At 43.0% G+C, this 57,671-nt stretch carries 55 protein-coding genes and 3 pseudogenes (1 of these 58 running past the window's edge); 12 read left to right on the top strand and 46 right to left on the bottom strand.

Going from position 1 to position 57,671, the window contains the following annotated elements; genetic code table 11:
- From rpsR to ACEE44_RS08285, 4 genes are all read right to left on the bottom strand, one after another.
- A protein-coding gene (gene rpsR, locus ACEE44_RS08300) for a 30S ribosomal protein S18 (protein WP_002939250.1) crosses the window boundary here: on the bottom strand, positions 1-47 show its start. The gene continues 193 nt to the left of window position 1, outside the view; the window shows 47 of its 240 coding nt (coding positions 1-47); the start codon lies at positions 45-47; its stop codon lies off the left edge, out of view.
- A gap of 31 nt (positions 48-78) precedes the next feature.
- Entirely contained in the window at positions 79-573 is a 495-nt protein-coding gene (locus tag ACEE44_RS08295; RefSeq protein WP_172050674.1) for a single-stranded DNA-binding protein, read from the bottom strand.
- A gap of 11 nt (positions 574-584) precedes the next feature.
- On the bottom strand, positions 585-875 hold the full coding sequence (gene rpsF, locus ACEE44_RS08290; RefSeq protein ID WP_024418487.1) for a 30S ribosomal protein S6: 291 nt from the start codon (positions 873-875) through the stop codon (positions 585-587).
- Positions 876-1,046: 171 nt separating this feature from the next.
- Positions 1,047-2,036 (bottom strand): lipoate--protein ligase, encoded by a 990-nt coding sequence (locus tag ACEE44_RS08285; RefSeq protein WP_449171897.1) that lies wholly within the window; start codon positions 2,034-2,036, stop codon positions 1,047-1,049.
- Between the two features lie 133 nt (positions 2,037-2,169).
- Here ACEE44_RS08285 and ACEE44_RS08280 point away from each other — a divergent pair, with 133 nt between their 5' ends.
- Positions 2,170-3,330, top strand: a complete 1,161-nt coding sequence (locus ACEE44_RS08280) for a DUF6688 domain-containing protein (protein ID WP_248033734.1) — start codon at positions 2,170-2,172, stop codon at positions 3,328-3,330.
- 114 nt (positions 3,331-3,444) lie between these two features.
- Positions 3,445-3,670, top strand: a pseudogene (locus ACEE44_RS08275) (transposase); the annotation flags it as partial.
- 189 nt (positions 3,671-3,859) lie between these two features.
- Here the strand turns inward: ACEE44_RS08275 and ACEE44_RS08270 are convergent.
- The 5 genes from ACEE44_RS08270 to ACEE44_RS08250 form a co-directional block, all read right to left on the bottom strand.
- Positions 3,860-4,699 (bottom strand): HAD family hydrolase, encoded by an 840-nt coding sequence (locus ACEE44_RS08270; RefSeq protein WP_171999726.1) that lies wholly within the window; start codon positions 4,697-4,699, stop codon positions 3,860-3,862.
- Positions 4,700-4,838: 139 nt separating this feature from the next.
- Entirely contained in the window at positions 4,839-6,599 is a 1,761-nt protein-coding gene (lpdA, locus tag ACEE44_RS08265) for a dihydrolipoyl dehydrogenase (RefSeq protein ID WP_158455638.1), read from the bottom strand.
- Positions 6,600-6,868: 269 nt separating this feature from the next.
- Complete coding sequence (locus ACEE44_RS08260) at positions 6,869-8,254, bottom strand: dihydrolipoamide acetyltransferase (RefSeq protein ID WP_449171896.1); 1,386 nt, start codon at positions 8,252-8,254, stop codon at positions 6,869-6,871.
- Between the two features lie 217 nt (positions 8,255-8,471).
- A complete protein-coding gene (locus tag ACEE44_RS08255; RefSeq protein WP_014638601.1) occupies positions 8,472-9,467 on the bottom strand; it encodes an alpha-ketoacid dehydrogenase subunit beta in 996 nt (331 codons plus the stop codon).
- A gap of 52 nt (positions 9,468-9,519) precedes the next feature.
- On the bottom strand, positions 9,520-10,488 hold the full coding sequence (locus tag ACEE44_RS08250) for a thiamine pyrophosphate-dependent dehydrogenase E1 component subunit alpha (protein WP_002942391.1): 969 nt from the start codon (positions 10,486-10,488) through the stop codon (positions 9,520-9,522).
- A 233-nt stretch (positions 10,489-10,721) separates the two neighbouring features.
- On the opposite strand from ACEE44_RS08250, the gene ACEE44_RS08245 reads away from it, so the two are divergent.
- Positions 10,722-11,381: a trimeric intracellular cation channel family protein gene (locus tag ACEE44_RS08245; protein ID WP_449171895.1), complete on the top strand. Its 660-nt coding sequence runs from the start codon at positions 10,722-10,724 to the stop codon at positions 11,379-11,381.
- A gap of 42 nt (positions 11,382-11,423) precedes the next feature.
- Here the strand turns inward: ACEE44_RS08245 and ACEE44_RS08240 are convergent, their stop codons facing one another.
- From ACEE44_RS08240 to ACEE44_RS08180, 13 genes and pseudogenes are all read right to left on the bottom strand, one after another.
- Positions 11,424-12,569: a carbohydrate-binding domain-containing protein gene (locus tag ACEE44_RS08240; RefSeq protein WP_248054931.1), complete on the bottom strand. Its 1,146-nt coding sequence runs from the start codon at positions 12,567-12,569 to the stop codon at positions 11,424-11,426.
- A gap of 164 nt (positions 12,570-12,733) precedes the next feature.
- The gene (locus ACEE44_RS08235) at positions 12,734-13,411 is read right to left on the bottom strand and encodes a colicin lysis protein (RefSeq protein ID WP_449171894.1); all 678 of its coding nucleotides are present in this window, start codon (positions 13,409-13,411) and stop codon (positions 12,734-12,736) included.
- Positions 13,412-13,709: 298 nt separating this feature from the next.
- Positions 13,710-14,063: a 30S ribosome-binding factor RbfA gene (gene rbfA, locus ACEE44_RS08230; RefSeq protein WP_024379497.1), complete on the bottom strand. Its 354-nt coding sequence runs from the start codon at positions 14,061-14,063 to the stop codon at positions 13,710-13,712.
- A gap of 121 nt (positions 14,064-14,184) precedes the next feature.
- Positions 14,185-16,440: pseudogene (gene infB / locus ACEE44_RS08225) on the bottom strand (translation initiation factor IF-2); the annotation flags it as partial.
- 429 nt (positions 16,441-16,869) lie between these two features.
- Positions 16,870-16,947, bottom strand: a pseudogene (locus tag ACEE44_RS08220) (translation initiation factor IF-2 N-terminal domain-containing protein); the annotation flags it as partial.
- 32 nt (positions 16,948-16,979) lie between these two features.
- Positions 16,980-17,318 (bottom strand): YlxQ-related RNA-binding protein, encoded by a 339-nt coding sequence (locus ACEE44_RS08215; RefSeq protein ID WP_449171893.1) that lies wholly within the window; start codon positions 17,316-17,318, stop codon positions 16,980-16,982.
- Positions 17,275-17,571, bottom strand: coding sequence for an RNase P modulator RnpM (gene rnpM, locus ACEE44_RS08210; protein WP_105109335.1), 297 nt, complete (start codon positions 17,569-17,571; stop codon positions 17,275-17,277). The genes ACEE44_RS08215 and rnpM overlap by 44 nt, the downstream gene beginning before the upstream one ends.
- Before the next feature lie 16 nt (positions 17,572-17,587).
- On the bottom strand, positions 17,588-18,742 hold the full coding sequence (gene nusA / locus ACEE44_RS08205) for a transcription termination factor NusA (RefSeq protein ID WP_449171892.1): 1,155 nt from the start codon (positions 18,740-18,742) through the stop codon (positions 17,588-17,590).
- Positions 18,743-18,781: 39 nt separating this feature from the next.
- Entirely contained in the window at positions 18,782-19,252 is a 471-nt protein-coding gene (rimP, locus tag ACEE44_RS08200) for a ribosome maturation factor RimP (protein WP_172022657.1), read from the bottom strand.
- A 214-nt stretch (positions 19,253-19,466) separates the two neighbouring features.
- Positions 19,467-20,102 carry a tRNA (guanosine(46)-N7)-methyltransferase TrmB gene (gene trmB / locus ACEE44_RS08195; RefSeq protein ID WP_449171891.1) on the bottom strand — a complete coding sequence of 212 codons (636 nt, stop codon included), beginning with the start codon at positions 20,100-20,102 and terminating at the stop codon, positions 19,467-19,469.
- The gene (gene ccrZ, locus ACEE44_RS08190) at positions 20,099-20,893 is read right to left on the bottom strand and encodes a cell cycle regulator CcrZ (protein WP_449171890.1); all 795 of its coding nucleotides are present in this window, start codon (positions 20,891-20,893) and stop codon (positions 20,099-20,101) included. Before ccrZ ends, trmB begins: the two co-directional genes overlap by 4 nt.
- Before the next feature lie 53 nt (positions 20,894-20,946).
- Positions 20,947-21,984 carry an ABC transporter permease gene (locus tag ACEE44_RS08185; protein ID WP_449171889.1) on the bottom strand — a complete coding sequence of 346 codons (1,038 nt, stop codon included), beginning with the start codon at positions 21,982-21,984 and terminating at the stop codon, positions 20,947-20,949.
- Complete coding sequence (locus tag ACEE44_RS08180) at positions 21,981-22,715, bottom strand: ABC transporter ATP-binding protein (protein ID WP_449171888.1); 735 nt, start codon at positions 22,713-22,715, stop codon at positions 21,981-21,983. Before ACEE44_RS08180 ends, ACEE44_RS08185 begins: the two co-directional genes overlap by 4 nt.
- A gap of 61 nt (positions 22,716-22,776) precedes the next feature.
- Between ACEE44_RS08180 and ACEE44_RS08175 the strand changes: the two genes are divergently transcribed.
- Both ACEE44_RS08175 and ACEE44_RS08170 read left to right on the top strand, forming a co-directional pair.
- A complete protein-coding gene (locus ACEE44_RS08175) occupies positions 22,777-23,190 on the top strand; it encodes an HIT family protein (RefSeq protein WP_449171887.1) in 414 nt (137 codons plus the stop codon).
- Position 23,191: 1 nt separating this feature from the next.
- On the top strand, positions 23,192-23,488 hold the full coding sequence (locus ACEE44_RS08170) for a chemotaxis protein (protein ID WP_332410736.1): 297 nt from the start codon (positions 23,192-23,194) through the stop codon (positions 23,486-23,488).
- A gap of 37 nt (positions 23,489-23,525) precedes the next feature.
- Here the strand turns inward: ACEE44_RS08170 and ACEE44_RS08165 are convergent, their stop codons facing one another.
- The 10 genes from ACEE44_RS08165 to ACEE44_RS08120 form a co-directional block, all read right to left on the bottom strand.
- Positions 23,526-24,758 (bottom strand): LCP family protein, encoded by a 1,233-nt coding sequence (locus tag ACEE44_RS08165; RefSeq protein WP_449171886.1) that lies wholly within the window; start codon positions 24,756-24,758, stop codon positions 23,526-23,528.
- Positions 24,758-25,282: an N-acetyltransferase family protein gene (locus ACEE44_RS08160; RefSeq protein WP_449171885.1), complete on the bottom strand. Its 525-nt coding sequence runs from the start codon at positions 25,280-25,282 to the stop codon at positions 24,758-24,760. The genes ACEE44_RS08165 and ACEE44_RS08160 overlap by 1 nt, the downstream gene beginning before the upstream one ends.
- A complete protein-coding gene (gene tsaE, locus ACEE44_RS08155; protein WP_449171898.1) occupies positions 25,275-25,715 on the bottom strand; it encodes a tRNA (adenosine(37)-N6)-threonylcarbamoyltransferase complex ATPase subunit type 1 TsaE in 441 nt (146 codons plus the stop codon). Before tsaE ends, ACEE44_RS08160 begins: the two co-directional genes overlap by 8 nt.
- Before the next feature lie 102 nt (positions 25,716-25,817).
- Positions 25,818-27,482 (bottom strand): DAK2 domain-containing protein, encoded by a 1,665-nt coding sequence (locus ACEE44_RS08150; RefSeq protein WP_449171884.1) that lies wholly within the window; start codon positions 27,480-27,482, stop codon positions 25,818-25,820.
- A 2-nt stretch (positions 27,483-27,484) separates the two neighbouring features.
- Positions 27,485-27,850, bottom strand: coding sequence for an Asp23/Gls24 family envelope stress response protein (locus ACEE44_RS08145; RefSeq protein ID WP_002939192.1), 366 nt, complete (start codon positions 27,848-27,850; stop codon positions 27,485-27,487).
- Between the two features lie 124 nt (positions 27,851-27,974).
- Complete coding sequence (locus tag ACEE44_RS08140) at positions 27,975-28,877, bottom strand: ABC transporter permease (RefSeq protein ID WP_105118296.1); 903 nt, start codon at positions 28,875-28,877, stop codon at positions 27,975-27,977.
- Positions 28,878-28,890: 13 nt separating this feature from the next.
- Positions 28,891-29,847, bottom strand: coding sequence for an oligopeptide ABC transporter permease (gene opp4B / locus ACEE44_RS08135; RefSeq protein ID WP_332410741.1), 957 nt, complete (start codon positions 29,845-29,847; stop codon positions 28,891-28,893).
- A 1-nt stretch (position 29,848) separates the two neighbouring features.
- Entirely contained in the window at positions 29,849-30,790 is a 942-nt protein-coding gene (locus ACEE44_RS08130) for an ATP-binding cassette domain-containing protein (RefSeq protein WP_105118298.1), read from the bottom strand.
- A 3-nt stretch (positions 30,791-30,793) separates the two neighbouring features.
- Positions 30,794-31,792 (bottom strand): ABC transporter ATP-binding protein, encoded by a 999-nt coding sequence (locus ACEE44_RS08125; protein WP_105118299.1) that lies wholly within the window; start codon positions 31,790-31,792, stop codon positions 30,794-30,796.
- A gap of 224 nt (positions 31,793-32,016) precedes the next feature.
- Positions 32,017-33,810 carry an oligopeptide ABC transporter substrate-binding protein gene (locus tag ACEE44_RS08120; RefSeq protein WP_449171883.1) on the bottom strand — a complete coding sequence of 598 codons (1,794 nt, stop codon included), beginning with the start codon at positions 33,808-33,810 and terminating at the stop codon, positions 32,017-32,019.
- A 213-nt stretch (positions 33,811-34,023) separates the two neighbouring features.
- Between ACEE44_RS08120 and pbp3 the strand changes: the two genes are divergently transcribed.
- Positions 34,024-35,265 carry a D-alanyl-D-alanine carboxypeptidase PBP3 gene (gene pbp3 / locus ACEE44_RS08115; protein ID WP_449171882.1) on the top strand — a complete coding sequence of 414 codons (1,242 nt, stop codon included), beginning with the start codon at positions 34,024-34,026 and terminating at the stop codon, positions 35,263-35,265.
- 349 nt (positions 35,266-35,614) lie between these two features.
- Here pbp3 and sufB read toward each other — a convergent pair whose 3' ends face one another.
- The 8 genes from sufB to ACEE44_RS08075 all read right to left on the bottom strand — a co-directional run bounded on the left by sufB (position 35,615) and on the right by ACEE44_RS08075 (position 43,924).
- Positions 35,615-37,030, bottom strand: coding sequence for a Fe-S cluster assembly protein SufB (sufB, locus tag ACEE44_RS08110; RefSeq protein WP_449171881.1), 1,416 nt, complete (start codon positions 37,028-37,030; stop codon positions 35,615-35,617).
- A 240-nt stretch (positions 37,031-37,270) separates the two neighbouring features.
- The gene (gene sufU, locus ACEE44_RS08105) at positions 37,271-37,711 is read right to left on the bottom strand and encodes a Fe-S cluster assembly sulfur transfer protein SufU (protein ID WP_449171880.1); all 441 of its coding nucleotides are present in this window, start codon (positions 37,709-37,711) and stop codon (positions 37,271-37,273) included.
- Entirely contained in the window at positions 37,698-38,921 is a 1,224-nt protein-coding gene (locus tag ACEE44_RS08100) for a cysteine desulfurase (RefSeq protein WP_336384688.1), read from the bottom strand. The genes sufU and ACEE44_RS08100 overlap by 14 nt, the downstream gene beginning before the upstream one ends.
- A 3-nt stretch (positions 38,922-38,924) precedes the next feature.
- Positions 38,925-40,187: a Fe-S cluster assembly protein SufD gene (gene sufD, locus ACEE44_RS08095; protein WP_449171879.1), complete on the bottom strand. Its 1,263-nt coding sequence runs from the start codon at positions 40,185-40,187 to the stop codon at positions 38,925-38,927.
- Positions 40,188-40,203: 16 nt separating this feature from the next.
- A complete protein-coding gene (gene sufC, locus ACEE44_RS08090; RefSeq protein ID WP_024376584.1) occupies positions 40,204-40,977 on the bottom strand; it encodes a Fe-S cluster assembly ATPase SufC in 774 nt (257 codons plus the stop codon).
- A 79-nt stretch (positions 40,978-41,056) separates the two neighbouring features.
- The gene (locus ACEE44_RS08085) at positions 41,057-42,244 is read right to left on the bottom strand and encodes a glycosyltransferase family 4 protein (RefSeq protein WP_449171878.1); all 1,188 of its coding nucleotides are present in this window, start codon (positions 42,242-42,244) and stop codon (positions 41,057-41,059) included.
- Positions 42,241-42,963: an adaptor protein MecA gene (mecA, locus tag ACEE44_RS08080; protein ID WP_449171877.1), complete on the bottom strand. Its 723-nt coding sequence runs from the start codon at positions 42,961-42,963 to the stop codon at positions 42,241-42,243. Before mecA ends, ACEE44_RS08085 begins: the two co-directional genes overlap by 4 nt.
- Before the next feature lie 124 nt (positions 42,964-43,087).
- Entirely contained in the window at positions 43,088-43,924 is an 837-nt protein-coding gene (locus ACEE44_RS08075; RefSeq protein WP_449171876.1) for an undecaprenyl-diphosphate phosphatase, read from the bottom strand.
- Between the two features lie 126 nt (positions 43,925-44,050).
- Between ACEE44_RS08075 and ACEE44_RS08070 the strand changes: the two genes are divergently transcribed.
- Positions 44,051-45,616 carry an ABC transporter substrate-binding protein/permease gene (locus ACEE44_RS08070; RefSeq protein WP_449171875.1) on the top strand — a complete coding sequence of 522 codons (1,566 nt, stop codon included), beginning with the start codon at positions 44,051-44,053 and terminating at the stop codon, positions 45,614-45,616.
- Positions 45,609-46,352 (top strand): amino acid ABC transporter ATP-binding protein, encoded by a 744-nt coding sequence (locus ACEE44_RS08065; protein ID WP_449171874.1) that lies wholly within the window; start codon positions 45,609-45,611, stop codon positions 46,350-46,352. The genes ACEE44_RS08070 and ACEE44_RS08065 overlap by 8 nt, the downstream gene beginning before the upstream one ends.
- A gap of 225 nt (positions 46,353-46,577) precedes the next feature.
- On the opposite strand, the gene ACEE44_RS08060 is transcribed toward ACEE44_RS08065, so the two are convergent.
- From ACEE44_RS08060 to ACEE44_RS08035, 6 genes are all read right to left on the bottom strand, one after another.
- Positions 46,578-46,787 carry a capsule biosynthesis transcriptional regulator gene (locus ACEE44_RS08060; protein WP_009910800.1) on the bottom strand — a complete coding sequence of 70 codons (210 nt, stop codon included), beginning with the start codon at positions 46,785-46,787 and terminating at the stop codon, positions 46,578-46,580.
- A gap of 83 nt (positions 46,788-46,870) precedes the next feature.
- Complete coding sequence (locus tag ACEE44_RS08055; protein WP_449171873.1) at positions 46,871-47,776, bottom strand: SPFH domain-containing protein; 906 nt, start codon at positions 47,774-47,776, stop codon at positions 46,871-46,873.
- 13 nt (positions 47,777-47,789) lie between these two features.
- Positions 47,790-49,040: a threonine ammonia-lyase IlvA gene (gene ilvA, locus ACEE44_RS08050; protein WP_449171872.1), complete on the bottom strand. Its 1,251-nt coding sequence runs from the start codon at positions 49,038-49,040 to the stop codon at positions 47,790-47,792.
- Positions 49,041-49,782: 742 nt separating this feature from the next.
- Positions 49,783-50,805 carry a ketol-acid reductoisomerase gene (gene ilvC, locus ACEE44_RS08045; RefSeq protein ID WP_449171871.1) on the bottom strand — a complete coding sequence of 341 codons (1,023 nt, stop codon included), beginning with the start codon at positions 50,803-50,805 and terminating at the stop codon, positions 49,783-49,785.
- Positions 50,806-50,852: 47 nt separating this feature from the next.
- A complete protein-coding gene (ilvN, locus tag ACEE44_RS08040) occupies positions 50,853-51,329 on the bottom strand; it encodes an acetolactate synthase small subunit (RefSeq protein WP_105125208.1) in 477 nt (158 codons plus the stop codon).
- Positions 51,322-53,025, bottom strand: a complete 1,704-nt coding sequence (locus ACEE44_RS08035) for an acetolactate synthase large subunit (protein ID WP_449171870.1) — start codon at positions 53,023-53,025, stop codon at positions 51,322-51,324. Before ACEE44_RS08035 ends, ilvN begins: the two co-directional genes overlap by 8 nt.
- Positions 53,026-53,251: 226 nt before the next feature.
- On the opposite strand from ACEE44_RS08035, the gene ACEE44_RS08030 reads away from it, so the two are divergent.
- The 4 genes from ACEE44_RS08030 to ilvD all read left to right on the top strand — a co-directional run bounded on the left by ACEE44_RS08030 (position 53,252) and on the right by ilvD (position 57,505).
- Positions 53,252-54,304, top strand: a complete 1,053-nt coding sequence (locus tag ACEE44_RS08030; RefSeq protein ID WP_449171869.1) for a GtrA family protein — start codon at positions 53,252-53,254, stop codon at positions 54,302-54,304.
- Positions 54,291-55,232: a phosphodiester glycosidase family protein gene (locus tag ACEE44_RS08025; RefSeq protein WP_449171868.1), complete on the top strand. Its 942-nt coding sequence runs from the start codon at positions 54,291-54,293 to the stop codon at positions 55,230-55,232. Before ACEE44_RS08030 ends, ACEE44_RS08025 begins: the two co-directional genes overlap by 14 nt.
- On the top strand, positions 55,207-55,629 hold the full coding sequence (locus ACEE44_RS08020; protein ID WP_332410771.1) for a hypothetical protein: 423 nt from the start codon (positions 55,207-55,209) through the stop codon (positions 55,627-55,629). The genes ACEE44_RS08025 and ACEE44_RS08020 overlap by 26 nt, the downstream gene beginning before the upstream one ends.
- Before the next feature lie 160 nt (positions 55,630-55,789).
- Complete coding sequence (gene ilvD / locus ACEE44_RS08015; RefSeq protein WP_449171867.1) at positions 55,790-57,505, top strand: dihydroxy-acid dehydratase; 1,716 nt, start codon at positions 55,790-55,792, stop codon at positions 57,503-57,505.
- Positions 57,506-57,671 lie beyond the last annotated feature (166 nt).

Here is a 57,671-nt window from a genome sequence, read left to right as displayed (position 1 = left end):
TCAACTTTTTTACGGCGTTTGAAACCGCCACGACGTTGTTGAGCCATGTGTGTTCTCCTTTATATTATTATTTCAGACCTAGAATGGTAGGTCATCGTCTGATATATCCATTGGATTACTAGCTCCAAATGGACTTTCTTCTCTAGCGAAGTTAGGTGTAGATTGTGCAGGTGCTTGATAAGGTGAGTTATAGTCATTCCCAGCGGCAAATGAATTACCAGCTGAATAAGCACCACCTTGACCTTCACGAGCAGTACGGCTTTCCAAGAGTTGGAAACTATCCGCAAGCACCTCAGTCACGTAGACACGTTGTCCCTGTTGGTTATCATAGCTACGAGTCTGAATACGACCAGTAATACCAATCAGAGCACCTTTCTTAGCCCAATTCGCCAAATTCTCAGCTTGTTGACGCCAAATGACTACGTTGATAAAATCCGTTTCACGCTCACCGTTTTGATTTTTAAAATTGCGGTTAACTGCCAGAGTAAAAGTCGCAACAGCCTGGTTAGACGGAGTATAACGAAGTTCTGCATCACGGGTCATACGACCAACCAATACTACATTATTTATCATAATCTACCTTCTTACGCGTCAAGTTTGACAATCATGTGACGAAGAATGTCGCCGTTGATTTTTGACAAACGGTCAAACTCTTTAAGAGCTTCATCGTTGCTTGCTTCAACGTTAACGATGTGGTACAAACCTTCGCGGAAATCTTTGATTTCGTATGCAAGGCGACGTTTTTCCCATGCTTTTGATTCAACGATTGTTGCACCGTTGTCAGTCAAGATAGAGTCAAAGCGTGCTACCAAAGCGTTTTTAGCTTCTTCTTCAATGTTTGGACGAATAATATAAAGAATTTCGTATTTAGCCATTGATATGTTCCTCCTTTTGGTCTAATGACTCATGGTCTAGCCACGAGTAAGTGAGGGATACTCACAGAAAATAATTATACCATAATATAGAAAATGTGCAAGTGAAAAGGGCTTACTGAAAACAATTTCACGAAAGAAAAGACTATCCAAGTTCATGGACAGCCAAATAGATTATGCCACAATCGCTTTTGCCACTTCTTCTGTTGTCATGCGTGAGAAGTAGTGAGTGGTGTCGATTTCTTGTAATTTGGCAAGGACATCTGCGTATTCATAGCGAGTGCCGACCAGAATGTCTTCGATATCCGATACATCACCGATACCGAAGAAGTCACCGTAAATCTTGATGGACTCAATAACTGATTTCTCAGCCTTAATGTAGGTTGTGATTTTACCAGCCGGGTAACGAACGCTGCGCTCCACAGTGTATTCTGGTGTTTGACCGTAGGTCCAATCCCAAGTCGCAAACTGGGTATCTCGGATTTCTTGGATACGAGCCAAGTCACCTTCTGACAAGACATACTCATCCATGTCTGGATATTCTTGCTTCATCTGGTTGAGGATAGCATCTTTGAACTCCAAGACTGTCATCTTCTCTGGCAATTCGTTGTTGATATTAGTCACGCGGGCACGGACTGACTTGACACCTTTGGACTCGATTTTATCCTTGCTGACCTTGAGGGCACTTGCCAAGACCGACATATCCACATCAAAGAGTAGGCAACCGTGGTGCATCATACGACCTTTTGCATAGGCTTGCGCATTTCCACAGATTTTCTTGCCGTCGATTTCCAGGTCATTACGGCCAGTGAAATTGGCCTCAACACCTAGTGTCGCAAGGGTATCAATCACAGGCTTGGAGAAGGTTTTAAAATCAAAAGCTCCCTCGTCCGCCTTGTTAGAAATAATGGTGTAGTTGAGGTTGTTGAGGTCATGATAGACCGCGCCACCACCTGACAGACGGCGAACAACATGGATACCCTTTTCGTCTGTGAATTCCTTGTTGATTTCTTCAATGGCATTCTGGTGCTTACCGATAATGATGGCAGGCTCGTTGATCCAGAGAATAAAAATCTCGTCAATCTCTGTCAATTCCTTGAAGGCATAGGCTTCGAGGGCGATGTTGTAAGCTGGGTCGTTGCTATTATTTACGATGTATTTCATGCGAAACTCCTTTATTGTTAACTAATTTTTATTATAGTGGAAACGATAACAAAAGGCAAGTGTTGGAACCTTACTTTTCTGACCTGTCTTGCTTTTTCTATAAATTGATGGTAGGCTAGAGAAGGAGGAAGTCATGAAAAAACAGTTAAACACATTTTGGAAAATTTATATTATCTCAAGCATCTTTGTTCCTTTTATGTGGGTAATCAATATCCCCATCATCTGCTTGATTCTTCCTCTTTATCTGACTTGGAAAAACATCCGCCATTTTATGGACCTTTTGAAAAAACAGTTAAAAGAGTATAGTTTTTGGATTAACGATGGTTTGATTTTCTTTCTAGGAACGGGATTAAGTTGGCTAGCTCTTGAGGGTGCCCAAGTTGTGTACGTCGATTGGCCAGAAACCCTTGTTAACATCCAACTTCACAGCCCAATACAGACAAAAGCCTGGTCGGGACAGTTCTTCCTTCTTCTTATGGGTGTTTTAGCTTATTTGGTGCTAAACATCTACCAAACCAGGCTCCTCCCCCCTCTCCTAACCGTCCTACTCATCAGCTGCCTGTATCCAAGTTTTGTCTTTGCTGTTTTGTGGACCATACAACTTTCTACTTTGATTGAAACAGATTTCTTCACCTACTGCTACCTGTGTTTGGTTCCTTTTAATATTTGTCTCATTTACAGTCGGACCATTTTACAAACCATTCAACTGTGGCAGGCAGAACTTGCAAAGCAGAACAACCCACGCTTCCCTAGACTTTCTGCTCTCCTGCAAAAAAGCCTTTCTCTGCCAATTTGGCTCCTCTTCTTCAGTCTTCCCTATCTTGCAGTTCTTGGCTCCTATCTCATTCTCTTTGGTCAAAAAACTGACCAGCTACTTCAGATGTGGACGGAAACCAGTGATTGGGCCTTGTCGGAAAAAATCTCCCCACCAAACGCATTCTATGATGAACACTATCTTTGTACAGTGGGGGCTGCTGGTCACCGTAAACTGGTCAAACCCATTCGTATGGGGGAACGCCATGGACATCGTGTGGTGGTCAATCGTCAGCTACAAATTGCCAATGCTTTTGAACAGATTTTAGAAGAAAGATGTCCACGCTTGCATGGCCGCATTCGTTCCATCTACGACCGGTATGGCTATCCCATTTCCAAACATATTCGCAAAGCCTGGCAGGCAGATCTGATTTACCTGATCATGAAACCAGCCGAATGGTTCTTCCTCTTCGTCATCTATCTGCACGATCGTCAGCCAGAAAATCGCATTGCACGTCAGTATTTACCAATAAATAAATAAGAAGCTGGACCCCCAGCTTCTTTTGTATATACATTACTCCACATCAGCTTCGTTTGTAGCGATGACATTTTAAGGCTCTATAAGACTGTAGTGGGTAAATCCACCATGGAAATTAAGGTTTTAAACGCCATGGAATTACCTTATTCCAACGCCAAACTGGAAGCTACCAACAATCTCATCAAAGTCATTAAGAGAAATGCCTTTGGTTTCAGGAAGATGAAAACTTTAAAAAACGCACTTTGATTGCTTTGAACAGTGAAAAGGACTGGGAAGAGTCCTTTTCAGCTTATCCCCTAAAAAAAAGAAAGAGAGAACGAATTTCGTCCTCTCTAGGTGTTAGCTTTTCGTCTACCCACTACAGTTGACAAGGAGCCTAAAAGAACCCAAATCCACACCAAAGAAGACTGTCGCCAGATTTCTTACTATGAATTTAGGTTTTGCCTGCTGTTCAGTAACAATCCCACTCTTATCTTATCAAATTGTTAGCGGTTTTGCAATACCTTTAAACACTCGTTCTCAAACTAGTAACTCACAACAAACCCAATTTTTCAAAGGCATTGTAGAGGCCGTTTTCTTCGACATCGTCAGTAATCATATCTGCCATAGCCAAGATTTCTGCTCCGCCATTTCCCATAGCAACACCAGTAGCACAATAGTTCAGCATGGGAATATCAATTTTAGCATCCCCAAAAGCGATGGTATCCACTTGGTTTGCACCTATGTGATCCAACAAAACTGAGATGGCGTGGGCTTTGTTGATGTCTTTGACACCTAAATCACCAAATAGTGCTGTCTCGCCACGGCCTCCCCAGGTGTTTGCAACCAGTTGCGGAAAGGCTTCTTTGGAGTCCAAATGATCCTGGTAGGAGTCGAGTAGAAAACTGACTTTATTCAAATCATCTCGATACAATTCTCCATCAAACACTATCCCGTGTATGACATCTTCTACTTCTTGATTGGCAACCTCTTCGGCAGTTTTCCCTTTGTTCATGGAATATATCCGCAGGGTTTCACGAGCACGTTCACGGAAATTCTCACTGGCAAAGAGCCCGTTGTTGCTTTCCAGATAAAATTCCAAACCACGTTCGTGAAGCCAGTCTACAATCGCTCGGCTATCATCTTTTGAAATAACCTGATGCATGACCACCTGTCCTTGATGCTCGACATAAGAGCCGTTGCCACCAATCATTCCGTCAAGACCAATCTCCCATAGTTCTGGTTGCATTTCCGCCCGACTTCGACCTGTACAGACATAAACCAAGTGCCCATTCTCTCTGGCCTGTCGAATGGCACGAATGGCAGATTCTGGAATCCGATTATGATAGTCAACCAAGGTTCCATCCACATCTAAAAAAATTATCTTGCGCACACTATATTCTCCTTACTATTTTTCTACTACAAGTATAGTCTGTTTTTCTATCAAAAAACAGTCGAAAACTGCGAAAGAATAATACTATCCTATGAACTTGGAAAAAGAAAGCCAATCGACTTTCTTTTTGCTTATCTGATTATTTGCGTTTTGGTGGGTTGTGGATTGCAACACCAAGCACATCGAGAAAGGCTTCATACATAACTTCTGAGAAGGTTGGGTGACCGTGGATAGATGCTGCCACGTCGTCAACTGTCAACTCAGATTCCATGATAGTTGCTGCTTCGTTGATCATTTCAGCTGCAACTGGACCGATGATGTGAACACCAAGGATTTCATGGTATTTCTTCTCAGCGATAACTTTTACAAAACCATGTGCTTCGTTAGAAGCAATGGCACGACCATTACCAGTGAAGCTGTTGCGACCGATAAGGATGTTTTCTTTACCGTATTTCTCGATAGCCTGGTCTTCTGTCAAACCAACCATAGCGATTTCTGGGTGAGTGTAAACCGCTGCTGGTGTGAAGTCCAATTTAGCCTTGTGGTGGTTACCGTGGATGGCATTTTCAGCTGCCACTTCACCCATACGGTAAGCAGCGTGAGCCAACATCTTAGTACCGTTAACATCACCTGGTGCGTAGATACCTGGGATAGATGTTTCTTGGTATTCGTTGACCTTGATACGACCGCGGTCTAGTTCAAGGTTAAGATTTTCAAGACCAGCCAATTGTGGTACACGACCGATTGAAAGAAGGGCTTTTTCAGAAACGATTTCTGAGCCGTCGTTCAATTTGATGGTCAACTGGTTGTTGGCTTCAACGATCTCAGATACACCAACGGAAGTCAAGAATTTCATACCTTTCTTAGAAAGGACTTTTTGCAATTCTACAGACACTTCGCGGTCCATACCCGGAATAATACGGTCTGCCATTTCAACAACTGTTACTTCTGTTCCATATGATGCGTAAACCAAACCAAGTTCCACACCGACTACGCCACCACCCATAACAGTGAGTGACTTCGGAATTTCACGCAAGTCAAGGATATCATCAGAAGTCAATACCAACTTAGAATCGATACCTGGAATGTTGATGCGGGATACTTTCGAACCTGTTGCAAGAACGATGCTACGACCTTTAATGACCTTGTCGCCGATAACAACAGTCTTGTCAGGGTTTACTTGACCAAGGCCGTTGAAGATTGTTACCTTGTTAGCTTTCAAGAGACCTGCTACACCGCCTGTCAAGGTCTTCACAACCTTGTTCTTGAAGTCAACTGTCTTGTCCATATCAACGGTGTAGTTTGTTGAAGCAAGGTTGATACCACGCTCAGCCGCAATCTTCAAGCCGTCAAGGATTTCAGCATTTTTGAGGTAGGTCTTAGTTGGGATACATCCCTTGTTCAAGCAGGTACCGCCAAATTCTGATTTCTCAACGATAGCGATTTTACCGCCCAATTGAGCACCGCGGATAGCGGCGTAGTAACCAGCAGGACCACCACCGACAACAACCATGTCATACTCGTCAGCTGCCAATTCAGCCTTAGGAGCTTGTGGAGCTGCTGCAGGAGCTGCAGGAACTTCCAAACCAGCTGCCTTCAAGTCAGCAGTTGCTTGTGCAACCTCAGCTGGAGCAGGTGCAGCACCCACTTCAACTGTTTCACCTTCTGCACCAAGGTAAGCAATAACTTCTGTTACAGGAACTGTCGCACCGTTACCATGAACGATTTTCAAGAGAACACCTGACTCTTCCGCTTCCAATTCCATGCTTGTCTTGTCTGACATCATCTCCAAGATAACATCACCTTCGTTGACAAAATCACCCTCTTGTTTTTTCCACTCGATGATTTCGCCTTCTTGCATATCTACACCAAGTTTAGGCATAATAATTTCAATTGCCATAGTTATGATACAAAGAACGTCAAATGCGACAGAATTTTAGGAGTCCAACACAGGATGCTTGCATCCAAGGCGGACTATCTAAATTCCGAAGCATTTAGTTCGTGTTCAAATGTCACGAACTCGTTCTACATCCTTTCTTTATTTTTTCTCTTTACCAAATTGAGCACAGGCTAAAAACCTATTGAAAAAGATAAATCGCCTCGTGCCTCAAGGCACATCGTTGATTTCCTATTTTCATACGGTTTTCTTAACGCCTTTTGCATCTTATCTCAGATCAACAATTCCAATGGGTTTTCCAACAAGTTCTTCAAGTCAACCATGAACTTAGCACCATTCATACCGTCAACGATACGGTGGTCAATGGTCAAGCAGAGTGCCATGATTGGACGGATCTTGATCTCACCGTCGATAACAACTGGTGTTTGAACAGTAGCTGCAACACCAAGGATGGCTGAGTTTGGTTGGTTGATGATTGGGTTAAAGGTTTTAGTACCAAACATACCCAAGTTGGTGATAGAGAAGGTTGAGCCTGACATTTCAGCTCCCTTCAACTTACCAGATTGAGCCTTCTTGATGACATCTTTTGAAGCCACCACGAAGTCAGACAAGCTCATCTTATCTGCACCATGAACAACTGGTACGACCAAGCCTTCATCCAAACCTACCGCGATACCAAGGTTGACAAACTTGTGCAACTCGATTTCTTGTGCATCGTTAATCAAAGATGCATTCATATAGCGGTGTTCTTCCTTCATCAAGGTACGAACCACTGCAAGACCGATCAAGTCAGTAAATGTTACTTTCAAACCAGTCTTGTTCATGATTGGCTCAAGGACTTGCTTGCGAAGCGCCATGAGGTTGGTCATGTCGATATCGTAGTTAAGCGTAAAGGTTGGAGCTGTCAAGTAAGAGTTAACCATACCTTTTGAAATCGCCTTACGCATTGGACTCATCTTGATGATTTCAACGCCTTCTGGCAATTCTTTAGCTGGTTTCTCTTCAGCCTTCGGTGCTGGCGCAGCAGTTTCTACCGCTGCAGGAGCAAGTACTGCAAGAACGTCGTCCTTGACAATCTTACCATTGACACCTGAACCTGTAAGGGTTGACAAATCAACACCTTGGTCTGCTGCAATACGGGCTGCAAGCGGAGTTGCTTTTGGAGCTGCTCCCTTGAAGTCTTCAACGTCAGCCTTGTGGACACGGCCATTTGCACCAGTTCCTGGCACAAGTCCTAAGTCAATACCAAGCTCACGCGCCAATTTACGCGCAGCTGGCGTTGCACGAACCTTGCCTCCACCTTGTGGTTTGGCAGCAGATGCAGGAGCAACGATTACTGGTGTACGACCTGCAGGTACTTCTTCAATAGCCGCTGCTGGAGCAACTGGAGCAGATGAAGCGCCGGCTTCAACCGTCTCACCTTCAGCACCTATGTAGGCAATAACTTCTGTTACAGGAACGGTAGCACCGTTTCCGTGAACAATTTTCAATAGGACGCCTGACTCTTCTGCTTCCAGCTCCATGCTAGTCTTGTCAGACATCATTTCCAAGATGACATCGCCTTCGTTGACGAAATCGCCCTCTTGTTTTTTCCACTCGATGATTTCACCTTCTTGCATGTCCACACCGAGCTTAGGCATAATGATTTCAATAGCCATTTTTAAGATACCAAGTCCGAACAGAAAACGATTGAAAAATAGAAAATCCTCATTTTCGTAGTGAATTATCTTTTCTCCTAGTTTTCCGGACGGGTTCAATTCCTTTCTTTCAGTTTCTTACGTAACCAATAAACCAGACCGTTTCATCAAGGCAGGTCAAATACTGGCTACACTCTTTCAAACAGGGCTAGGACGGTTGCCCGTCCTTTCATGATTCTTAACCCTTGTTTACTTGCTTGTAGATTGCCGCTTTGATTTTCTCTACGTTTGGCAATACTGCGTTTTCAAGAATGTTTGCGTAAGGAACTGGTACATCGTCTGAAGCGATACGGATGATTGGTGCATCCAAGTAGTCAAAGGCTTCGCTTTCTGTGATGATTGATGCGATTTCACCGATGAAACCACCTGTTTTGTAAGCATCGTTGACCAAGATAACCTTACCAGTTTTCTTCACTGATTCGATGATCAATTCTTTATCCAATGGGATAAGGGTACGTGGGTCAACCACTTCTACGCTGATACCTTCTGCAGCTACTTCTTCAGCCGCTTTCAAGGCACGTTCCAACATACGACCGTATGAAATAATGGTTACATCAGTACCTTCACGTTTGATTTCACCCTTACCAAGTGGAATGTAGAAATCAGGATCCAAGTTCACTTCTTCTTTTTTACCGTAAAGAGCTTTTGGCTCCAAGAAGATAACTGGGTTGTTATCAAGGATAGATGATTTCAAAAGGCCTTTTGCATCGTTAGCAGTACCTGGTGCAACCACCTTGATACCTGGAATGTGGGTCAACCAAGCTTCAAGAGATTGTGAGTGCTGTGCTGCTGAACCAATACCTGAACCAGATGCCACACGGAAGGTTACAGGTGTTTTCAAGCCACCACCAAACATGTAGTTTGTTTTGGCAGCCTGGTTAACAATCGCGTCAAGTGCAATTGTCACGAAGTCCATGAAAGTCAAGTCAACGATTGGACGAAGACCTGTTTGAGCTGCACCAACTGCAGAACCAGCGATTGCTGCCTCAGAGATAGGCGTGTCGCGAACGCGTTTTGGACCAAATTCGTCCAACATACCAACAGATGTACCGAAGTCACCGCCGTAGATACCGACGTCTTCACCCATCAAGAATACTTTTTCATCCTTACGCATTTCTTCGCTTTGAGCCAAGTTAATCGCTTCACGCAAGGCCATTACTTTTGTTTCAGCCATTTTAAAATTTCTCCTACTAATATCAAAAATTTTCTTCAATCTAGACAGTAGACTAGTCTACAAACACATCCTCGTAAGCTACTGAGATGTCTGGATCTGGGCTTTCTTGTGCGAATTTCACAGATGCTTCTACTTGTTCTGCAACTTGTGCTTCGATGGCATCCAATTCTTCGTCAGTCGCAATCTTGTTCTCTGTCAAGTATTTGCGGTATTTCTTAAGTGGGTCTTTTGCTTTCCACTCGTTTACCTCTTCTTTTGTACGGTAAACACCTGCATCGGCAGTTGAGTGACCAAACCAGCGGTATGATTCAACTTCGACCATGGCTGGTCCGTTACCTGCACGAACATACTCAATAACTTCTTGCATTTTCTCATAAACGGCAATAACGTCGTTTCCATCTTCCACATAGTGACCTGGCATACCGTATGCAGCAGCACGTTGGTAGAGGTGAGGAATCTTAGTAGAATAAGAAATGTCAGTTGAAATACCGTAACGGTTGTTAGTGATAAAGAAGATAACTGGCAAATTCCAAACAGCTGCCAAGTTCATTGATTCGTGGAATGAACCTTCGTTTGTCGCTGAGTCACCTGAGAAGGCAATAACGATATTATCTGTACCGAGGTATTGTTGAGTAAGGGCCGCACCTACTGCAAGGGCATAACCACCACCTACGATACCGTTTGAACCAAAGTTTCCTTTTTCAACGTTGGCCAAGTGCATAGAACCACCACGGCCTTTAGATGTACCTGTTGCTTTACCAGCAAGCTCTGCCATCATACCGTTGATATCAATACCTTTTGCAATAACGTGACCGTGACCACGGTGGTGTGAGAAGATGATGTCTTGCTCTGTCAAACCAGCGATTGGTCCGACAGCTGCCGCTTCTTCACCAACTGAGAAGTGAGTCATACCTTGTACGAAGCCACGACGCACCAATTTATTCAATTTCATGTCAACATCACGGATTTGTTGCATTTTTAGAAACATATCCAAGTGTTGTTCTTTTGAGATAGATACCATAATTTCCTCCAAAGGTTTTTTCTCTTTCTGTACTATGATAGACCAATATTTCACAAATGGCAAGTATTTGAACCGTTTTCTTATTTACTGAAAATTTCGTGAAAACACTGATTTTCCTGCTATTTTTTACTACTGCTTCACTTTTTATTTTTTCATTTGTTCTTTATTTCACAAACTTTTGGACAGACTTGTCAGCCTTTTTTCTTTTTGTTATTATATAGATGGAGGTGCCTATGGAATTTGATTTATTTCTTATAATTTGCAACTATATCGGTACAATCGCTTTCGCTGTTTCAGGTGCTGTCAAGGGATTCAATAAGAAACTAGATATTTTTGGTATCTGTCTACTCAGTATCATCACAGCTGTGGGTGGCGGTATCATTCGTGATACCATGGCCAATCATATCCCAGCTGCCTTAACAGACCCCAAGGCTATCTACCTTTCTATCGGTGTAGCCATTATCATGTATGTGATTGTCATCAATATGAAGCAAGACCAGCTACTGGATAAAAAAATGATTATTTTACTTTCCCAGACCAATCTGGTCTTTGATGCCATCGGACTAGCCATCTTTGCCCTTATCGGTGCCAATACTGGAGTTGACCTTCAACTAAACGCCATGACAACTGGCATCTTGGCCGCTCTAACAGGTGTAGGAGGGGGGATTGCCCGCGATTTACTGGTTAATGAAACGCCCATCGTTCTGAAAGAAGATGTTTATGCTGTGCTAGCCTTCTTTTCTGGCCTTCTCTACCACCTTTGTATTGTCGATTGGCAATTACCACAAATTCCCATTTTTATTAGTATTTTTTCTATTAGTCTGATTATTCGACTCTTGGTCATCAAGTATAAGATTAACCTCCCAAATATGGATAGAAAACGAAAGGTCTGAGTTGCTCAACTCAGACCTTTTTCTTATCCTATATTCAGTTTTTTACCAGCCACCGCCAGGACCAGTTGCTACAATCTGGCTAATTTGTTGGCCATTAACAGTTACTGTACCACCTGTCAATTCAGCAGTTCCGTCAAAGTCAAAGGCTGATGTTGGAGCTGTCACATCAATAGTACCACCTGATACATAGATATCACCATTGGCATCAAAAGCATCAGTATCCCCACTACCTACTGCAACTTTCAAATCACCACCAGTCACTTTTATAAAGATGTCAGATGAAATTGTACTTGCCGCGTTGATAGCATCATCTGAACCGTAGACATCTAATGTGCCACCATTGATGGTAATATTCGTTCCTTCCATAGCTTCTGCTGATTCTGGAACAGTAATCGTCCCTCCATCAATTGTTAGTGCGGTTTCTGCTTTGATGGCATCATCACCTGCCTTCACAGTGATAGCACCACCAGTAATCGTTGTATAACCTTTTGTTGTATCCGTGTCATTTGTTGACTTGATACCATCACCACCTGCAGTTACATCAATGGCGCCACCATTGACAGTCATCGAATCTTTCCCTCGAATACCGTCATCAACTGCTGTTACTTTGATATTGCCAGCATTGACAACCATGTCATCCGTTGAAACAATACCGTCTTGGAAGTTTGCTTCAACTGTTAGATTTCCATTACCAGTAATAGTCAAATCTGCTTCAACATGGATAGCACCTTCAATGTTTGTATCTGAGTGGTTGCTAGTATCTTTTACAGTATTACTAGTTCCGTCTTTGATTTCCAATTCAACATTACCAGCCTGAATGACATTGATAGCAGCAGTATCTGAACTTGAGATTTCTGCACCTGCTAAAACGATACGGACATTGGCATCTGTTTCAACTGTTACACCTGCAGTTGTTGACCCGGTCAGGATATAGGTACCACCTTCTGTAATGTTCAAACCATCATTTGAGAGTGTTACTTCTTTTGTTGGAAGGGCTGACCAGTCAATTGAAGAAGTATTCGAAGTCGATGAGGTTCCGTTGCTTGTGGTTGAAGCGACATTCGTTTGACTAGTTGTTACAGAACTTGAGGTCGTTGTCGAACTGGAAGCTGTCGAACAAGCGGCCAAGACACCTAAACTCATAAGAGTGACGCCAGAGTAAAGAAGTTTTTTAAGATTTGTTTTCATAATGTAAATTCCTTTTCTTTCTTTAGGAAGTTCGCTTGCCTTCCTGATATGCTCTTAGTTTACTCCTCATTCCTAAAAGAAAGATTAAAGATAGCCAAAAGAAAACTTAAAGTATTTTTTCAGAAAATCAGCAAAAAGGACTGGTAATCCAGCCCTGAAAGCTATTATTTTTCCAATTTGGTCCAAGTTAAGCTTGTCAAATCAAGCAAAGCAGCGGTTTCCGGCCTGCTAGTATCCTCTGAAATCCTCTTCAATCCTGGAATCATAGCCTGGTACTGATAGATTCGGAAAACACCCTCTGCTTCAAAAAGATAAGTCCCATCCTGCAAGGGATAGAGGCGAGCATCTGGACCAATCTCAAACCCAATGTTTCGGAAATTGTCCACCAAGCGCAAGCCTTCACCAGCAAGCTGAGTATAAAGATCAATTAAGATATACTCTCCTGACTTGTCCAAAGCCAAGAGCAGCTCCTCTGCTCCATCATGATTGATATCATACAAACTATAAAATAGTCCGCTATATTCATAAGTTTGATTTGTCAACAAGGTTAGATGACTGCTAACTTCATCTTGAGAAAGAACTTCAGCGGTCTGGCCTAGACCATCCTTGTAGCGCTCGAGAATAGATTGGTAGGCAATTGGCATGCTTATCTCAGTCGTCGAAATCTCTTGCTTACTTGAACTAGAGGAAGTGGCTACAGAAGATGATGGGCTAGAACTGGTCGCAATCTGATTAGAGGAAGTAGAGCTAGGACTACTCACTTTTGGCACCTGACCGCCTTGACATGCTACCAGCAAACATACAGTAGAAAGAAGCAACAACCTAGTCAAATATGTTTTCATGATATTCTCCTTTTGAAATTCTGTTAAAGCAAATAAAAAATTTTTAGCATAACAGACATTGATACGATATCATTATACCATATTTGCAGTCCTGCCGTTCATTTTTATTAAGGTCTTTTACTACTAGTCAACGATAGCAGACATAACTGGTTAGACAAGGAAACAGTAAATGAAAAACTAAGGTAAGATACTTAGACGTATGAATAACTCCATTTCCCTATTCCCAAAATAGTTTGAGCAGGCTACACAAAAACTTTCCAACGTAAAAAGCCGAATGTTGCCATCCGACTTTCCTATCTTAATCTTTTTGCTCAAGGGCACGCAACATTTGGTCAATTTTGTTGCCGTACTCAATGGATTGGTCTTTTTCAAAGACCAAATCAGGAATTTTATAGAGGGTCAGCTTGCGACCTAGTTCTCTCTTAATGGTTCCTGTTGCTTTTTCAAGACCTGTTTGAGCTTTTTGGTTGTCAGAAGCCAGGTTACTCATAATGGTATAGTAAACCTTTGCCATAGACAAATCTCCGACCATCTGTACATCAGTGATGGTCACACCTTGTACACGGGGATCGCGAACTTTCTTTTGCAAAATCTCATTGACTTCACGCTTGATTTCCATCCCAACACGGTCTGTTCGAAAATGGTTTGCCATATTATCTCCTTTCTCGAATGATAGAAAAGCTGAGTTTCCTCAGCTTAACATTGTTTCATAAGAGGGCTTCGGTAGAACGAATATCTCTGTTCCCTTGACACCCTTGCTTTTTAAAGAGCTGTTATTTCTTAATTTCTTCCATGATGTAGGCTTCGATGGTATCATCTACACGGATGTCGTTGTAGTTTTCAATCATCAAACCACCTTCTTGGGCGTTACCGACTTCTTTCACGTCATCCTTATAGCGCTTCAAGCTTCCCAATTTACCATCGAAGATAACAACGCCATCACGAATAACACGAACACTTGAATCACGGGTAACCTTACCACGTACGACCATGAAACCACCGATTGTTCCGACTTTAGACACCTTGAAGGTTTCACGGATGATCGCTTCACCGATGATTTTTTCTTCGTACTCAGGATCCAACATCCCTTTCATGGCATCTTCCATCTCTTCAATCACCTTGTAGATGATGCTATGGAGGCGAACTTCTACATCATCTGCTTCTGCTTGATTACGAGCCTCAGCAGTTGGACGTACGTTGAAACCAATTACAAGGGCATTTGATGCTTCTGCAAGTGTAATATCAGACTCGTTGATAGCACCTACTGCAGAGTGAACGATATTGACGCGCACGCCTTCCACTTCAATTTTTTGAAGGGATGAAGCAAGTGCTTCAACAGAACCCTGTACGTCAGCCTTAATGATCACATTAACTGACTTAACTTCACCTGCTTTAAGAGTATCAAAGAGGTTTTCAAGGCTAACTCGTTGCGTTGCTTGACGCTGTCTAAGAAGGGCACGTTTGGCACGCTCTTCACCAGCTGCACGCGCAGATTTTTCATCCTCATAAACTGCGAAATGGTCACCCGCCATCGGAGCTTCATTCAAACCTGTGATAGAAATAGGGGTTGATGGACCAGCAACCTTGACACGACGACCAAGGTCATTTGTCATAGCACGAACGCGACCGAAGGTATTTCCGACAACGATTGGGTCTTGAACATTAAGAGTTCCTTGTTGAACAAGAAGGGTTGCGACAGCACCTTTACCTTTGTCCAAGTGAGCTTCGATAACCGTACCGATTGCACGTACAGTTGGGTCAGCCTTGAGTTCTTGGATTTCAGCTACAAGAAGCACAGTTTCCAATAATTCATCGATATTTTGGTTGAATTTAGCAGAAATTTCTACGAACTCAGACTCACCGCCCCAGGCAGTTGAAATAACTCCGTGTTCAGCCAATTCACCGATAACACGTTCTGGGTTTGCACCTGGTTTGTCAATCTTGTTGATAGCAACAATGATTGGAACGTTGGCAGCTTTAGAGTGGTTGATTGCTTCGATAGTCTGTGGCATAACTCCGTCATCAGCTGCAACGACCAAGATGGTCAAGTCGGTAACAGATGCACCACGAGCACGCATAGATGTAAAGGCCGCGTGTCCAGGCGTATCCAAGAAGGTAATCTTCTTACCGTTTTCTTCGATTTGGTAGGCACCGATATGCTGAGTGATACCACCTGCTTCACCTGTTGCGACACGAGAATTACGAAGTGTATCCAATAATGTCGTCTTACCATGGTCAACGTGTCCCATGATAGTCACAACTGGTGGACGCTCTGTCATTTCCTCTTCATTGAGGTAGCCCTCTTCGACGAAGAAACGCTCGATATCAGCATTGTCAACCTCAACCTTTTCCTTGGCCTCAATACCATAATCTACCATAAGGAGTTCGATGGTGTCGCCATCTAGAGATTGGTTCTGAGTTGCCATAACTCCCATGAGAAAGAGTTTCTTGACGATTTCAGCAGGCTCACGCTTGATCCGTTTTGCAATTTCTGCAACGGTCATGCCAGCTGTGTATTCAAATTCTGTTGGCAATTCGTGGAACTTGCGTTCAGTTGCTGGCTTGACAGGTTGGTTACTCTTGCCTTTTTTGTTTTTCTTGTTGTTATTCCAGTTACTATTTCTTTGATTTCTCACTTGATTTTGACTATTTCGATTTCTTTGTTGTTTCCGTGGACCATCTTCTTCGTCACTATTAAAGTCACGTTTCTTGTCTGGTCGAGCTTGTTTCTTACGACGAGTATCAGCATTTGCTGTTTCAATTGGAGCGGCCTCAGGTTTTACAAAAGGCTTTGTTTCCACAATCGGTTCTTCGAACTTGATTTCCTTAGGTTTCTTCGGTTGCTTTTTAGCCTCCTGCGCCTGACGGAAACGTTCTTCGCTGGTACGAGCATATTCTGCATTTTGCTCTGCTTTTAAGGCTGCTGCACGCGCTTTGAAGTCAATCTTAGGAGCTGCTGGTTTTGCAACCTCTTTTTGCTCAAAACGTGCTGATTGAGCAGGTCGATTGTCTTGACGACGACTATCACGATTGTCGCGACGGTCGCCAAAACGATTATCCTTGCGTTTATCTACACCTTGTTCACGTCGGTTGTCACGACGATCATTTCGTTCGTTAGTTGGACGGCCTTGGCCTTGCTGTCGGTTGTCACGACGGTCTTGACCATGTTTATTTTGTCCACCTTTACCTTGAGCACGTTTGGCTGCCTGCTCCTTGGCACGTGCTTCCCGTTCTGCCTTAAAGTTACGGCTCTGTGGACGGTGTGGTGTTGCTGGAGTAACTGCCTTCGGTTCTTCCTTGTTAGCCGGAACTTCTTCCTTCACCACTGGAGCCTTGCTTTCAGTCGGTTTCTCAACAGACTGAACCTTCTCTACTGGTTTTGGAGCTTCTGCTTTCTTAGTAAAGCTGTCAGCCAAACGTTTGGCACTTGCTTCATCTACACTTGAAGCATGGCTTTTGACTTCAAAACCCAATTCTTGAGCCTTAGCAACAACTTCCTTACTGCTTACGCCTAATTCTCGGGCAATTTCATTCAATCTCTTCTTAGACAATGCCTTGTCCTCCTGTTCTATTCCATAATAGACCTCATCTTCTTTGTAAATCCAGCGTCTGTCACCGCAAGGACTTTTCTGGCCTTGCCGACAGCTGCACTCAATTCCAGTGTTGAAAACACTGTTACAACTTCTACTTGATAGGTATGACTTTTATCTGATATTTTTTTACTTAAATTTCCAGCAGCATCGTCAGCTAGGAACACCAACTTTGCCTGCTTTTTTTGGATAGCATCTACAACTAATTCTTCGCCTGAAACCAAGCGTCCTGCTCGTTGAGCTAACCCCAATAAATTTAAAATTTTCTGTTTCTTATTCCAGTCCAAGTTCTCTCCTCTTGACCTTGTGATCAACATAGGCAATCAATTCATCGTAGAACTCTTCAGCTACTTCCATGCTAAATGAACGGTCGAAGACACGACGTTTTTTAGCTTGAGTAGCTTCAGTATTGTCTAGTTTGATATAGGCTCCGCGACCATTTGCCTTACCCGTTGGATCGATAAATACTTGACCTTCTTTATTTTTTACAATACGGAGCAAATCCCGTTTGTCGATGATTTCACCGGACACCACAGACTTGCGCAAGGGTATTTTTCTAGCTTTTGCCATGGTTGCTCCTTTTGTTCTATTCTTGTTCTTCTGTAAATTCTTCCGCGACTTCTTCTACAAGCTCTTCTGTTGCATACTGAGCCGCCTCAAATGCCTCATATTCGGTAGCAGACTTGATGTCGATACGGAATCCGGTCAAATGGGCTGCTAAACGAACGTTCTGACCACGACGACCGATTGCCAAGGACAATTTATCATCTGGCACAACAACCGTAGCATGCTTGCCATCTTCTGTATCAAACAATACTTGGTCAACTTCTGCAGGAGCGAGAGCATTGTAGATAAATTCTGCTTCATCTGCTACCCACTCGATGACATCAATATTTTCCTCAGTTGGAATCATGCGGTCATTTTTAGCATCGTAACGAGCTGGGTGGAACTTGCTGGTGATTTTCTTGATATTTGAACCACCACGGCCAACGATTGTACCGATGGCATCTACGTTTGGATTATGGCTACGAACAGCCACTTTCGTACGATCTCCAGCTTCACGGGCAACACTCATGATTTCAACTGTTCCATCGTATACTTCTGGAATTTCCTGTTCCATGAGACGTTTGATCATTTCTGGATGGCTACGGCTGACAAATACGTTAACACCACGACCATTGTCTTCTACCTTGTAGACATAGACTTCGATGCGATCATGAGATTGGAAAACCTCACCAGGAATTTGGTCTTGTTTTGACAATTGTGCTTCAATCGTACCAAGGTTGACATAGATAAAGCGATTATCAAAACGCTCTACCGTACCTGACATAATCTCATTTTCATGTTGCTTGTAGGTATTGAAGGTAATGGCACGCTTTTGTTTGCGCATCTTTTCCATGATGGTCTGTTTAGCTGATTGAGCAGCTACACGTCCAAATTCCGCTGGGTCTTCTTGGAATTTAATTTTGTCACCCATTTCATAAGCTGATGAAATAGCCAAGGCATCTTTTAGACTAATTTCTAGTCGGCTATCAAATACTTCATCTACTACTTCACGAACAGTAAATACTTGGAAATCAGCCTTCTTCTCATCAAACTCGATAACTGCTGACTCAGCTTGTCCATAGCGGCGCTTATAAGCAGAACGAAGTGATTCTGTCACTGCATCAATAATATCCGCCTTGTTAATACCCATGTCTTCCTCTAAAATACGGAAGGCTTCTAGCATTTCTCTACTCATTTTGATTTCCTTTTGATGTCAAAAGGTCCTTTCTTACACTTAAATTTTAACGGCCAAACGTGCCTTAGCTACTGTTGAATATGGAATGGTCACTTCTTTTTTACGGGTCTTGTCCATGTACTCCATGACCAAGTCTGTACCATCAAAAGATAGAAGAGTTCCTTCAAAAATCTTGACTTTGTCAATAGCCTGATAGAGCTTGACATGGATGTATTTCCCAACAGCCTGGGTAACTGCATCCGCTGTCTTCAAGGGACGTTCCAAACCTGGACTGGTCACTTCAAGCATATACTGCTCTGGGAAAGGGTCCGGCTGAATGGTATCCAAAAGCGGACTAATGACTTCTGATAAATCTGCCGTATCTTGAAGGGAAATCCCCCCTTCCTTATCAATGAAAATAGACAGGACATAGTCACCACCCATTTTGCCATATTCCACATCTACCAACTCATAGGGAGCCTGGATAGCTGGTGCAATGGTAGCCGTGACTAAATCAACAATTGATGACATAGGCACCTCCTTTTACAATTCTAACCTGCTGCAATCTGCATACAGGGAAAGGGTTGACTGACGTCAACCCCCTTTTCTCTTTATTTCTACTCTGTATTCTACCACAATTTCTAGCACCTGTAAAGGAAAACGATAAGGATAGAAATTGTAAACGTTACCTATCTCATCACATAAAAATAAGGAGTCCTTCTGGATTCCTTATTTGCTTATCTTATTAAAATCTTGCTTCCACACGATAGATGACCTGACCCTTGTTTGAGAATTTCTCCTCATACTCCGTCATGACATTTCCTTCAAGCCCATCTGCATGTAAATCTAACCAAACCTGCTTCAAGACCATACCGTATTGGGAAAAGCTAGCCAGGCTATATTCGAATAAACCACGGTTGTCCGTCTTAAAATGAATTTCCCCATTATCAGGCAAGATTTCCTTGTAGGTATCCAAGAAAGACTTATAAGTCAACCGGCGTTTTTCATGGCGTTTTTTTGGCCATGGATCAGAAAAATTTAGATAGAGCTGATCAATTTCCGCTGGGGCAAAATAGTTGGTCAAGCTAGACCCATCAACCTGCAAAAGTTTAATGTTTGGTAGACCTGCTTCAAGCACTCGGTCCAAGGCATAGCTCAAGACCGTCATCTGAATATCAATACCGATGTAGTTAATATCCGGATTTTGTGCTGCCATGCCTGTCACAAATCGACCTTTACCAGACCCAACCTCAATATGAATGGGATTATCATTCCCGAAAATTTCTGCCCATTTCCCCTTACACTCCTCTGGATTGGAAATAACATACTGGGGATTGTTTGCTAGGAGCTCACTGGCTCCTTTACGATTTCTAACTCTCATACTTCCCTATAAAAACTCTGACGGAATTGACGCAGAGCGTAAATTTCTCTATTAGCTGCCAAGGTGTTGTAACTTTCAACATGCTTGGCAATTTGATTGAGGTAGGCCAATTGACCATACCAATAAATCTTATTCAAGACGGTTTGATTATACTTATACCCGTAATCACGGAGCCATTCTTCCCAAGCCTGACGTGGAATGTAGTGGGTCAAAATATAGGCCACATCAACCATACGATCGGTCACACAGGCTGTTTCCCAATCCGTCAAATAAATGAAACCTGAAGTTGTTTCAACCCAGTTGCTATGGTGCAAATCACCATGTACAAAGGTTGCTAGCTCCTGACGGAACCTCGGCAGATTGTTCAACAAATCCTGACAAACCGATTGTAAGTAAGAATTTTGAAGTAAAATAGGTGGTACTTCATCCTGCCAACGACGGACCAAATCCTTAGGCTCTAGATAGGTATAATTCATTTGCAAGGCCTGATTGAGCAAGATGCGCGAAAAATGCATCCGCACTAAAATTTGGCGAACCTGCTTACTGGTCATATCCTGACACTCCAAGGTACGACCATTGAGCCATTCCTGCTCCACACGGTGACCCATTCCTACCTCCCGATTTGCCGACAAAACAGGCGGTGTAATTTGTTCGCGAGCCAGTGCAGACACGATAGGAGGCATTTCATACTTTACAAAGACTTGCGTTCCGTCTGACCGTAGGCCCTTAAACGCTTTGCCACTATTTCCTGCAATAGACTGTAACTGTAGCCCACTGGTATCAAACTGCATGCCTTACCTCCTTTAAAAATTCCCTACTATTTTACTAATTTTCAGCTATTTAGTCAATCAATTTTTTTCAATTTTATCGGTAAATAAACTTCATGTAGAAAAATACATACGATTGGTAAAATGGCTACCATGATTTTTTCTTGGATAAATAGCAGAGCGACTACCGTTTCCACGACTAAGAGCCCATATAAAATAACCCGAAGCAAGTGCTGAAAATCTTTCACTTTAGCTTTTATATCCAAAGGATAAAGCTGAGTTAGGTACTGGTAATCATAGTGCTTATAGAGCCCCAACAGCTGAAAGAGGAGCAAATAATGAAATACTAAAACCAGACCAAGAGAGAGCCAAGCCTCTTCAATAGCAATCAAGGATAGAAGGGCCAAAAAGACTAAACGCAGGGTCAAACCCAAATAATCCCCTGCCCGTAAAAAAGCCCGCAAGTACAAGTTAAACCAAGTCTGACGAGAAGTGACCAACCGCAAAATACCATCCAAATACCTTCTTGGCTTGACGGTCGCACTAATTCCTTTCACGGTCGTAAAAAGGGCAAAGAAGCGCAGGATAGTTTGCTTTCTCTTCTGCTCATCCTGAATGGCTGTTGACCAGTTCAAAACACCTTGTTGCTGGTAGGTTGCTAGCTGGTATTTTACTAGAAAATACTTGGCAACAAGCAAGACCACTATATATACAACCACCATCCAGATTTCCAAACCCAGCTTCAGATAAATGGGTAAGAGCAGAAGCTGGACCAAGACCTGCAAGCTAGACCAAAGCATGAATGAACGACGACTTGCAGCTACCAATTCTTCTAAAACTTCCTTCTCCCTAGTTAATAGGAAAATTTGGTCAGCTTCCTCCAAATAAGTCGCCATTCTACCTGAAAACAAAATCAAGAAACTGACCGCAAGGACAATTAAAGTAATCGGCCAGGAATTTTTGGGAAAAGTTATCAAGAGTTGTCGATACTGCAAACTCAAAAATCCCAGAAAAATCATGAGCACCAAGACAAAATGATCATTCAAGACATAGCGCAGATACTTGGAACACCGTTCTAGAAAATCTCGTCTGCGTTTTTGAAACAAAGCTCTCATCCGACCGCTCCTTCTTGGGTCAAGGCTAGGTAAATATCATTCAGACTAGCACCTTCCATACCAAATTGAGTCTGCAAGTCCGCCAAATTCCCTGTCGCTCTCACCTGTCCTTGATGCAAAATCACAAAGGAATCACACATCTTTTCCGCCGAGTCCAAAACGTGAGTAGACATGAGAATAGAAGTCCCCTTTTCCCTTTCCTCTTCCAAGAGAGCAATCAAATCTGCAATGGCAACTGGGTCCAAACCCAAAAATGGCTCATCAACAATTAACAAGCTCGGCTCTACCAGGAAGGCACAGATAATCATGACCTTTTGTTTCATGCCCTTGGAAAAGTTGACCGGATACCAGTCTAACTTTTCTTCCAAACGAAAGATTTTCAGCGATCTCTCTGCTCTCTCCCAAGCCTCTTCCCATGGCAAATCGTAAGCCATTGCCACCACTTCCAAGTGCTCTTTTAGCGTCAACTCCTCGTATAAACTAGGTGTTTCAGGGATAAAACCAATCTTCTTCCGATAAATTTCAGGAGCCTGAGCCAGCCCTTGGCCGTCAATCAAAATTTGCCCCTGATAAGGCGTTAAGAGGCCGATGATTTCCTTGATAGTCGTTGATTTCCCAGCACCATTTAGACCAATCAAGCCGACCAATTGACCATTTTCAACCGTGAAGGTAACATCTTTCAAGACAGGGATATTGACATAGCCCCCTGTTACATTTTTAACTTCTAACATACATTTATTCCTATAATTTGATATAATTATTATAACAGAAATCCTAGAAAGAGGGCGTATTATGTCAGATTGTATTTTTTGTAAAATTGTAGCTGGGGAAATCCCAGCCTCTAAGGTCTATGAAGATGACCAAGTTCTAGCCTTTTTAGACATTACTCAGGTCACCAAGGGACATACCCTAGTCATCCCTAAAAGTCATTACCGAAATGTCTTAGATATGGACGCCGAGGCAGCTGGACAACTCTTTACTGCCGTTCCAGCTATTGCCCGTCAATTGAAGGAAAAATTGGGCGCTAGTGGTTTAAATATTGTCAACAACAATGAAGAAGCAGCTGGACAAACAGTGTTTCACACCCATATCCATCTCCTGCCTCGCTTTGACAAGAACGATGGTCTGGACATTCAATTTAAGGTCAATGAACCTGATTTTCCTGCCCTAGCCAATTTGGCTCAAGAAGTCTATCTAGGAGAATAAGATGAAACTTCGCAACCTCCTCTTAGCCCTATCTGCCGCTAGTGCTACCTATCTGGCCATCTCCAACCGAGAAAAAATTGCTAAAGAAGTCAAGGATACCAAGCAAATTATGACTGATATGGAAGCAAGCAAAAGCAATATCCAGGAACAACTTGCCATTATCCAAAGTTTCAAAGAGCCACTAGAGAGCCTAGCAAATGATTTACAATACAAAAGCCGCGTCTATCAGCAAAGTATCACAGGAAATCTGGAAGAAATCCAAAAAGTAATGGCAAAATATAACAAAGAAGAAAAATAGGACAAAGAAAATGAGATTGGAAATCCAACCTCATTTTTTATTGTCCTTCTTCTGTTTGTGTTTCTATTCCAACTTCAGTCGTTTCAGTTTCTTCTAGTTCAGAAGAATTTGATGGTAGGTTTGGCGAACTTGCAGTCCCTTCTGGCAAATCGCTGGCTGATGTCCCTGTAAAAGCCTCTATATCAATCGCTTCTGCCAATGGATTTGCTTCAATCTCTAAAAGTTCGGTGAAAGCATTATACACATCGATGGTGCTAGGTAGACCGACCTGTCCCTCATATACCTTGACATTGGTTGTAAGATCTGTCTTAGCATCCAAACCAATAGATGTTCTCAAGACATTTTGCATTTCCAATAAATGCTGGGTCGGAGGCAACTGGTAGTAAACCTCCTCAACTAGCTCATCCAGACCTCTCAATTGATAGGAATGTAAATTCCTAATCGAATCCTTATAACCCAACAACTCTGGAATAGTTGCCGTGCTGATTTCAATATTGGTCCGCATATTGTTGGAAATAGCTGTTAAAATCTTCTTGTACTGAGTAAAACCATCTAGTTGCAAGAGTTTCTTGACAATAGCTGTAATGACCTCACGCTGACGGCGTTGACGACCAATATCTCCTTCTGGATCGTCGTAACGCATCCGTGCATAGACCAGAGCCTGATCACCATTTACCAGACGTTTACCAGTTGGTACAATGGATGTATAAGCGGGTTCATACTCTGAAATGGAAATCGGGAAACCTAGTGTATTATTGACTTCAATCCCACCTACTGCATCAACTAGCTCGACTAGACCATCCATATTGATTTCAATGTAACGATCAATGTTGATATCCATCATTTTTTCAATGGTAGCAATAGCCATAGGAGCCTGCCCGTAGCTATAGGAGTGGTTAAGTTTTTCTACCGTTCCTGTCGATTCCCCATTGGCTTCAGCAATTTCCACCATAATGTCTCGAGTCAAACTCATCATAGTGGTTTCTTTTGTCTGCGGATTTACCGTGACCAAGATCATCGAATCACTCCGCCCTTCTTCCCAAGCTCCACCACGTGTTGCTTGGTCCATATCCACCCCCATCAAGAGAATAGTAAGAGGCTCCGTTGCATCAATAGGCGTAATTTCCTCTTCTCCATCTAACTGCCTAAAGGTTTTTGAAATCGCATCTGTCGAAAAGTTTAACAAACTAATCCCATAGGCAAATCCAGCTCCAAGTGTCAGAACTATAATCGCCAAAGACATTAAGACTATTTTTTTTCCAATTGTCATCATTCACCAATTAGCCTACCCATGTAATAAAGGTCAAGCCATTCCCCTTCATCTGTTCTAGCACCTCTTACTTGAGTACCTTCAATTGTAAATCCAAGTTTCTGGTATAAATGAACTGCTGCTTGATTGCGGACCTGAACTGTCAATTCCAATCGTTTCAAGACATCCATTTCCTGAGCCCACTCGATAACCTCATCCAGTAAAATGGTCCCCAAACCATGTCCCCAGTAATCTTTTTTTATCGCAATGAAAATATTCCCGATATGGCTGATCCGAAACTGCCTAGAAGACTTAACTGAGATGGCGCCGATAACCTCCGAACCAACTTTTGCTAGCAAGCAAAGTTCGCCAGGATTTTCAATGCCAGCTTCAAAAATCCTTTCCATCTCTTCAGAACTAAAACGAAAGCCTGATTCATCCATAACCAGATAATCCGATTCTCTAGCCACTTGGTTCATAAAATCAATAAAGGCTACCGCGTCAGTTGGCTCAGCCTCACTAAAATACACTTCTTTTTCAGCCATTCTGTATTTCCTCAGCCAATACTTGACTTTTAGCCCCATGAGCCTCAAAAGTCAGACGACGACCGTCTTCTTCCTTCTCGATACGAACGAGCAAATAATCATCCAAAAGACTTGCGTCCAACAATTCTCCCCATTCGATAACCGTCACACCACCCCCATAGAGAAAATCATCTAAATCAATAGAATCCGGATCGTCACCGATCCGATAGACATCTAGATGGTAGAGAGGCATTCGACCTTCATACTCACGAGCAATGGTATAAGTCGGACTTTTAATCATCTGGTCAATATCCAAACCCTTAGCCAAACCCTTGGTCAAAGTGGTCTTGCCTGCACCTAAATCGCCCGACAGGACTAGCACTTGATTGGCTTTACAAGCCCTACCAATTCGCTCACCAATTGCAATCAATTCATTTTCATTTTGACTATACATACCTGATATTATACCATAGCCAATCGGCTTTGTCATAGGTCTACTGGAAATTATAGACAAATCGACAGAAAAAAATCGCAAGCCTAAGCCTGCGATTTTCGTTTATTCTACGCTGAAAAGATATGGATAAACCGGTTGATTTCCTTGATGGATTTCAACCTCGACATCTTCAAAGTTTTCTTCTAATTGGGCTGCAAGTGTCTGAGCCAATTCCTCATCACCATCTTCACCGATATAGATAGTTACGATTTCGCTATCTTCGTCCAGCATTTTCTCAAAGGTAGCAACAAGTGTCTCCATCATATCTGGGTTAGAAACCACAATCTTACCATCAACCATACCAAGGTTGTCATTTTCATGGATTTCAAGACCATCGATGGTTGTGTCACGGACTGCAGTTGTCACGCTACCGCTTTTCACCTCTGCAAGAGATGCCGTCATCGCTTCAAAGTTACTTTCCAAATCATGACTTGGATCAAAGGCAAGCAAGCTAGTAAAACCTTGTGGCAGAGTCTTGGTTTCCACAACCTTAACTGCAACTTCTGCAACTTCAGCAGCCGTCTGAGCAGCCATCAAGATATTTTTGTTGTTTGGCAACAAGATGACATTGCGGGCATTGACCAATTCAATAGCATTGACAAAATCTTCTGTTGATGGGTTCATAGTCTGACCACCTGAAATCACATAGTCAACACCTTGTGACTTAAAGATTTCAGTCAATCCCTCACCTGCTGCAACAGCGATAATGCCATATTCTTTTTGTTCAGCTGGTTTTTGGAAAGCTTCTTCTTTTTCAACCTGCGCTTCATGTTGTTCACGCATGTTGTCCACTTTTACCTTGACCAAACTACCATATTGAAGACCCGCCTGCATGACCAAACCTGGATCTTCCGTATGGACATGGACTTTAACGATTTCATCATCGTTGACAACTAGGAGAGAATCCCCAAGATCGTTGAGGTAGTTACGGAATTCTTCATAATCAAAATCCTTAACATAAGTAGGACCTTGACGAAGAGCTACCATGATTTCGGTACAATAACCAAAGGTAATATCTTCAGTCGCTACATGCCCTGCAACTGACTTGTGGTGCTCAGCATTGATCATTTCAGACATAACAGCTGGTGTCGCTTCAAAATCCTCCGACGCAATGTACTCACCTGTCAAAGCTGACAAGAAGCCTTCGTAGATGTACACCAGACCTTGGCCACCTGAATCGACAACTCCAACCTCTTTCAAGACTGGCAACATTTCAGGAGTTTTCTTGAGGGCACGGTTGGCACCTTCAAGGGTAGCACGCATGACCTCAACCGCATCATCTGTTTCTTCTGCTTTTTTTAGGGCCGCTGTTGCAGCTCCACGAGAAACTGTCAAGATAGTTCCTTCAACTGGTTTCATTACAGCCTTATAGGCCACTTCTACACCATGTTGGAAGGCCTGCGCCAAGTCCTTACCGTCCAATTCAACCTTGCCCTTGACAGACTGACCGAAGCCACGGAACAATTGTGACGTAATAACACCAGAGTTTCCGCGAGCACCCATAAGCAAACCTTTTGACAAGATTTGAGCGACTTCACCAACCGTATTTGCTGGCTTATCCGCCACTTCTTTGGCACCATTTGTAATGGTCATCCCCATGTTGGTCCCCGTATCTCCATCTGGAACAGGAAAGACGTTTAATGAGTTCACATATTCGGCTTGTTTATTCAGACGAGTAGATGCTGCCTGCACCATTTCTTGAAATAAACTTGTTGTAATTTTAGACACAATTATTCTCCTACGACTTTAATATTTTGGATAAAAACATTAACGGCATCAACAGAGATACCCAATTGATTTTCCAAGTTGAATTTCACACGTTCTTGGATATTGCGAGATACTTCACTGATTTTCACACCGTAACTCATAACAGTGTAAACATCGACTGCAATGCGACCATCTTCCAAGGTCTTAATAACAACACCTTTGGAGTAATTTTCCTTGCGTAAAAGGGCCTGAAAATTATCCTTAATCGCAGACTTACTAGCCATACCAACAACACCGAAAATCTCAGTCGTAGCACCACCGACAACTGTGGCAATCACGTCATCAGTCAATTCAATCTGGCCGTCTTTTGTATTGATTTTTACAGTCATAATTCCTTACCTCAAATAGTTTTATCACTCCATTTTACCACATTTTCTGTATTCTGTAAAAGACAAGCTTGTGACAGCTGAAAGGAAGAGAAAAAGAGTTCCCGAAGGAACCCTTATATGTTTGTTAACCCAAACGTTGTTTTGCATCGGCAGCACGTTGGAAGGCTTGACCGACATAGTTGATACAAAGCATCATAACAAGGATAAAGATAGCTGCTGGCAACCAAATCCAAGTCTTGTTTTCCAAGATGTCTGCATTACGGGCATTTGAAATCAAGGTACCCAAACTTGGAACTGTCGACGGAAGACCGAAGCCTAGATAAGTCAATGATGTTTCGATACCAATATTCCCTGCAAAGTTGAGGGTCAAGTTGACAATAATCAAAGAACTCAAGTTTGGCAAGATTTCACGGAACATGATCATAAAGTCGCTTGTTCCAAGTGTTTTCGACGCATTGACATAATCCAAGCTCGCCTCTGACAAGGTTCTTGTACGGAAAAGGCGGGCCTTAGCTGTCCAATAGAAGGCACTCATGATTAGGATAAAGTGATAAATGGTATAGTTTTTGATAACCGTTACGAAAACGATAATGAGCATAGTAACAGGTAGAATCATAATGAAGTCTACAATCCGCATCAAGAAACCATCCAAACGACCTCCATAATAGCCTGAAATCAATCCGACCGAGATACCAACAATACTTGTAATAATGGTAATAGTAAAACCGATAACAATGGAGTTTCGAGCACCAATAATCAACTGACCAAAGATATCTTTACCACCTTCATCCGTTCCCAAGATATAACCATCAACTCCAGGTTCCAAGTAACGTCCCAAAAGATTGACTTTCATCACTTGCTCTTGATCCAAGACCAGGGCACCGATGAAAACAGTCAAAAGAACTGTCACCAAAATGACCAAGGAAGCTAAAGCTAATCTATCCTTCAAGAACTCCCGCGCGATGACGCGAAAACCACCTGGAGGAGTTGAAGCTGATTGTACTTGTTTTTTATTTTCTTTACTCACCTTACTCCTCCTTCTATTTCACACGGATACGTGGATCTACAATACTCATGATAATATCTGAAATCAAGGTTCCCAAGAGAGTTCCCATACCAAATATCAACAAGAGGGCCAAGATAACACTATAATCACGACTAGAAATCGAGTTAAAGAACAACTGACCTATACCTGGATAGGTAAAAATATTCTCGATAAAGATAGAACCGCCGATCAAACCTGTCAATTCATATCCCAAGAAGGATGCAATTGGCAAAATTGAGTTACGGAAGATATGACGGTTGTAAACCACGCGCTCAGGAACACCCTTAGCACGCGCCGTACGGACATAATCTTGGCTCTTAGCATCAATAATCCCTGTACGGAGGTACTGGATGGTTACAGTTGTAGATAAGATGGCCATGGTAATCGCCGGTAAAATCATGTGATGAAGACGGCTGAGTACTGCTGCAAAACCTTCAACGCCACCCCCGATTGAACCACGAGTTGGGAACCAGCCCAAGCTAAAACCAAACAACCACAACATAAGAATCGCAAAAACGAAGGTTGGTGTTGAGAAGGTCAGGAAGTTGTAAACCCCAATCACCTTATCAGCTAGAGAGTTTTGGTAGCGACCAGCAATCATCCCCAAAGGAAGAGCGATAGCATAGGTCAAAATCATGGTCAAGAGCGACAACCAAATAGTGTTGTTCAAGCGTTGCATGATAACATCCAAAACAGGTTGCTTAAAGAGGAAACTTTGACCAAAATCCCCCTGCAAGAGATTACCAACCCAGCGGAAGTATTGAATATGAATTGGGTCATAGTACCCTGCTGCAATCCGTTTTTGTTCGATAATGGCTGGATCGATATTGGGATCAATCATACCTGTAAAGGGATCCCCCGGCATCATCTTAGCCACGAAGAAAGCGATGACACTCAAAATGATAATTTGAGGAATCATCATGAGCAAACGACGTAAAACTGTTTTCCACATCTTAGTTCTGACCTCCTTTTGGAAGGGCTACCTGATGAGTTGCTGAGAAGGTTTGTAAATCGTAAACTCGACCCTTTTCATCATAGTATTGACCTTGTTTTTCTTGATACTCTTTTTCAGCAACCAAGCGTTTTTCCTTGTTCTTCAAACGATTAACTGGATCAATCGATGGAATAGCCGACAAAAGACGTTTGGTATAGATATGCTGTGGATTGTTATAGATGTCCTGCTTGTTACCCGTTTCTACGAAGCGACCACGGTACATGATAAACAATTCGTCACACATATGTTGCACAACACCAAGATCATGAGAAATAAAGAGGTAGCTGAGTTTAAACTCATCTTGGATACGTTTCATATAGTTCAAAACCTGAGCTTGAACAGACAAGTCCAAGGCAGAAACAGGCTCATCAGCAATAATCAGACGCGGATTACTTGCTAGGGCACGGGCAACGCCGATACGTTGACGCTGACCACCTGAAAATTCATGTGGATACTTGATCAAGGCTTCTTCGTTCAGACCGATGGTATCCAAAAGTTGAAGAACTTTTTTCTTCTCCTCATCTGGAGATAGACGGTCAAAGTTACGAATAGGCTCAGCAATAATGTCTAAAATACGTTTTTTAGGGTTGAAACTAGAAAGCGAATCTTGGAAAATCATTTGGACATCACGATTAAAGTTACCTTTTTTACTGCGTGATTTGTTGGTCACATCCTGACCCTCATAGATGATTTGACCAGATGTAGCCCGCTCCAAACCAATAATTGCCTTACCAATTGTTGACTTACCAGAACCTGACTCGCCTACCAAACCATAGGTTTTTCCCTCTTCAAACTCGAGATTGACACCATCCACGGCATAAACATGGTCTGTGACACGGTTAAAGAAGCCACTTCGAATTGGATAATGGACTTTTAAATCTTTTACTTCAATAAATCCCACTATTTAGGCCTCCTCTTCAAAATAGAATGTTTCGTGACAAGTACAACGCACAAAGTGATTTGGTCCTACTTCGTGCATACCTGGATTTTCCTCGTGAGCACTTGCTTCAATCCAAGGAATACGTGGTGCAAAACGGCAACCTTGACGCAACATTTTGGTAATCGGTGGTACGATACCTTCGATAACGTGAAGATCCCCACCTTCGCCACCTGATTGCGGATTTGACTTCAAGAGCGAACGTGTATATGGATGTTTTGGATTGGTAAAGAGTTCCTCAACAGGAGCCACCTCAACAAACTGACCACCATACATAACGGCTACACGATCAGCCGTTTCTGCCACTACACCCAAGTCGTGGGTAATCAAAATAATACCAGAACCCGTTTCCGCCTGAATATCATTCAAGAGGTCCAAAATCTGTGCCTGAATGGTCACATCCAAGGCTGTTGTAGGCTCATCGGCAATAATGATTGGTGGCTTACAAGAAAGGGCCATGGCAATAATGATACGCTGACGCATACCACCTGACAATTCATGTGGATACTGTTTAAAAGTCCGCTTAGGATTTGGAATACCAACTTGAGCCAACAACTCCAAAACACGCTCCGTACGAGCAGTCGCATCCAAGTCCGTGTGATAGAAGAGGGCTTCATCAATCTGCGCTCCAATGGTCATCAAGGGGTTAAGGGAAGCCAAGGGATCTTGAAAAATCATCCCAATGTCATTTCCGCGTACAGTATTGTACTTAGCTTCATCCATCCCAATCAACTCCATATCATTGTACTGGATACTTCCTGTGATTTTGGTATTTAATGGATTGTGCAAGCCCATAATGGTCGTTGCCAAAGTAGATTTACCACATCCTGATTCTCCAACAATAGCGAGAATCTCATTCTTTTGCAATGAAATATCAACGCCATCAACAGCATCAAAATAATCATCAGCAATACGGAATCCGACGTGTAAATCTTTAATATCTAAAAGCGGTTTTTCAGTAGCCACGCTTCGTCCTCCTTTGTCTATCGGCTAATCAAGCTCAATCATTTCGAACTCTATAATATCAACATCATCCAGTCTTTGACTAACCAATTCATATATTAAAAAGCAAATTACTCTTTTTTTGTGTACTGGTTCTACTATACCATAATTATCTGAAAATTCCAATAGCCATCTGAAAAAAGCCAACCAGGTTGGCTTTTTCAGATTCTATTGTTATCTGCTACAAATTATTCTGCTGCTACACCTTTGTCAGCAGACAATTCGATATTTTCGAGAGCAATACCATTTTCTGAAGCTGAACCATAATTAGTGTCATAGTTTTTCACACGTTTGTTAAGTGCTACAATTGACTCAGATTCAAATGTTGGAATAGCAAATGCTTGCTCATAAGCATATTTTTGCCAAGCCTTGTAGTTTTCAAGGTTTGTTTTCTCATCGAATGAATCAGTAGAGCTAATAGCATCCAACAATTTTGTATTTTCTTCAGATACGAAACGTGACATGTTGAAGGCTGCGATTGGACCCCAAAGTCCTGTTGGGTTTGGATCGTAACCTGTAGACCAACCACCAGCATACATATCAATTGAAGCATCATTCGCTTGAATTGCATCGTAGAATGAGTTGACTTCAACTGTACGACCTGTGTACAATTCAACGTTTAGGCCGACTTCTTTCCACCAAGCAAGGTACTGTTGTACAAGAGCTTCGTTTGCTTCAGTACGTTTACGAGCTGCGAAGGTAATCTTGAATTCTTTACCATCTTTGCCTTCACGGATACCGTCGCCGTTTACATCTTTATAGCCAGCTTCATCCAAGAGTTTCTTAGCTTTTTCTGGATCGTATGTGTATCCTTCCAATTCAGAATCGTGAATATCGCCGAAGAATGAGATAATCAATGAGTTAGCTGGGTGGTATAGACCATTGTACAATGACTCACCAGCAGTTTTGGTGTCAATTGCATAGGCAATCGCTTGACGAAGATTCACATCATTCATCTTAGCGTTCTCATCCATAACGTTCTTGCCAGCAGCTTCGTCATATTTACCAAAGTTGAATGAAATATATTCGTAAGCTGAATTCAAAGATCCAACGATGTTCAAGTTAGAAGCATCTTTATATGAATCCAATTGGTCAACAGGCATTTCTGCGATATCGTAGTTACCAGCTTTCATCTCAGAAACGATTGTATCAGGTGATACGATATCGATTTTCAATGAACTTGTTTTTGGAGTTGTTCCCTTGAAGAAGTGTTCGTTTGGAACGTAAGTGATAGACTCACCGTTAACAATTTCTTTAATCTTCCATGGACCCATACCTACAAGTTTAGCAGTACGAGAGTACTCGCTCTTTTCCCAATCTGCTACCGGGATATCTTTATAGATGTGTTCTGGTTGAACATAGGCAGGTACATCACCACCGGCATACATCATAGAAGGTGACATTTCTTTCACTGTCAATTCTACTGTGTAGTCGTCAACTTTCTTAATACCAGAGATGTCTGATGCTGTTCCGGCCACAAATTCTTCCATACCCACGATGTTCAAGAATTTATCATCAAAACGCACACCTGTGTAGTCTTTGCTTGCCAATGACTTGATTGTGAAGATGTAATCATTGATTGTGAATGGCTGACCATCAGACCACTTGTAGTCTTTACCTGTCAAACTAACAGTGATTTTTTTGCCTTCCACATCAAATTCAGCTTTAGCAAGACCTGAATCGTCCAACTTACGATCTCCATCGTAACCGAACATTGGAATATCAACCATTCCACCAAATGTTGAGTCAGTTGTATTTTCAGTCAGCTCGTCAATCAAAAGACCTGAAGAAGTTGTAGGAGATACCCAAGCATAATTTAATTGAGCACCAGAAACAGCTGTTCCATCTTGAGAAACATCTGATGGAAATGACAAGTTTTGTTCTGATGAACTTGATGACGACTTAGCACCACAAGCTGCTAAAACAGATGCAGATAAGAGTGTGATGCCTGCTAAGGCAAAGAGTTTTGTTGTCTTTTTCATAAAACACCTCTGTTTTTCTTTTTCTATGACATATAATCTAATGTCATTATGAAATTTATTATATCATAAAATTTTCTTAAATAAAGTCTTTTTGTCAGAAAATTTTGTAAAAACATAAATTTTCATTATTTTCTATCATTTTTCATGTTTTTTCCTTATTTTTCTTACAATCCATGTGATATAATGGAAGAAATATTAGATAAAGGAATGTTTATGCGTAAGTTAATACTTCTATTATTGGCAACCTTTAGTTTTCTTATCGGAGGCCCCGCTGTCCTAGCGGACGATTTCTCGGTAGCAGCTAAACACGCTATCGCGGTTGAGGTTGATTCAGGAAAAATCCTTTTTCAACAAGATGCTGAAACCAAAGCCAGTGTCGCCTCCATCAGTAAGCTCTTAAGTGTCTACATGGTCTACGAAGCCTTGGAAAAAGGAGAAATCAACTTGGATACCATGGTGGACATTTCAGACTACTCCTATAGCTTGACTGCCAATATCGAACTCAGTAACGTGAATTTGGATGAGCGCACTTATTCTGTCCGTGATCTATTGAATGCCTCTCTCATCACTTCATCCAACAGCGCCATCATTGCTCTGGCTGAAAAAATAGCGGGTAGCGAAGCTGCATTTGTGGACCGAATGAAAACAAAAGTCCAGGAATGGGGCATTACAGATGCTAAAATCGTTAACGTTTCTGGATTGGATAATGCTGATTTAGGAGGTAATATCTATCCTGGTTCCAGTCCTGAAGATGCCAATCACTTTTCAGCACTCGATATGGCTATTATTGCACGTCGGCTCATTCTTGACTATCCGCAAGTCCTAGAGATTACCTCACTCAACGCCTATGACTTTGGTGGCTATACCTACTATAGCACCAACCAAATGCTGAGTGACGGAACCCATGCTCGTGGGGGAGTGGATGGGTTGAAAACAGGGACCTCAAACTCTGCTGGTTCAGGTTTCTTGGCCACAACCCAACAAGCTGGTATGCGTGTCATTACAGTAGTCCTCAATGCCACAGACGGTTTGGCTATGCCTGATAATCGTTTTGTTGCAACCAATGATTTGATGAACTATGTCTATGCCAATTTTTCACGGGTTGCAATTGCCGAAAAAGGAAAAGCCTACAACAATAGTAAAATTAAGGTCTTTAATGGAGAAAAGGAAACCAGTCCCGTCGTTGCTGCTGCAGACTTATACGTCGTTCAGCGCAACCAGACAGAATTGACTGCGTCTGCAAACTTTATCCCTATTACAAATGAAATCGATGCCCCCTTGACTGCTGGTAGCGTTGTTGGAAAACTACAATTAAAAGACCAAGACTTGATTGGAAAAGGTTATATTGGAGCGCAAGCCAGTGTGGAAATGGTCCTCCCAAATGATATGAAAAAAGCTCCTTGGCCAGTTTCCTGGTGGAATAACTTCGTTCGATATGTGAACGAGAAATTATAACAAAAAATACTATGCCGGATAAGCACTCGGCATAGTATTTTTATGTTATAGGCTTGTAGAGCTCCTGCAGGGAGCGATGTCAGTAAGGTAAAAATAGTCTCCCAGACTATGTTATTTATAAAGAAGAGCGACTGCCGTCGCTCTCTTTTTCCAACTTCCATGGTAGGAGTTCCACTGGAACTCCGTACTATATGTCGCTTCCTTACAGGAAGCGACGTCAGTAGGGTAATCTAGTCTCCCAGACTATGTTATTTATAGAGAAGAGCGATTTCCATCGCTCCTTATCTCCAACCTCGGTTGGAGATTTTTTGGCTTTTAGCAGACTCATGTTTGCTAAATTGCCAAAAATCTAACCAACCGAGCCCTCCATCTCATATGCAATCAGTCTGTTGAGTTCGACTGCGTATTCCATTGGGAGTTCTTTTGTGAATGGTTCGACAAAGCCCATGACAATCATCTCTGTGGCTTCGGATTCGGATAAGCCACGGCTCATGAGGTAGTAGAGCTGTTCTTCTGAGATTTTTGATACTTTGGCTTCGTGTTCGAGGGCCACTTGTGAGTTGTGGATTTCATTAAATGGAATGGTGTCTGATTTGGAAATATCATCCATGATAATGGTGTCACACTCGATGTGGCTGATAGATTTGGCTGAGTTTTTTGCAAAGGTTACTTGACCACGGTAGTTGACTTCTCCACCACCACGAGCAATGGATTTGGACACGATAGAAGATGAGGTGCGTGGGGCGTTATGAATCATCTTAGCACCGGTATCTTGGACCTGACCTTTATTAGCAAAGGCAATGGACAACATAGTTCCACGCGCCCCTTCTCCTTCTAAGTAAACCGCTGGGTATTTCATGGTCGTCTTAGCACCCAGGTTTCCGTCAATCCACTCGACTGTGGCATTTTTCTCGGCACGTGCACGCTTGGTTACCAAGTTATAAACGTTGTCAGACCAGTTTTGAATGGTCGTATAACGCATATAGGCACCTTCGTGGGCAATAATTTCCACAATAGCAGCGTGGAGGCTGGCTGTTGAGTAAGTTGGAGCGGTACAGCCTTCTACATAGTGAATACTTGCTCCTTCATCCACGATAATGAGGGTGCGTTCGAACTGCCCTGTTCCTTCATTGTTGATACGGAAGTAGGTTTGCAACGGAATATCCAGCTTAACACCTTTTGGTACGTAGATAAAGGTGCCACCTGACCAAACCGCTGAGTTGAGGGCAGCCAGTTTGTTATCTGACGGCGGAACAAGTTTTCCAAAGTATTTTTTGAAAAGCTCTGGGTGTTCTTTAAGAGCCGTGTCGGTATCCGTAAAGATAATGCCATGCTTGTCGTACTCTTCCTTCATGTTGTGGTAGACCACTTCTGATTCGTACTGGGCAGAAGCACCTGCTAGGTAGGCACGCTCGGCCTCTGGAATACCGATGCGTTCAAAAGTTTCTTTGATTTTGTCTGGCACATCGTCCCAGCTGCGTGCTGGCTTATCTGACGGCTTTTGGTAATAGACAATATCATCAAAATCCAGTTCAGACAAGTCGGCTCCCCAAGTCTGCATCGGCATTTTCTTGAAGGTTTGGTAGGATTTCAAACGGAATTCCAACATCCATTCAGGCTCGCCTTTGATACGGGACATTTCACGAATCACTTCTTCGTTCAAACCCTTACCTGTCGAAGCCATCAGTTCCACGTTTTCATCATGGAAACCGAATTTGTATTCCCCAAGATCAATTGGGGTTGGTTCAATTCTTTCTTCTGACATAATATAAGATACTAAGCCCAAAAAGTATGAGAATGCTATTACGCTTTCTTCAAAGCTTCCTGAGCCTGTTCAATTCCAATCAGAAACTGAACAATCCTTTCTGTATGATTTTCGTTTTTTGTTTATTTATAGTCTTTTAGTTTACTTTTAGTACTAGGCAACGAGCTGCAGACAGTACTGGAGTACGGCAAAGCGAGTTAACGAAGTAATAAAAGAAAAACTAAATGACTATATTGATGCTCAGTTAGCACTCTCACTATGTTCCAGTGCTTTCTTCAGGGCATTCCATGGTAATGTGGCACATTTGATTCGTTGGGGAAATTTGGCGACACCTGCAAGGAGAGAGGCGTCCCCTAACTCCTTTTGACGTTCATCCTCTTGCCCTTGGACCATTTGTGAGAAGATTTCGGCTAATTCTTTAATATGCTTAATTTCTTTGCCAAGCACTGCCTCGGTCATCATAGAAGCCGAGGCGGTTGAAATGGTACAGCCAACGCCATCAAAGGCTATATCGGAAACCTTCCCATTTTCAATCTTGACGGACAATTCAATCACATCGCCACAGGTCGGGTTGTGGAGTTCCAACTTTTCCACTCCGTCCAAGCTTCCGCGATGACGAGGCGACTTGGAGTGTTCAGACACAACTGCCATATAAAGAGAATCCAATCTAGATAGGGCCATTGAAAAACTCCTTTGTCTTGATGATTGCCTCGACCAACTTATCACAGTCAGCCTTGGTATTGTAGATGTAAAAACTTGCTCGTACAGTAGCAGGCACCTGCAAATATCTGAGAAGCAGTTGGGCACAATGGTGGCCAGCCCGCACAGCAACACCTTCATAGTCCAGAGCGGTTGCCACATCGTGTGGATGCAAGTCGTCCAAGTTAAAGGCAATAACTCCCGTCCGCTTGGACAGGTCCTGACTGCCATAAATGGTCAAGCCTGGAATAGCCTGCAATTTTGGAAAGACATAGTCAACCAACTCTGCCTCGTGGGCCTGGATAGCATCCATACCAATTTCGGTCAGGTAATCAATGGCCGCTCCCAGCCCAATCGCACCTGCAATATTGGGCGTTCCTGCCTCAAACTTCCAAGGTAATTCCTTCCAAGTGGCTGACTGCTCATAGACAAAGTCAATCATTTCACCGCCGAATTCAACTGGCGACATGAGATTGAGCAATTCTTCCTTGCCGTAGAGAACGCCGATTCCTGTCGGTCCTAACATCTTATGACCTGAAAAGGCATAGAAATCCACGTCTAATTCTTGCACGTTGACAGCCATGTGGGGAACTGACTGGGCTCCGTCCACCACCAAGTAGGCACCGACTTGATGTACCAGCTCTGCTATTTCCCCAATAGGAGCCACGCTGCCTAAGACATTGGACACATGGGCTAAGGAGACGAACTTGGTCTTTTCGGAGAGCATGGACTTGAGGCTGTCCACATCCAACTCGCCGTCTTTTAGGGTCACATAGCGGAGCTTGGCACCTGTTTGCTGACAGGCTTGCTGCCAAGGGATGATATTGGAGTGGTGCTCTTGGACCGAAATTATCACTTCCTGGTCTGGCTGGAGAATTTCCTTAGCAAACTGAGCTACCCAGTTAAGACTAGTGGTCGTTCCTCTAGTGAAGAGGATTTCCTTGCTAGACTTGGCCTGGATAAAATCAGCCACCTTCTGCCGAGCCGCTTCATAGCGAGCCGTTGCCCGTTCCGAAAGGGTGTGAACGCCACGGTGGACATTGGCATTGTCCTTCTGGTAATAATCCGCCAGCACATCTAGTACCTGCTGCGGTTTTTGGGTGGTCGCCGCATTGTCCAAATAGACCAGCGGCTCATCGTTAACAACTTGGTCTAGGATTGGAAAATCCTTGCGAATGCGTTCCAAATCCATATCTTATCTCTTTGTTAGTTTTTCTTCAATCACGGCAATCAGTTGGTCACGAACTTCCTTGACAGGAATTTCGGTAATGACTGCGCCAAGGAAACCGCGAACAACCAAGCGTTCAGCAGTTGCTCGGTCCAGACCACGACTCATAAGGTAGTACATATCTTCTGGATCCACCTGACCGATTGAGGCTGCGTGTCCAGCTGTGACCTCATTCTCATCAATGAGGAGAATTGGGTTGGCATCGGAGCGAGCCTTGTCAGACAGCATGAGGACACGGCTTTCCTGCTGGGCATCCGCACCTTTGGCACCACGGACAATGTGACCGATACCGTTAAAAGTCAAGGTTCCGCTTTCTAAGATAACCCCATGTTGCAGGATGTGACCGACCGAATTATGACCGTAGTTGGTCACGCGCGTATCCACACCTTGGACCTGACGGCCTGATGAAAGACCAACAACCTTGAGGTTGGCATGGCTACCGTTTCCTTTTAATTCGCTATCCAAATCGGCAACCACATTTCCTTCGTTGAGCAGACCAATCGCCCAGTCAATCGTTGCATCGTTTCCGAGATAGCCGCGACGGTTGAGGTAGGTATCCAAATGCTTACCAAGGCGGTCGATAGCTGCAAACTTGATTTGGCTACCTGCAAGGGCGATTACTTCCACGACAATATTAGCTGAAGTCGCTGCTGCGCCGTCGCCTAGACTTTCAAAGCGTTCCAGGTAATTAAGCTTGGCATTTTTTCCAGCGATGATGAGAACACGTTTGTTTAAGGCAACTGGACTAGTGCTGTCTTGGTAGAAAAGAGCTTCAACTGGCTGGTCAATTTCAACATTGTCTGGCACGTAAAGTACTGCTGTTGCGTTGAAATAGGCTGTGTTGTAGGCTGCTAATTTGTGCTCATCGTAGGCTACGGCAGCACCGAGGTATTTTTCAATGACATCAGGAATGACATCCATAGCCGATGCGAAGTCAGTAAAGACTACACCTTTCTCTACAAGGTCAACCGGCAACTGCTCTAGAACAGTTTGGCTGCCAACTTGGACCAACATCGGATTATCACCGATAGCTGTAAAATCTGGAACTGCCCCGATTTCATCATTTGTAGCTAGGCTTCCGTCACCTAGATTCCAACGGTGAAACTTGACCCGCTCGATAACCGGCAAGTCCAGCTCTGCTATTTTGTCAAAAGCCTTAAGACGCAGGTCTGTCAACCAAGTTGGTTCTGCCTGCAAGGCTGAAAATTCTTGAATTTTATCTTTGGTCATAGGGTCCTCCAAAGGCTTAAATGTCATCTTCTTTGTAGTCGATGCCAAGCTCAGCTGCGACTTGGACATACCCTTCTTTTTCCAAGCGTTGTGCCAATTCTGGTCCGCCTGAAAGCACGACACGGCCTTCCATCATGACATGGACAACATCAGGAGTGATGTAGTTGAGCAAGCGTTGGTAGTGGGTAATAATCATGGCACCAAAGCCTTCACCACGCATAGCATTGATACCTTTTGATACCACTTTAAGGGCATCAATGTCCAAACCTGAGTCAATCTCATCAAGAAGGGCGAAAGTTGGTTCCAACATGAGTAATTGCAGAATCTCATTGCGTTTTTTCTCACCACCTGAGAAACCTTCGTTGAGGTAGCGCTCTGCCATTTCCTCTTTCATGTTGAGGAGTTCCATCTTTTCATCCAACTTAGTAATGAAATCACGAACAGAAATCTTGTCTTCGTCTTCCTTACCAGCGTTCATTGCGGCACGGAGGAACTCTGCATTAGTAATCCCTGGAATTTCTGACGGGTATTGCATAGCCAAGAAGAGTCCCATACGGGCACGTTCATCGACTTCTAATTCTAAAATATTAACACCGTCAAAGAGAACTTCCCCTTGGGTCACTTCGTAGCTTGGATTGCCCATGATGGCTGCTGAAAGGGTGGATTTCCCTGTTCCGTTTGGTCCCATGATGGCTGCAATTTCACCTGTTTTGAGGGTCAAATTGACACCTTTGAGGATTTCTTTACCTTCGATTTCAACATGAAGGTCTTTGATTTCTAATACTGACATCGTATACTCCTTTATTTATTATCTTTCTCATTATATCAAAAAAAGAGCCTAAGGGCTCTCTTCTTGTTTAGAAAGATTCTTATTTTCTTTTCTTGGCTTGCTGCTTACGAAGACAGCGCTTTTCCTTACAATCCGCTATGCGTTCCTGACGATAACTGCTATTTCCAATGAATCGAAGGAGATTGAGTAGGGGCATGCGATTTTCACCAAAAATACCTATCAACTCACATAAGACCTCTACACCCAGTCCCATGGTTAGAACCAAGAGAACACCACCTAGACGACTGGAAACATTAAGCAAGAGCGAAGTCAAAGAAAATAGGAAGGAAATGGCATAGATAACTAAAACTGTACCACGATGAGTCAAGCCTAGAGATAGCAAACGATGGTGTAAATGCATCTTATCCGCCTCTGAAATTTTTTTTCCAGACAATTTTCGACGGATGATGGCTACAACCGTATCTGTAATTGGAACCCCCAAGATAATCATGGGAGTAACCACCGCAACTGCTGTAGAATTTTTCAATCCTTGGAGTGACAAAACTCCAATCATGAAACCAATAAAGAGAGCTCCGGTATCACCTAGATAAATAATAGCTGGATTATAATTATAAGGCAAAAAGCCTATAATAGCGGCCACCAGAATAAAAATAGTCAGGGTCAAAAAGATATTGCTATCATGTAAGAAAAAGTAGGAAACAATTCCCATGGTCGTCAATGAAATGATAGACACCCCTGACACCAAACCATCCAGACCATCGATCAAGTTGACCGCATTAGTAATAGCCACAATCCACAAGACAGTTAAAAAGAAGGATAGCCAGCTTGGAAAAATGAGCAAGGGCCCACCGAATGGGATCTTGAAGCTATCAAAATGGAATTCCGTAAAAAACCAAATCAGGGTCGCAGCAAGAACAATTCCAAACATCTTTGGAGCTGGACCCAACTCCTTCACATCATCAATATAGCCTGTAATGATGATAATAAGCGAGGATACAATCAAGGGCAAAACATAGTGCAGGTAGGTTCCATGATAATTAACATGGGTGACAATTCTCGGCAAAAAGACCAAGGCAGCCAAGGCAAAAGCTATGAAGATAGCCAAGCCTCCAGCCGATGGCATGGGCACCTTGTTGATTCTACGCGCGTTTGGATTATCCACTGCACCTACTCGGAGAGATAGGAACCTGACCAAAGGGGTCGCAAAAGCAGCTACAACCATGGTCGAAATGATGACCATTATATATTTTAAAGCAAAAGGCATCATAGCAAGGAAACCTTCCTAAGTTCCTCTAGGGCTGCAACTGGCAAGAGGGTCACCCCATGTTCCTGCAGGACAGGTCTAGTTAACTTAGTATCATTGGCAAATTCCAACATACGCGCCAGAAGATAGTCAGGGTAACGCTTAGAACGTTCCTCGATATTGATCAAGACAGTCATATAGTAGCGGCCGTCCATCTTATAGAGCTCTGACTCTTCGATAGGGTAATCTACTGTTCCTACAAAAGCCATCAGTTCATCCATGTTAGGAAAATCAAGGATGTAGTAGATGTAGCCTTCTGACTCACTCTCCTCAGCTTCCTCAGCCTTTTCAACTTCTTCCAAATGACGAACAGCATCCATATCCTTACTGCTTCGCTCTCGAGCAGTCTGCTCCAGATTCTTGAAAAATTCATCCGGGCTCATGCTGGAAATATCACCAAAATCCGACAAGTCTGAAAACTCATCAAAATTCAAATTCTGATCTAAGTCAGACTTGGTTACAAAAATATCCACCCGATCTGGTTTAGGAGTGACACGAAAACTCAACATCCCACTTTCTCGGAAGGTTAAAGGCAATTCTAATTCGTCCAAGACGGTATAGAAAAATTCTTCTGTCTTTTCTTGAGGAATGAGGAAGTCAGCCAGCTCCATCCCTCTTTCTTCTAAATCATCCATTTTTATAGTGATTTTCAAGGTCGAATCACTAATTTGTTTTACTTTCATATTTACCTCATACTATGAATAGGTGCCGAAAAATATAGCATTCATTTTCAATTCTCATACATATCTCTTTCCATTATACTAAATGACTGCTTGAAAGACAAAAGAAAAGCAGGTTGCCCTGCTCTTAAAATAAGAATGTGATAAAAGAATAGACTAACAAAATTGCTCCCAAGATAATCCGGTAATATCCAAAAACTGTAAAATCATTTTTCTTAACAAAGTCGGTCAAGAAGCGTATAACAACTAAGGAAACAAGATAGGCAGTCAAACTAGCAACCAGGAGAATGAGAACTTGCTCAAGATTTAGACTATTTCCGTCCAAGAAGTATTTTACCGCTTTTAAACCACTGTAACCAAACATGGTCGGGATTCCAAGGAAAAAGGTAAAGTCAGCTGCAACCGTTCGACTTGTACCCAAAATGATCGCTCCAAGGATAGTTGCTCCAGAACGACTGGTTCCTGGAACAATACTTAAAACTTGGAAGCAACCGATGAGAAGAGCGGTTTTATAAGACATTTTAGCCAAATCCGTCACCTGTGGTGCCACATCTCTATTTCGATTCTCAATCCAGATAAAGGCAATACCATAGACAATTAAGGCAATCGCAATCGGTACCATAAAGTTAAAATGTGCTTCAAACCAACTGTCCAAAGGTACAGCGATAATAATGGAAGGAATACAAGCGATGACAACCTTTGCCCAGAGTTGCCAAGTTAATTGCACTTCTCTCTTAGTTTTACCAGGCTGAAAGGGATTCAACTTATTGAAATAAATAGTCATAACTGCTAGGATTGCCCCCAATTGAATGACAATATTAAACATTTCAACAAAACTTGCGCTTTGATTGAGTTTTACAAATTCTTGCACTAGAATCAAATGTCCCGTTGAAGAAACCGGCAACCATTCCGTTACCCCCTCAATAATTCCTAAGAATATGGCTTTCAACAATTCTAAAAACATAAAAAGCTCCTTTTTATCAATTCTCACTATTATACCATAAAAAATAACAAAATGATAGTTCAAGGATATTGAAATTTGTCAGAATTTTTAATAAAATGGTGTAATACCATTTAATAAGGAGTCATTATGAAACATAAACTTAGTATCTTTCTGCTAAGTCTTCTTGCCGTCTTTTCCATGGCAACAGGCGTAAAAGCAGATGAATACCTCCGGGTTGGTATGGAGGCTGCTTACGCACCTTTCAACTGGACCCAGGAGGATGACAGCAACGGTGCTGTTCCTATTGAAGGAACCAACCAGTACGCCAACGGTTATGACGTTCAAGTTGCTAAGAAAATTGCTGAAGCATTGGACAAAGAACTACTGGTTGTCAAAACCAAATGGGAAGGTCTGGTTCCTGCCCTTACTTCTGGCAAGATTGATATGATCATCGCCGGCATGAGCCCAACTGAAGAACGTAAGAAAGAAATTGCTTTCTCAGACAGCTACTATACATCTATTCCAACCTTGGTCGTGCGTTCAGACAGCCAGTATGCTAAGGCGACTAGCTTGGCTGAATTTGCTGGGGCAAAAATCACTGCCCAGCAAGGTGTCTACCTCTACGATTTGATTGACCAAATCCAAGGTGCTGACAAACAAACAGCTATGGGAGATTTCTCTCAAATCCGTCAAGCCCTAGAAGCTGGCATCATTGACGCCTATGTTTCTGAGCGTCCAGAAGGTCGTACAGCCGAAGCAGCCAACAAGGCATTCAAGATGGTCGAATTATCAGATAATTTTGAAACCAATGCTGAAGACGTGACTATTGCTGTCGGTATGCGTAAAGACGATGCTCGCATCAGCCAGGTCAATGAAGTACTAGCTACTCTTTCGGAGAACAACCAAATTGCACTTATGGACAATATGATTGAAAACCAGCCTGTTGAAGAAGCCAGCGAAGGCGAAACTCCTAGCTTCTTTGCTCAAGTGTGGAATATCATTGTCAACAACTGGCAGCAATTGCTTCGTGGTACTGGAATGACCTTGCTCATTTCCATCCTTGGAACCATTATCGGTACCCTTATCGGTCTTTTGATTGGTGTTTTCCGTACTGCTCCAAAAGCAGCTAACAAGGCTCTTGCTATTGGTCAAAAAATTCTCGGTTGGTTTATCAATATCTACATCGAAGTTTTCCGCGGTACGCCAATGATTGTACAATCTATGGTTATCTACTACGGTACTGCCCAAGCCTTCGGTCTTAACCTTGACCGTACCCTCGCCGCCATTTTCATCGTATCCATCAATACCGGTGCCTACATGAGTGAGATTGTCCGCGGTGGTATTTTCGCAGTAGACAAGGGGCAATTCGAAGCCGCTACGGCTCTTGGCTTTACCCACAACCAGACCATGCGCAAGATTGTTCTGCCACAGGTTATCCGCAATATCCTACCAGCGACTGGTAACGAGTTCGTTATCAACATCAAGGATACTTCTGTATTGAACGTTATCTCAGTTGTTGAATTGTACTTCTCAGGAAATACCGTGGCGACACAAACCTACCAGTACTTCCAAACCTTTACCGTCATTGCCATCATTTACTTTATCTTGACCTTTACTGTGACCCGCATCTTGCGAGCAGTTGAAAAACGCTTTGACACAGACACCTATACAACTGGTGCCAACCAAATGCAAATCGAGGTGCCTCATGACTAATAATGTAATTCTTGAAATTAAAAATCTAAAGAAATCCTACGGACAAAACCAGGTCCTCAAGGACATTTCTGTAACAGTTGAAAAAGGAGAAGTGATTTCCATCATTGGTTCATCTGGTTCTGGAAAATCAACCTTCCTCCGTTCCATCAACCTCTTGGAAACACCCACCGAGGGACAAATCCTCTACCACGGTCAAGATGTCTTGGCCAAGGGCTATGATTTGACCACCTATCGTGAAAAACTAGGCATGGTATTCCAGTCTTTCAACCTCTTTAACAACCTCAATGTCTTGGAAAATGCCATCGTAGCACAAACCACTGTATTGAAACGCGATCGCGCAGAAGCTGAGAAAATCGCCAAAGAAAATCTCAATAAGGTCGGTATGACTGAGCAATACTGGCAGGCAAAACCAAGCCAACTCTCTGGTGGCCAAAAACAGCGTGTTGCCATTGCCCGTGCTCTGTCTGTAGATCCAGAAGTTATTCTCTTTGATGAACCAACTTCCGCTCTAGACCCAGAAATGGTCGGTGAAGTACTCAAAACCATGCAGGATTTGGCCAAGTCAGGTCTAACCATGGTGATTGTTACTCACGAAATGGAATTTGCCCGTGATGTTTCTGATCGTGTTATCTTCATGGATAAGGGTATCATCGCTGAAGAAGGTACTCCTCAACAAATCTTTGAAAATCCACAAGAAGAGCGGACCCGCGAATTCCTACAGCGTTTTTTAGGATAAGCCTTCTCACCTATAGATAGTAACCTTACCAGTTTCATACTCTTCGAAAATCAAAATTATCCGTTGTCAACTTGCCTAGATGAACTTCAGTTCTATCGTCGGCTTCGTTTCCTAGGCTACTTTTGATTTTCATTGAGTATCAAAAGCTGGTAAGTTTTTTTGAAATAAAAAAAGAAGACCAAACGGTCTTCTCGGTAAATATTCTAAATAAAATGATTATTTAGATTAGTTTTCAAATTTCTTGTGGTTTTTATCGTAAAAGTCAATCAACCCCAAGGCAGTCGCAAATGAAATGTTATCAATTTTAGCGCGTCCTTGTGCAAGAGCGATAACTGACATCTCACGAGCATTAGTTTCTTTAGAGATACGGTAGCCTGTGATTTTCTTTTCGCGTACCCAACCGACAACAGCGGCAACTTTTTCGTAACTAGTCATAATGAGCCCCTTTCCTTTTTATTCGTGCAATTTAGTATAGTATAAATCGCTTTGACTTGTCAAGTAAAATGTTCGGATTTTACTTATTTTTTTACCTGGAGAGCAGACAATATCTGTGTACGAACATCTTCTACTCCGCCAGCATTAGCTGGTAAAAAGATTGTTTGATTACCTCCTTGCGCAAAATTATTTAATGTATCCAAGTATTGGTTGGTCAACAAGATAGACATAATCTGCTCTTCTGTCATGCTGATGTTAGACTCTTTCAGTTCACGAATAGAATCTGCTAGTCCGTCTACAATTGCCTTCCTTTGTTGGGCAATCCCCACACCATGTAGGCGGTCTTTTTCAGCTTCTGCTTCAGCAGCAGTGACTATTTTAATCTTATCGGCTTCTGCCAATTCTTGGGCCGCAACCCGTTTCCGCTGAGCTGCGTTGATTTCATTCATTGATTGCTTAACCTCGGCATCTGGCTCAACCTTGGTAATCAAGGTCTTGACAATAACATAACCGTAGGTCGACATCTCTTCCGCCACCTGTTTTTGTACTTCAAGGGCGATTTCATCTTTTTTCTCGAAGAGTTCATCTAAGGTCAACTTAGGCACCGAAGAGCGCAGGGCATCTTCAATATAGGATTTAATCTGTGCCTCTGGGTGCATGAGTTTGTAGTAGGCATCTGTGACATTATTTTCATTGACACGATACTGAGTAGCTACATTCATGGTCACGAAGACATTATCCTGGGTCTTAGTTTCCACCACAATTTCACTTTGCAACATCCGCAATTGGATACGAGCCGCGATGACATCTACCCCAAAAGGTATTTTAAAGTTAATACCAGAGGTAGAAGTCTTTTGGTACTTCCCAAACCGCTCTACAATGGCAACTGTCTGTTGCTTGACCACATAGAGACCAGAAACGATCAAAATCAATAACAGAAATACCATAAAGAGTAAGCTAACTAGAAAAATGACTGGACCTGTTGACATAAAAACCTCCCATTTACACTAACATTTTATACAGCGAATCATTCTCATGAAGATTGATATACTGTGGATCGAAATCTTCTAGGCGAGAAAGGAATTGGACGTAGTCTTCCTTATTGCCCAGGGCAATCCCGATCAAGACTGGACCAGTACCCTTATTGGCACGTTTGATGTACTCAAAGCGAGTAATATCATCATTTGGACCTAAAATATCATTTACAAATTCACGCAAGGCACCCGGACGTTGTGGGAAATTCACAACAAAGTAATGTTTAATTCCCTCATAAATAAGAGCTCTTTCTTCCATTTCCGGCATACGGTTGATGTCATTATTACCACCTGAAATGATACAACAGATAGTCTGTCCCTTAATCTTATCCTTAACGACTTCTAGTGCTGCCACAGTCGCTGCTCCTGCTGGCTCAGCCACAATCCCTAGTTTTGAATAGAGGTCCAAAATGGTGCCTGAAATCCACCCCTCATCAACACCAATCAACTTATCCACATGTTTGCGAGCTACTTCATAGGTTGAAGCCCCAACCTTTTGAACAGCAATACCGTCCGCAAACTTATCAATCGATGCTAGTTTTACTGGACGTCCCTTATCAAATGCAGCCTTCATGGAACGGGCTCCGTTTGCCTCAACCCCGATAATCTTAATTTCAGGAGCATTTTCTTTCAAGAACGCAGAGACTCCGGCAACCAATCCACCTCCGCCTACTGGCACAAGGATTTGATCAAAACTAATGGACTGTTCCTCAGCTTCTTCTAATATTTCGTAAGCTACTGTACCCTGACCAGCCTGCACATTGGCATCATCGAATGGATCAATAAAAGTTTTTCCACTCTCTTTTGTAAATTCTTGTGCTGCTTGGGCAGATTCGTCAAAAGTATCTCCTACCAAACGAATATCAACAAAATCTCCACCGAAGAAACGAACCTGTCCAATCTTTTGCTGGGGGGTCGTAATAGGCATAAAGATTGTCGCAGGAATCTGCATTTCTTGACATGTATAGGCAACACCTTGGGCATGGTTACCCGCCGAGGCACAGACTACCCCTAGTGATTTTTCTTCATCAGACAATTGTGAAATCGCATAGTATGCTCCACGAATCTTAAAAGAGCGAACCCGCTGCTCATTCTCACGCTTGATATAGATGGTGGCTCCGTACTTTTCTGATAAGTAGCGACTGTAATCTAATGGCGTCCGAACGACAACTCTTTTTAAGACTTCGTAGGCCTGCTCTACATTTTTTGCTGTAATCATATTTGCACTAATTTCTTTCTATAATCATATTGTACCAGTATTTTCAAAATAATACTAACAATTATACGCATGTTTAAAATAATATTATACATTTCATTCAAATACCGAACTTTTTAGCTATAGTATTCTTCCTTTGACTATTCACTTTAAAAACAAGAAGGAATTTTATAGACTAAAAATAGGATAGACCTAGTTTGCTTTTGCACAGAATCTTCCTTGAGTGGGTCAAAGCAACCTCTCTAATGATGGAATGAGTTACACTTAGACATAGGGAGCCGAAGAAAGCAAATATTATCTATTGAAGGACTATAACATAAATAGACGGTCAAAAGAGCTGGCCCCACCAGCTCTTTAATATGTCTTGTCTACTAAACTTTTCCAAAACTCCCTAACTTCAAAATAGGATAGGGAAGCAAAAGCTTTTCCAACTGTCTATTCGTAACCAAAATTCCGCTTTCCAATCTTTAAGCGTATGCTTGAATTTCTGGACGGCCAGCTGAAAGAGTCTATCCTCAGACTCTTTCACTCCACTTCAACTTCCTCGCTCTCTTGTTTTCAAGCGAGGGCGTATGGTCGCTCTCACATTTCTAGGCGACCAGCTGAAAGAGTCTATCCCCAGACTCTTTCACTCCCCCGGACTGCCTTGCTTTCGTGTTTCTGGGTAAAGGCTAGAATAGCCTATCCGCAGGCCGCCTCGCTCTCTTATTGTCAAGCTCGGGTTAAAATAGTCCCCCGGACTATTTTAATTATAAATCTTAAACGAATCGTCGTCGTTGCGGCTGACGAATGGCATTGCTTTGCGGAGTTCTGCTCCGACTTTTTCGATTTCGAGTCCTTCTGCTTCTTTGCGGTAGGCTTCCATGCGTGGACGGCCTGCTTTGTAGTCGTTGACGAAGTCGTTGGCGAATTTACCAGACTGGATATCCGCAAGGACTGCTTTCATGTTTTCTTTAACTTGGTCTGTAATCACGCGTGGGCCTGATACATAGTCACCGAATTCAGCAGTGTTTGAGATCGATTGACGCATCTTCTTGAAGCCACCTTCGTAAACAAGGTCAACGATGAGTTTCATTTCATGGAGCACTTCAAAGTAAGCCAATTCTGGTGCATAGCCTGCTTCTGTCAAGACTTCAAATCCAGCCTGCATCAGAGCTGTCAAGCCACCACAGAGAACCGCTTGCTCACCAAACAAATCTTCTTCTGTTTCTTCCTTGAAGGTTGTTTCCAAGAGACCTACACGAGCTGAGCCAACACCTTTTGCCCAGTCCATAGCAATGTGCTTAGCGATTCCAGTTGCATCTTGGTAAACTGCGTAAAGGGCTGGTACACCAAATCCTTCTTCAAAGGTACGGCGTACCAAGTGACCTGGACCTTTCGGTGCACACATGAAGACATCCACATCTGCTGGTACCTTAATAAATTCAAAGTGAACGTTGAAACCATGAGCGAAACCAAGAGCATTTCCTGCTTCCAAGTTTGGAGCGATTTCGTCATTGTAAAGGTCAGCCTGGATTTCATCTGGAGCCAAAATCATGATAACATCTGCTTGTTTTGCTGCTTCTGCTACTTCAAAAGTTTCAAAACCGTCTTCTTTAGCCTTGTCAAATGACTTACCAGCACGCACACCGATGATAACATCGTGTCCTGTATCACGCAAGTTTTGGGCATGGGCATGGCCTTGTGAACCATAACCGATAACAGCGATACGCTTGCCGTCAAGTGCTGCTACTGTTACATCTTTTTCATATTGCATTGCTACTGCCATAATTTTTTCTCTTTTCTATTTTTTTATTATTCTATAAGGGTTTAAGACTAATCTCGACTAAAGCCAGTTGCTCCCGTCCTAGCGATATTCTTAATGCCATATGGCTGAATCACACGCAGGAGGGCGTCAATCTTATCTCCGTCGCCAGTCATTTGAATGGTAATGGAGTGCGGTGCCACATCAACAACGCTAGCACGGAAAGGTTGGATAATGGCTAAAATTTCTGCCCGCTTAGCTGGTGGAGCAACGATTTTAACCAGAATCACCTCCCGTTCCAAGTGTGGAATATCCGTCAAATCGCGGACACGGACCACATCAATCAAGCGATTAAGTTGCTTGATGATTTGTTCTACTTCGTCCATGGTTGCCACATCGACAATCACTGTAACTCGGGAAATGCCATCTACTTCGGTCGGACCGACCGAGATGGACTCAATATTGATTTGCCGGCGAGATAATACACCTGTAAAGCGGTTGAGGACGCCCGATGAATTTCGTAATTTTGCTGTTAACATTCTACGCATTGAACTTCACCCCCAACATCTCTGCATTGCTCTTGCCAGCTGGCACCATTGGTTGAACGTGCTCTGCTTTGGAAATATGCACTTCAATCAACATAGGTTTGTCTTCCAGAATGACCTTCATATCTTCGGACAGGGTTGCTGGATTGTCAAAACTGTAATGGGCAATGCCATAAGCCTCAGCTAGCAGCTGGAAATTTGGCTCCGCATCAAAGACAGACTGACTACGGCGTTTGTCATAGAAAGACTCCTGCCACTGACGGACCATGCCGAGCGAGTGGTTGTTAATCAGAACCACCTTAATCGGGACGCCATAGCCGTTGAGAATGGCCAATTCTTGGTTGGTCATCTGGAAACCACCGTCCCCAACAAATAGAACAACTTCCCTATCAGGGTTGGCTAACTTGGCACCAATGGCTGCTGGAATCCCAAAGCCCATGGTTCCCATGCCACCTGATGTCACCAACTGGCGGGCATGTTTGTAAGGATAGAACTGGGCAGTCCACATCTGGTGTTGACCAACATCCGTTACGACGATGGCGTCACCCTTTGTCAACTGACCAATTATCTCAATCGCTTGTTGCGGCTTGATAACTGTCGGGTCTTCCTCATACCAGAATGGTGCTCTGCGTTTATTTTCTAAGACCTGAGCAGTCCAGTCGGCATAGTCTGTTTCTACTGGGTCCAGCTTGAGAAGAGCTTGCAGAGTTGCCTTAGCATCTCCCACGACTGGTATGGCTGTTTTCTTAACCTTACCGATTTCAGCTGGGTCGATATCAATATGGGCAACGGTTGCGTTCGGTGCATAGGTGAGAGGATTACCTGTCAATCGGTCGTCAAAACGAGCGCCAATATTGATAATGTAATCCGCATCATTCATGGCCATATTGGCTGCATAGGAACCGTGCATGCCACCCATACCGAGTGCCAACTCATGCTCAATTGGCATGGCACCTAAACCTAGCAAGGTAGAAACAACTGGAATCCTGTAACGTTCCGCAAAGGCAATCAGTTCCTGATTGGCATCAGCGTAGTTGACACCACCCCCAGCAAGGATAACTGGTTGCTTAGCCTGACTAAGCTGTTTCAATACTTTCTTGACCTGTAAACCATTTGGCTCAACTGTTGGTTGGTAACTTGGGAGTTGAACGGTTGGATCGTGATAAAAATCAACTACTCTCTCTTGAATATCTTTTGGAACATCAATGACAACCGGACCTGGACGACCAGTTGTTGCAATATGAAGCGCCTCTGTAATCACACGAGGAATATCTGCGGTATCTCGAATCTGATAATTATATTTAGTAATCGGCATAGTCATACCCAAGACATCGGCCTCTTGAAAGGCATCCTTACCGATTCCCCGTGTAGCTACTTGACCTGTAAAGACCAACAAGGGTACGCTATCTCCCATAGCATCCGCAATGCCTGTGATGGCATTTGTTGCTCCTGGACCAGAGGTCACAATGGCTACACCCACCTTTCCTGATGATTTAGCGTAACCTTCTGCCTCGTGAACTGCTCCTTGCTCATGACGAGCCAAGATATGTTGAATACCCTCATATTGGTAAATTGCATCATATAGTGGTAAGACTGCTCCACCTGGATAACCAAATACTAAGTCAACTCCTAATTGATGCAAGGTATCCAAAATTAGATAAGACCCCGAACGTGGTTGGTCTAGTTGAATTTCTTGCACGAATGTTCCTCCTCTCTGCAAATGTGTTATCTACTATAATATCACAAGGAATTGGAATGTCAAGAAAACTTTCTGAAAATTCCTACATTTGTTCGGATTCTTAAAAATTCCCAAAGAAATTCTTAAAGCAAACTTAAGCTAATCGCAAGCCTCATCTAGTTTTAGCTTGCTTTTAGGAAAGTCCCGTATAGTAAACTCATCAAGAAAAACATACGAGGTTTATGATATGTATTATGTAGTGATACCGGCTTATCAGCCAGATGAAAAATTGATCCAACTCTTAGAAGTTATAAAGAATAGACTAAACTGCCAGGTCATTGTTGTAGATGATGGAAGTACAGGGCAAGCCAAAAATATTATTGAAATCGCCAAAACCTATGCCATTGTTCTCCACCACGATGTCAATAAAGGAAAAGGCCAAGCCTTACGGACTGCCTTTAGCTTTATCCAAGATTTGAGAAAGCCTGGTGTCGTTGTTACCGCTGATGCAGATGGCCAACATGCTGTGAATGATATGGACCGTGTCGCACGCGCAGCCATGAACCTACCCAGCCGCCTCATCCTTGGCGTTCGTCAATTTACTAAGGACATCCCGCTCCGTAGCCGATTTGGTAACAAACTAACTAGAGTCTTGTTCCGACTACAAACCGGTGTCAATGTATCCGATACACAAACTGGCTTACGTGGTTTCCACACCGACATGATTCCATTTATGTTGGACATTGAGGGTGACCGCTACGAATATGAAATGAATATGCTGACCCAAGCAAGTCAAGCCTATAAAATCACGGAAGTTCCAATCCAAACCATTTATATCGATGATAATGCCAGTTCGCATTTTCGTCCCATAAAAGATGGACTGCTCATTTACAAGAATCTCTTCAAATTTGCCCTGGCATCTTTTGGTGGATTCCTAGTCGACTATGGTATCTATGCCTTAGCTTTATTGGTGCTGACCGGACTGCCAACTGCTGCACGTTTGTTAGTTGCTAACACCATTGCTCGCATCTGCAGTGCTAGCTGTAATTTTGTCCTCAATAAGAAATTAGTCTTTAAAAACAAAGAAAGCGTCGCACGAACAGGTGCTGGCTACTTTACTCTAGCTCTCATTCTCTTCCTAGCTGATACAGCTCTTCTTTATCTTTTCCATCAAATTCTTGGACTTAACCTCTACCTTGTCAAACTTGTGGTCGGAGTCTTCCTCTTCCTAGCCTCTTGGCTCATTCAAAAAAATATCATCTTTAAAGAAAGGAAATCATATTCCCATGAAATTGCTTAAAAAACCCTTTGCCTACGCCACCATCTTTGGAATGCTGCTAACGAGTGGATTTTCCTACTCTATGTTGAAAACTTTCATCCTGTCTGAAGCTATTTCCACCGTCGCGGCAAACAGCACTACTACAAGTAGTCAACCGACAGCAGAAACGACCGCTTCATCAGCCACTACTGCCTCAACAGCTACCAACGTGACGACAACAGATACATCTTACTCTGATGATAATATCCAAGTTAACTTAGAAACCATCACTACCAACAACACAACTGTCTATGTGGCTGATATCCAGGTCAGCTCTCCAGAGTATCTAAAGACAGCTCTAGCCCAAAATACCTACGGTACCAACGTAACGGCCAAAACTTCTGAAACCGCTGCCGCAAACAATGCTATCCTAGCTGTCAACGGTGACTATTACGGCGCCAACTCAACTGGTTATGTCATTAAAAACGGCGTCCTCTACCGTGACACTGTCCGTGACAATGCAGCTTACGGCGACTTGGCAATCTACGCCGACGGCTCATTTGAAATCATCTATGAAAATGAAATCACTGCTCAAGAATTGATTGACAAGGGGGTCGTCAACCTCTTAGCATTCGGTCCATCATTGGTAGAGAATGGCGAAATTGTCGTTGATACATCAACAGAAGTTGGACGTGCCAAGTCATCCAATCCTCGTTCTGCTATCGGAATTATCGATGAAAACCATTATATTATCGTCGTAGCCGATGGGCGAACATCTGAAAGTCAAGGACTTTCTCTCTATCAAATGGCCGAGGTTATGAAGCAGTATGGTGTCCAAACAGCCTATAACCTTGACGGTGGTGGTTCGTCAACCCTCTACTTCAACGGCCAAGTCATCAACAATCCAACAACAAACGGAAATACTATCTCAGAAAGGGCGGTAAGTGACATTGTCTACATCGGTTACTAATCAAACATCTACGCGTACTGCGCGTACCTTCATTACCTACTTGGCTACAACAGCCTTCCTCTTTATCTTCAGCCGTATCTACGAAAGCCTTAGTTATGGCGAGGTTTCATTCTTCATGCATTATATGTTCTGTGTGACCCTGATTGGCGGAGCTTTACTCCTTGGTATGCTCACTCTAAAGCCAAACTTATCACGAATGACTTTTAATCTCTGGAATTCAGGTGTTGCCACCATTACAGCAGGCTTCCTGCTCCGTGGTATCATCAACCTGTCTGGTCGTTCAACCACCTTGGACCAACCCTATTGGTTTATCGGTGCAGGGTTCTTAGTTCTTGCCTTGATTAGCCTCTTCTTTACCGGAAACAAGAAAGTACAGCTCCGAGCAACTGCTCAGTAACAAGAACAAACTAGAACAGCCTTTAGAACATCCAAGGCTGTTTTGTTTTATTTTTTGAAATATTCAGAAATTTCACATCATTTAACAAATCCTTTTTCATTTCCCTCATAACTATGGTATAATAAGGGAACTAATCACCAGAAAGATAGGGAGAAGAGAAATGACAGATAAAGATACACTCAAAAACCTCCGTCATCGTAGCTCTGTTTACGATTCGATGGTCAAATCGCCCAACCGTGCTATGTTGCGTGCCACAGGCATGACCGATGATAGTTTTGAAAAACCAATCGTCGGAGTGATTTCAACCTGGGCAGAAAATACACCTTGTAATATACACTTGCATGACTTTGGAAAATTAGCCAAAGAAGGCGTCAAAGAGGCAGGGGGCTGGCCTGTTCAGTACGGTACCATTACCGTTGCAGACGGGATTGCCATGGGAACTCCTGGCATGCGTTTCTCCTTGACTTCCCGTGATATCATCGCTGACTCTATTGAAGCAGCTATGGGAGGTCATAACGTAGATGCCTTTGTCGCTATCGGAGGGTGTGATAAAAACATGCCTGGTTCCATGATTGCCATCGCAAACATGGATATTCCTGCTGTATTTGCCTATGGCGGAACCATTGCGCCAGGTAATCTCAACGGTAAAGACATCGACTTGGTATCCGTTTTTGAAGGAATCGGAAAATGGAACAATGGCGACTTAACTGCTGAAGAAGTTCGTCAAATCGAGTGTAACGCTTGCCCTGGACCTGGTGGTTGCGGTGGCATGTATACTGCCAATACCATGGCTACTGCCATTGAGGTTATGGGCATGTCCATTCCAGGCTCTTCTTCTCACCCTGCTGAATCTCCTGAGAAAAAAGCGGATATTGAAGAAGCAGGTCGTGCCGTTGTCCGCATGTTAGAACTGGGCATCAAACCATCTGACATTATGACTCGTGAAGCCTTTGAAGATGCCATTACAGTCACAATGGCACTCGGTGGTTCCACCAACGCTACTCTTCACTTGCTGGCCATTGCTCACGCTGCCAACGTTGACTTGACCTTGGAAGATTTCAATGATTTCCAAGAACGGGTACCTCACTTGGCAGACCTGAAACCATCAGGAAAATATGTCTTCCAAGACCTCTACAATGTCGGTGGCGTCCCAGCTGTCATGAAATACTTGCTCAAAAACGGCTTCCTTCATGGTGATCGCATCACATGTACAGGTAAAACCGTTGCTGAAAACCTTGAAGCTTTTGCAGACTTGACTCCAGGTCAAGATGTCATCATGCCACTTGAAAATCCAAAACGAGCGGATGGACCTCTGATTATCTTGAAAGGTAACCTTGCGCCTGAAGGTGCCGTTGCCAAGGTTTCAGGCGTGAAAGTCCGCAATCATACTGGACCAGCTAAGGTCTTTGATTCGGAAGAAGAAGCTATCGAAGCAGTCTTGACTGACGAAATCGTAGATGGCGATGTAGTCGTTGTCCGCTATGTTGGACCAAAAGGCGGTCCTGGTATGCCTGAAATGCTGTCCCTTTCTTCTATTATTGTCGGCAAGGGGCAGGGGGATAAGGTGGCCCTTCTGACAGACGGTCGTTTCTCTGGCGGAACTTATGGTCTGGTTGTTGGTCACATTGCTCCTGAAGCCCAGGATGGTGGTCCAATCGCCTACCTCCGCACAGGAGATTTGGTGACGGTGGACCAAGATACCAAGGAAATCACCATGCATGTTTCTGACCAAGAAATCGAAGAACGCAAGAAAACAACTGTTATTCCACCACTCTACTCTCGTGGTGTTCTCGGAAAATACGCCCACACCGTATCCTCTGCCTCTAAAGGAGCTGTTACGGACTTCTGGAGACCAGAACGCAGTGGGAAAAACTAAATAATTTCAAAAAACCCTGTCACTGCGACAGGGTTTTCACAAGGAGAAAATCAAATGAAACTAAACGTCGAACTCTCCCGTTTTCGTGTTATAGTAAAATGAAACAAAAATAGTACATTTATGGTATAATGTACTTATGGCATATTCATTAGATTTTCGTAAAAAA

It is taken from the genome of Streptococcus sp. 32226D021BW (assembly GCF_053545015.1).
The sequence above is the reverse complement of the archived record's forward strand: the minus strand, read 5'-3'. Positions and strand labels throughout refer to the sequence as shown.

Excerpts from the sequence above, each read along its gene's own strand:
- rpsF (WP_024418487.1), bottom strand. The coding sequence starts at position 875 with ATGGCTAAATACGAAATTCTTTATATTATTCGTCCAAACATTGAAGAA.
- pbp3 (WP_449171882.1), top strand. The coding sequence starts at position 34,024 with ATGCGTAAGTTAATACTTCTATTATTGGCAACCTTTAGTTTTCTTATC.
- ACEE44_RS08285 (WP_449171897.1), bottom strand. The coding sequence starts at position 2,036 with ATGAAATACATCGTAAATAATAGCAACGACCCAGCTTACAACATCGCC.
- ACEE44_RS08075 (WP_449171876.1), bottom strand. The coding sequence starts at position 43,924 with ATGTTTTTAGAATTGTTGAAAGCCATATTCTTAGGAATTATTGAGGGG.
- ACEE44_RS08215 (WP_449171893.1), bottom strand. The coding sequence starts at position 17,318 with ATGTTGATCACAAGGTCAAGAGGAGAGAACTTGGACTGGAATAAGAAA.
- ccrZ (WP_449171890.1), bottom strand. The coding sequence starts at position 20,893 with ATGCAGTTTGATACCAGTGGGCTACAGTTACAGTCTATTGCAGGAAAT.
- ACEE44_RS08235 (WP_449171894.1), bottom strand. The coding sequence starts at position 13,411 with ATGAAAACATATTTGACTAGGTTGTTGCTTCTTTCTACTGTATGTTTG.
- ACEE44_RS08170 (WP_332410736.1), top strand. The coding sequence starts at position 23,192 with ATGAAACTTCGCAACCTCCTCTTAGCCCTATCTGCCGCTAGTGCTACC.
- ilvA (WP_449171872.1), bottom strand. The coding sequence starts at position 49,040 with ATGATTACAGCAAAAAATGTAGAGCAGGCCTACGAAGTCTTAAAAAGA.
- ilvN (WP_105125208.1), bottom strand. The coding sequence starts at position 51,329 with ATGCGTAGAATGTTAACAGCAAAATTACGAAATTCATCGGGCGTCCTC.
- ACEE44_RS08250 (WP_002942391.1), bottom strand. The coding sequence starts at position 10,488 with ATGGTATCTATCTCAAAAGAACAACACTTGGATATGTTTCTAAAAATG.
- rnpM (WP_105109335.1), bottom strand. The coding sequence starts at position 17,571 with ATGGCAAAAGCTAGAAAAATACCCTTGCGCAAGTCTGTGGTGTCCGGT.
- sufD (WP_449171879.1), bottom strand. The coding sequence starts at position 40,187 with ATGACCAAAGATAAAATTCAAGAATTTTCAGCCTTGCAGGCAGAACCA.
- ACEE44_RS08055 (WP_449171873.1), bottom strand. The coding sequence starts at position 47,776 with ATGTCAACAGGTCCAGTCATTTTTCTAGTTAGCTTACTCTTTATGGTA.
- ACEE44_RS08175 (WP_449171887.1), top strand. The coding sequence starts at position 22,777 with ATGTCAGATTGTATTTTTTGTAAAATTGTAGCTGGGGAAATCCCAGCC.
- ACEE44_RS08120 (WP_449171883.1), bottom strand. The coding sequence starts at position 33,810 with ATGAAAAAGACAACAAAACTCTTTGCCTTAGCAGGCATCACACTCTTA.
- ACEE44_RS08165 (WP_449171886.1), bottom strand. The coding sequence starts at position 24,758 with ATGACAATTGGAAAAAAAATAGTCTTAATGTCTTTGGCGATTATAGTT.
- sufU (WP_449171880.1), bottom strand. The coding sequence starts at position 37,711 with ATGGCCCTATCTAGATTGGATTCTCTTTATATGGCAGTTGTGTCTGAA.
- ACEE44_RS08065 (WP_449171874.1), top strand. The coding sequence starts at position 45,609 with ATGACTAATAATGTAATTCTTGAAATTAAAAATCTAAAGAAATCCTAC.
- ACEE44_RS08240 (WP_248054931.1), bottom strand. The coding sequence starts at position 12,569 with ATGAAAACAAATCTTAAAAAACTTCTTTACTCTGGCGTCACTCTTATG.
- trmB (WP_449171891.1), bottom strand. The coding sequence starts at position 20,102 with ATGAGAGTTAGAAATCGTAAAGGAGCCAGTGAGCTCCTAGCAAACAAT.
- ACEE44_RS08025 (WP_449171868.1), top strand. The coding sequence starts at position 54,291 with ATGAAATTGCTTAAAAAACCCTTTGCCTACGCCACCATCTTTGGAATG.
- rbfA (WP_024379497.1), bottom strand. The coding sequence starts at position 14,063 with ATGGCAAACCATTTTCGAACAGACCGTGTTGGGATGGAAATCAAGCGT.
- opp4B (WP_332410741.1), bottom strand. The coding sequence starts at position 29,847 with ATGTGGAAAACAGTTTTACGTCGTTTGCTCATGATGATTCCTCAAATT.
- tsaE (WP_449171898.1), bottom strand. The coding sequence starts at position 25,715 with ATGTATAGTCAAAATGAAAATGAATTGATTGCAATTGGTGAGCGAATT.
- rimP (WP_172022657.1), bottom strand. The coding sequence starts at position 19,252 with ATGTCATCAATTGTTGATTTAGTCACGGCTACCATTGCACCAGCTATC.
- ACEE44_RS08295 (WP_172050674.1), bottom strand. The coding sequence starts at position 573 with ATGATAAATAATGTAGTATTGGTTGGTCGTATGACCCGTGATGCAGAA.
- lpdA (WP_158455638.1), bottom strand. The coding sequence starts at position 6,599 with ATGGCAATTGAAATTATTATGCCTAAACTTGGTGTAGATATGCAAGAA.
- ilvC (WP_449171871.1), bottom strand. The coding sequence starts at position 50,805 with ATGGCAGTAGCAATGCAATATGAAAAAGATGTAACAGTAGCAGCACTT.
- ACEE44_RS08160 (WP_449171885.1), bottom strand. The coding sequence starts at position 25,282 with ATGGCTGAAAAAGAAGTGTATTTTAGTGAGGCTGAGCCAACTGACGCG.
- ACEE44_RS08185 (WP_449171889.1), bottom strand. The coding sequence starts at position 21,984 with ATGAGAGCTTTGTTTCAAAAACGCAGACGAGATTTTCTAGAACGGTGT.
- ACEE44_RS08255 (WP_014638601.1), bottom strand. The coding sequence starts at position 9,467 with ATGGCTGAAACAAAAGTAATGGCCTTGCGTGAAGCGATTAACTTGGCT.
- ACEE44_RS08180 (WP_449171888.1), bottom strand. The coding sequence starts at position 22,715 with ATGTTAGAAGTTAAAAATGTAACAGGGGGCTATGTCAATATCCCTGTC.
- mecA (WP_449171877.1), bottom strand. The coding sequence starts at position 42,963 with ATGAAAGTAAAACAAATTAGTGATTCGACCTTGAAAATCACTATAAAA.
- ACEE44_RS08260 (WP_449171896.1), bottom strand. The coding sequence starts at position 8,254 with ATGGCTATTGAAATCATTATGCCTAAGCTCGGTGTGGACATGCAAGAA.
- sufC (WP_024376584.1), bottom strand. The coding sequence starts at position 40,977 with ATGTCAGTATTAGAAATCAAAGACCTTCATGTTGAAATCGAAGGTAAA.
- ACEE44_RS08030 (WP_449171869.1), top strand. The coding sequence starts at position 53,252 with ATGTATTATGTAGTGATACCGGCTTATCAGCCAGATGAAAAATTGATC.
- ACEE44_RS08100 (WP_336384688.1), bottom strand. The coding sequence starts at position 38,921 with ATGGATTTGGAACGCATTCGCAAGGATTTTCCAATCCTAGACCAAGTT.
- ACEE44_RS08245 (WP_449171895.1), top strand. The coding sequence starts at position 10,722 with ATGGAATTTGATTTATTTCTTATAATTTGCAACTATATCGGTACAATC.
- ACEE44_RS08145 (WP_002939192.1), bottom strand. The coding sequence starts at position 27,850 with ATGACTGTAAAAATCAATACAAAAGACGGCCAGATTGAATTGACTGAT.
- nusA (WP_449171892.1), bottom strand. The coding sequence starts at position 18,742 with ATGAGTAGAGAAATGCTAGAAGCCTTCCGTATTTTAGAGGAAGACATG.
- ilvD (WP_449171867.1), top strand. The coding sequence starts at position 55,790 with ATGACAGATAAAGATACACTCAAAAACCTCCGTCATCGTAGCTCTGTT.
- ACEE44_RS08060 (WP_009910800.1), bottom strand. The coding sequence starts at position 46,787 with ATGACTAGTTACGAAAAAGTTGCCGCTGTTGTCGGTTGGGTACGCGAA.
- ACEE44_RS08070 (WP_449171875.1), top strand. The coding sequence starts at position 44,051 with ATGAAACATAAACTTAGTATCTTTCTGCTAAGTCTTCTTGCCGTCTTT.
- ACEE44_RS08280 (WP_248033734.1), top strand. The coding sequence starts at position 2,170 with ATGAAAAAACAGTTAAACACATTTTGGAAAATTTATATTATCTCAAGC.
- sufB (WP_449171881.1), bottom strand. The coding sequence starts at position 37,030 with ATGTCAGAAGAAAGAATTGAACCAACCCCAATTGATCTTGGGGAATAC.
- ACEE44_RS08085 (WP_449171878.1), bottom strand. The coding sequence starts at position 42,244 with ATGATGCCTTTTGCTTTAAAATATATAATGGTCATCATTTCGACCATG.